Source organism: Streptomyces sp. 3214.6, assembly GCF_900129855.1.
GTDB classification, from domain to species: domain Bacteria; phylum Actinomycetota; class Actinomycetes; order Streptomycetales; family Streptomycetaceae; genus Streptomyces; species Streptomyces soliscabiei.
Window position 1 is genome coordinate 7,256,099 of sequence record NZ_LT670819.1, and the last position, 56,226, is coordinate 7,312,324.

The window sequence follows — 56,226 nt, forward strand, 5'->3', positions numbered from 1 at the left end:
CCCGCTCGTCACCGGCGGCGAGGTCACCTACGCGGCGCTCGACTACGCGGCCAGCGCCCCCGCCCTCCAGCGCGTCTGGGACGACGTGGCGGCCTACGCCCCCTACTACGGCAGCGTCCACCGCGGCGCCGGCTACCTCTCCCAGCTCTCCACCGACCTCTTCGAGAACGCCCGCAGGACGGTCGCCGAGTTCCTCGACTGCCGCGCCGACGACCAGCTGATCTTCACCCGGTCGACGACGGACTCCCTCAACCTGCTGGCGCAGGCGCTCCCGGCCGACTGCCAGGTCTTCGTCTTCGAGACCGAGCACCACGCCTCGCTGCTGCCCTGGCAGGACGCCCGGGTCACCTACCTGGACGCCCCCCGCACCCCCCGCCAGGCCGTCGAGACCCTGGAGCGCGCCCTCGCCGACCGCACCGTGTCCATTGAAGGGGGGCACGGTCCGGCCCTGGTGTGCGTCACCGGCGCCTCGAACGTCACCGGCGAGCTGTGGCCCGTCCGTGAGCTCGCGGCGACGGCCCACGCCCATGGCGCCCGCATCGTCCTGGACGCCGCCCAGCTGGCCCCGCACCACCCGGTGTCGGTGCAGGACCTCGACGTCGACTGGGTCGCCTTCTCCGGCCACAAGCTGTACGCGCCCTTCGGCTCCGGCGTCCTCGCCGGCCGTGCCGACTGGCTCCTCGCGGCCGACCCGTACCTCGCCGGCGGCGGCGCCAGCCGCAAGGTCACCCGGCGCGAGGACGGGGGAGTGGACGTGCAGTGGCACGAGAGCGCCGCCCGCCACGAGGCCGGCTCCCCGAACGTGATCGGCGCCTACGCCATCGCCTCGGCCTGCACGGCGCTGACGGAGGCCGGCTTCGACACGCTGGTGGCCCGCGAGCAGTACCTCATCGAGAAGGTGCGGACGGGGCTGGCCGAGGTGCCGGAGGTCCGGATCCTCTCCCTCTTCGGCGACGACGCCCCGCGGGTCGGCGTGATCTCCTTCGTCGTCGAGGGCTGGAACAGCTCCCACTTCGCCGCCGCCCTCTCCGCCGAGTACGGCATCGGCGTCCGCGACGGCCTCTTCTGCGCCCACCCGCTGCTCCGCACCCTGCTGGGCAGCGACCCGCAGAGCCAGGGCGAGTGCGGCGCCCCCGAGGCGGCCCCCGGCGAGAAGTCCCTCAACGCGATCCGGGTGAGCTTCGGCGCCGGCACCCCCGACGAGCACGTGGAGCGGTTCGTCGACGCGGTGCGGGAGCTGGTGGCCGACGGCGCACGGTGGCAGTACCGCACGCAGGACGGCCGCTGCGTCCCGGCCGTCTAGGAGTCCAGGCCGATCGCGAACGCCGCCTCCAGGTCGTGCTGCGAGTAGGTGCGGAAGGCGACGTGCGTGTCCGTCGCCTCCACTCCGGGGATCTTGCTGATGCTGCCCGGGATGACGTCCGCCAGGTCCTCGTGCTGCTTCACCCGCACCATGGCGATCAGGTCGTAGGTCCCGGTGACGGAGAAGACCTCGCTCACGGAATCCAGCGAGGCGATCCGCTCGGCGATCTCGGGGATCCGGTCCACGCTGGTCTTGATGAGGACGATCGCGGTGATCACGGCTGGTTCTCTCCCTAGGGGGGCCGGAGCTGGGCGGGCTTCACTCTATGACGTGAGGGGTGGCTCACCAAAGGGAGAGTCGTGGGCCCGGCCGACGTCAGCGGGCCGGATCCGTCAGCGGGCCAGATCCGTCAGCGATCCGCGCAGCGTTTCGCGCAGTCGCCGCATCTGCTCGGGGGCGTAGGTCCAGCTGTCGTACTCGTTCTGCACGAGCAACCGGCCGCCGAAGCTGGCGACGCCGATCTTGGGAGGCATGCCCGGCGCGTTGGCCGTTCCGCCGAAGCGGAGCAGCTCCACGTCCTCGGGGACGGGGTGCGCGGGGATCCGGCCGACGTTGGAGATCCCGTAGCTGACGACCGGGACGGGCACCGCGACGCCCCGGGCGCCGGCCCTGAGCGCGGCCAGCAGGAAGCGCTCGGGGTCGCGCCGGGCCAGCGCGCCGGCGACCTGGTCGGAGACCTCCCGGCCCACGCTCTCCGGCCGGTCGTCGTGGCCGACGGCCAGCGTGGTCTGCAGGCCGGTGATGCAGTTGAGCACGGTGCTCAGGGGCAGCTCGGGCGTCAGCCGGGTGCGCAGGTCCACACCGTGACCGCAGGTCATCGTCAACGGGCCCTGCTCGGGCGCGAGTTGTGCGCGGACGGCGGTCAGGACCAGCCCCGTGACGAGGCTGTTGACGGTCACCTGGCGGGTCCGGGCGGCGGCCACCACGGCGTCGGTGGTCTGCACGCCGAACTCCAGCCGGTCGACCACGAAGCGGCGCGTCGCGGCCGGCCGGTCGGGGCGCCCCACACCCTCGGTGGGCAGGACCGCGGGCTTGGTCTCGGCCGCCGCGCCCTGCGCGATCGCGTCGACCACGGCGTCGACCTCCGCGTCCGGCAGGGCGCCCGCCAGCCGGGTGTCGATCGCCTCGGGCAGTTCCTCGCGTCGCTCGACGGACGGGCTCGCGCCGGCCGCCAGGGCGGTGTAGTGCTGCCAGAACTCGTCGAGCAGGGCGAACGCCGAACGGCCGTCGGCCACCCCGTGGTGGACGCCCAGCACCACCTGGGAGCGCTCGCCGTCGGTGAGCAGCCAGGCGTGCAGCAGGCTCTCGGTCCAGTCGGGCCGCGTGTTGATCAGTTCGGCGTAGGTGTCCTCGATGCCGTCGAGCAGGGTGAGCGGCGGCTCGACCCGGTCGCGGACCCGCAGCAGCAGGCCCGCCTCGCCGGCCGCCACCTCGCAGCGCAGGATCGGATGGCGCTCAGTCAGCAGGCACAGCGCCCGCCGCATCAGCGCCGGGTCGAGCCGGCCGCGTACCAGGGACTCCACGAACGCCGGCATGTCGTACAGGGGGAGGCCCGCCGCTCCCAGGTCCAGGAAGTAGATGCTCTCGAAGGGCGATATGGGGCGCTGACGGGTCATGGTGCTTCAGGTCTCCGATCTCGGTGGACGAAGGGGCTTCTCCTGCCGGGCCGCCGCCCGGTCGGCGCCGCCGAGACGGTGCAGGGCGGCCTCGAACTGCTCCTGGTCGAGCGGTGGCGCGGGCAGGGGGTGGGCGGCCGCGGGGCGCAGACCGTCCAGCATCAGGGCCAGGTGGCGCCGCCAGGACCCGGGGGCGGCGGGCGTGGCCCGGCCCAGCGCGGCCAGCAGGAACAGCAGGTCCTCGACGGTGAGGTCGGGGCGGATCGTGCGCTGTTCCTGGCCGCGGCGCAGCAGCGTCTCCAGCGTGCGCCGGTTCTCCTCGCGCAGGGCGTCCAGGGTGGGCACGCCCCGGATGCCGGTGGTCATCAGATCACCGGCGCCACGGTCCGCGGCCAGCAGCGTGAAGACCCGGTCCAGGTAGGCGGTGAGGCCGCTCCAGGCGTCCGCCCGCTCCCGGGTCTCGCGGGCCGCGTCCAGGATCGGGGTCAGCGCGTCGTGGAAGACGGTCTCGATCAGTGCGGCGCGGTCGGTGAAGTGCCGGTAGAGCGTCGCGTTGCCGACCCCCGCCCGGCGGGCGATGTCGTCCAGCGGCGCGTCCACCCCGCGTTCGGCGTAGATCTCCCGGGCGGCGGCGATCAGCGTCTCACGGTTGCGGCGCGCGTCACTGCGCCGAGGTGTCCGCCGTTCGTCTCCGCCGTCCATGCGCGGCACCCTAACAGTGAAACCGGGGAGAGCTCCCCGTTTTGTTGCTATGGTCGCACCGTCCACCGGGGGAGCCCTCCCCGCTCAGCCGCACCAGCGAGTTCGAAGCGAGGAACACCGTTGTCCGTGACGGGATTCGAAGATCTGACAGCACTCGGCCGGCCTTTCGTCGACGATCCGTATCCGGTCTACGAGCGGATGCGCGCGCAGGGGCCGGTGCACCGGGTCCGCACCGCCGCGTCGGGGGAGTTCTGGCTGGTCGTGGGCCATGCGCAGGCGCGGTCGGCGCTGGCCGACGCGCGGCTCTCCAACGACATCAGGCACTCGGCCGGGTGGCAGGACGACGGCGGCAACTCGATCGGCCTGAACATGGTGCAGACGGATCCGCCGCAGCACACCCGCCTGCGGGGGCTCGTGGCGAAGGAGTTCACCTCCCGGCGCATCGAGGCGCTGCGTCCGAAGATCCAGCGGATCGCGGACGAACTGGTGGACGCCATGCTGCCGTTGGGCCGCGCGGACCTGGTCGAGTCGTTCGCGCTGCCGTTGCCGCTGGCCGTGATCTGCGAACTGCTCGGCGTGCCGGCGAGCGACCGCAAGACCTTCCACGACTGGTATCTGGAGAGCACCGACTTCACCCGGCCCGAGGTCGCCGCCGCCGCGGCCCAGGCCATGGCGGGGTACCTCGCCGAGCTCATCGCGGCCAAACGGCGCGAGCCCGGCGAGGACCTGTTGAGCGCGCTGGCCGGCCGCCTGGGCGAGGAGGACGGCCTCACGCCCGAGGAGATGCTGGGCATGGCCTTCGTGCTGCTGGTCGCAGGCTACGAGACCGCGGCCAACCTGCTGTCCAGCGGAACGCTCGCCCTGCTGCGCCACCCCGATCAGCTGGCGGCGCTGCGCGGCGACTGGTCGCTGTTGGAGAACGCCGTGGAGGAGATGCTCCGCTACGAGGGGCCGGTGGAGACCACGGCGTTCCGCTACGCCAAGGAGCCCGTGCAGATCGACGGCACGGTGATCGGCGCGGGCGATTCCGTGGCCGTCGTGCTGGCCGCCGCGTCCCGTGACCCGAAGCGGTTCGCCGAGCCCGACCGGTTCGACATCCGCCGCGACACCCGCGGGCACACCGCCTTCGGCTACGGCATCCACCACTGCCTGGGCGCCCCGCTGGCCCGCATGCAGGGCGCGATCGCCTTCCGCACCCTGCTGGAACGCTGCCCCGGCCTGGCCCTGGACACGGACCCCGCCGACCTGCGGTGGCGCCCCAGCCTGATGCTCCGCGGCCTGCACGCGCTCCCCGTCACCTTCCGCTAGTGACCTGAGTCGGAGCTGGCCCACCCGCGCTTTCATCTGCACTTCACACCGACGAGCTCGTCCTGGCTGAACTTCCTGCACACCTACAACCACCACCGCTGCCACACCGCACTCCGCGGCCAGCCACCCATCAGCCGTGTGAACAACGCTGCGGCTCAATACACCTAGCGCGGTTCGGGCGTCATCGGCAGCGGCCCGGCCGTCAGGCTCATCTCGGCCCGGGGCGTGACGGTGGCGCCCGGCACGGGCCGCAGACGCCAGCGGGAGGCGAGGGCGGCCAGCGCGAGCGTCGCCTCCGTCATCCCGAAGACGTCGCCGATGCACTTGCGGCTGCCCGCCCCGAACGGCAGATACGAGCCACGGGTGACGTCTTTGGCGCGCTCGGGCAGCCACCGGTCCGGGTCGAAGGCCTCCGGGCGCGGGAAGAACTCCGGGATGCGGTGGATGACGTAGGGGCTGATCAGGATGTCCGTCCCGGCCGGCAGCCGGTGGCCGGCCAGTTCGGTGGGCTGGGTGGTCATCCTGGTGTACATCCAGGCCGGTGGGTACAGGCGCAGGGTCTCGGTGAAGATCCGCTGGGTGTGGGCGAGCCTCGGCACGTCGGCGTACGTCGGCGGCCGCCCGCCCAGCACTTCGTCGACCTCGGCGTGCAGTCGCGCCTCCGCCTCGGGATGGGCGGCCAGCAGATGCCAGGCCCAGGTCAGGGCGCTCGCGGTGGTCTCCACGCCGGCCAGCAGCAGGGTCATGACCTGGTCGTGGACCTCCCGGTCGGTCAGCGCGCCGCCGTCCTCGTCGTCCCGCGCGGCCAGCAGCGCCGACAGCAGGTCGCCGCGGTCCTCGCCGGAGCGCCGGTAGTCCCCGACGATGCCGTCGATGAGGGTGTGCAGCCGGCCGAGGGCGGCGTCGAACTCACGGTTGGCGGCCAGCGGCAGCCTGGCGATCAGACCGGTGGGATCGAGCGCCCGGCGGAACGCGCCGCGCACCATGACGGGCAGACTGCGCTGGATCTCCGCGACGGAGTGCGGCGCCATCTCCGTCGAGAACAGCGCGCGTGCCGTCACCCGCGCGGTCAGCGCCTGCATCGCGTCACCGACGTCGACCGGCCGGCCCGGCCGCCAGGTCTCCGCGTGCGCGGCGCACTCCTCGCGCATCACCTCGGCGTACGTCGCGATGCGCGTGGCGTGGAAGGCCGGCTGGACCATCCGCCGCTGTCTGCGGTGGTCGGCCCAGTCGGAGGTGATCAGCCCGTTGCCGAGGATGGGGCGGGCCTTCTCCTTCACCGGGCCCCCGGTGTCGTAGACCCGCGCGTTCAGCAGCACGTCCTGCACCAGCTCCGGATGGCAGGGCAGATAGGTGAGCCGGGTGCCCAGCCGCAGCTCGACCAGGTCGCCCAGGGCGGGCAGCGACGAGAGGTACTCCAGCGGGCGGCGCGCCAGGTGCAGTGCGTGGCCCGCCAACGGAAGCCGGCCCGGCGCCTTGGCGATCCGCCACCTGCGCCTGACCGGGTCGGATTGGGTCTTCATGCCGGATGCGCCCCCTGAGACGGTACGGACGGAGAGACAGGAGATACAGGAGAGACAGGAGAGATGGGAGAGCCGGGACGGGGAGAAGAAGGGGAGAGGCGGGTCAGCGGCGTTCCAGGACCATGGGCAGCGGGCCCGCCTCCAGGGTGGCCTTCGGCTCGGGGCGCAGCCGGCTGCCGGGGGTCGGCCGCAGCCGCCAGCGCGCGGCGACGGTCGCGACGATCAGCGCCGTCTCGGTGAGCGCGAGGACGTCCCCGATGCACTTGTGGCTGCCCGCGCCGAACGGCAGCAGCGCCCCGCGCGGCACCTGGGTCGCCCGCTCGCCCTCCCAACGCCCCGGGTCGAAGGTCTCGGGGTCCGGGAAGAGCTCGGGATTGTGATGCAGGGCGTAGGCGCTGTACAGGATCATCGTCCGGGCGGGGATGGTCCGGCCGCCGAGTTCCACGTCCTCGGCCGCGACCCGCATCGCCATCCACGACGGCGGGTACAGGCGCAGCGCCTCGGTGATGACGTTGCGGGTGTACGGCAGCGCGGGCAGGTCGTCGTAGCCCGGTGTCCGGCCCTCCAGCGCGCCGTCCACCTCGGCGTGCACCCGCCGCTCCACCTCGGGGAGCGTGCCCATCAGGTGGAAGACGAACGCCAGGGTGGAGGCGGTGGTCTCGCTGCCGGCGACCAGGAAGGTGACGACCTGGTCCAGGATCTGGGCGTCGTCCAGCTTCTCCCCGGTCTCGGGGTGCTCCGCCCGCAGCAGGGTGGACAGCAGGTCGCCGTGGTCGGCGTCGGACCGGCGCCGCAGCGCGATCATGTCCGCCACGATCTGCCGCAGCCGCGTGTTGGCGTGGTCGTAGGCGCGGTTTCCCGGTGTGGGCAGCTTCTCCAGGACGCCCAGCGGGGCGACGGTTCGCCGGTAGATGCCGTGCGAGACCGTCCGCAGGCACTGCCGGGCCTCCTCGATGGTGTCCTCGTCGAGCCCGGTGGAGAACAGGGTGCGGGCGGCGACCCGCATCAGCAGGGCGTGCATGGCGTCGCCGATGTCCCGGGTCTCGCCGGCCCGCCAGCCGTCGGTGACAGTACGGGTGTCCGCGGCCACCGCCGTCGTATAGGCGGCGATCCTGGTGGTGTGGAACGCGGGCTGGATCAGCCGCCGCTGGAAACGGTGCTCCTCGCCGCGAGAGACCGACAGGCTGTTGCCGAGGAGCTGGCGCGCCTTGTCGAAGACGCCGCCCTTGTCGAAGACACGCGGGTTGAGCAGGACGTGCCGGACCAGTTCGGGGTGGGCGGCGAGATAGGCGCGGGTGGGACCGAGCCGGACTTCGACGAGGTCGCCGTGCGCGGGCAGCGAGGCGAGGAACTCCAGCGGGCGGCGCCACAGCGCGGGGACGTGTCCGAGCAGCGGCACGGCGCCGGGCGCGACGCCGATCCGCCAGGACCGTTCCACCGAGGGCGACCTGGGAGTGGTGGGCATCCCGGGTCCCCTACTGGATCCGTGAGTTGACGTCGTTGACCGCGGCCTGGTAGCGCCGGTCCTGGGTGGTCCACACGAAGTTGCCCTGGATGAGGTCGAGCAGCACGTCCCGGGTGAGTGGGTCGAACGCCTTTATGCACTCCATGTCCTCAGCCATGTCGTCGAGCCGGGCCTGGAAGAACGCCTGGAAGTCGGCCTCGTCGGACATGTCGCACAGCCGGAAGCAGTTGGTGATCTGCCCGAGGGCCTGCTCGCGTTCGTAGGAGTAGAAGTCGTTGACTATGGCCAGCCCACGGGCCGTCATCCGGGCGGCCAGCCCCGTCTTGGAGTGCTCGGTCAGCTCGGGGTGGCGGTAGATCGGGTACGACATCCGCATCCAGAAGTCCACGCCGACGTCGGTGACGCGGAAGCGGAAGTACTGCTCGGGCGAGGTGCCGCAGAGCACCGTCTTGAGCTCCGAGTCACGGAACATGTGGTCGCTGGTGACGAAGGCGCGGGCGCCCTCGTAGGCGAACTCCGCGTCCTGCGGGGTGTAGTACCGCTCGCACACCGCGCGCAGCTGGGGCAGGAAGAGGTCGAAGTCGTGCAGGGCCGGGTCCATGTCGTCCCACACGAAGGTCACGCAGTTGAGCACGCAGACGGCCTTGAACGCCTCCATGTCCTTGATGTGGCGGGCGCTCTGCGACCAGCGAACGACGTCCATGTAGGAGATCCAGCGCTTGTCCGAGACGCTCTTGCCGAGCGGGGCGACCGCGCGGTTGCACGCGTCGATGACCTCGCGCAGCTCGGCGTCCGTCATCGGCGCCTTCTGGGCCTCGTACCCGACGTGCCGGTCGAAGAGAGCGGCGAACCGGTCGGTGCACTCCTGCCAGTGGCGGGCCGTCCCCGCCGGGGCCGGTGCGGCCGGTGCGGTCAGATCCGTGGTCATGAGTTCCTCCTGGTGGCCGTGGCGGAGAGGTGTTTGAGGGCGGTGACCGCGTCGGCGGTGAAGGGGGCGGCGGCCAGCACGCCCAGCGCCCGCCTATAGCGGTCGTCGATCATGCGTTCGACGGTGTCCCGGGCGCCGGTGGCCGCGAAGATCGCGCGGACCTCCTCGGCGCCGGTCTCGTCCAGGCCGGGATCGCCGATCAGCGTGCGCAGCCGGGCGCGCTGGGCCGTGTCGCCCGCGCGCAGCGCCAGCGCGACCAGAGTGGTGTTCTTGCCGGCCCGCAGGTCGTCCAGGCGGGACTTGCCGGTGTCCCGGATCTCGCCGTACACGCCCAGCAGATCGTCGCGGAGCTGGAAGGCCTCCCCGAGGGGCAGCGCGAACGCCGTGCAGGCGGCCAGGGTCGGGGCGTCGGCGCCCGCGAGGGCGGCGCCGATGTGCAGCGGCCGTTCCACCGTGTACTTGGCGGTCTTGTAGCGGTTGACGGTCAGCGTGGCGTCGACATCGTCGGTGAGCTCGCCGGTCGCCCGCAGGTCCAGGTACTGACCGAGCATGACCTCGGTACGCATCTCGGTGAGGATCGGCAGCACCGCCGCCGACTGCGCGGGAGTGAGGTCGGCCGTGTGCAGCAGGTCGTCCGACCAGGCAAAGGCGAGGTCGCCCAGCAGCACGGCACCGCCCATTCCGAATCGCTCGGTGCGGTCGTCGCCGCGTTTTCCGGCGAGTATCCGGTGGATGGTCGGACGGCCGCGCCGGGTGTCGCTGTCGTCCATGATGTCGTCATGGATGAGTGCGAACGCGTGAAACATCTCGAGTGACGCGGCCACACGTACCACGGTCGTCAAGTCGTTTTCTCCGCCGGCCGCCTGCCAGCCCAGCACGGTGAGAATCGGTCGTATTCGCTTGCCGCCCACCATGAATTCTTCAAGCAATTTTACAAGATGGGTCAACTGCCGTTGCCCGGAGTTCTTTCTGTGATTGTCCAGGAAATCGAAGATGACGGTGTCCACGGCGGCCCTGGTGGAGACCGGGTCCAGTATGTCGGGAGATATGGTGTGGGTGCTCATTTTTCTGCGCTACATCCCCACTCGTAGGGCACGTCAAATCGGTTCCGCGCCCAGGACGGCATACGCCGGCATCCCCGCGCCGCGCCGAGCGCTGGGCGCCCACGGCGGCAGGGGAAACGGCGTTCGGACGGAATACCGACGACGGGCCGGATGATGGGCGGCCGAAGGGACGGTCGGCCGCCCGCCGGGAAGGTCTCGGCCTGACGGGGTCCGCGGGGCCGACAGGCCGAGCGCACCGCAGGTCGGCCGGCGTCAGGGGATCAGATCGACGCGGAGTTCTCTGAGTCCGCGGATATTGACCTGCGGGCGCCACACGACGTCCTCGCGGGCGGGTCTGATGTCGCGGTGCCGACGCAGCAGCTCGGTGAAGACCAGGCGGGCCTCGGCCTTCGCCAGCAGCGCGCCGATGCAGTAGTGCGGGCCGCCCCCGAAGGACAGCGGGCGGATGTCCGCGCGCCGCAGGTCGAGGCGGTCGGGATCGGCGTAGCGCCGCGGGTCGCGGTTGGCGGCGCCGAGCAGGATCATCACCTTGGCGCCGGCCGGGATGGCGGTGCCCCCGACCTCGATGTCACCGGTGGTGATGCGGGCCACCAGCTGGATGGGCGCGTCGTACCGCAGCAGTTCCTCGACGGCGTTGTCGACGAGGCCGGGCTCCGCGCGCAGGGCGCGCAGCTGGTCGGGGTGGCGCAGCAGGGCGAGCATGCCGTTGCCGATGAGGTTGACGGTCGTCTCGTGACCGCCCATGAAGAACATCATGACGTTGGCGATGATCTCGTCGTCGGAGAGCTTCCCCCCGTCGAAGTCGGCCAGCAGCAGGCGGGAGATGATGTCGTCCTGCGGATCCGCGCGCCGTCGCGCCAGATGGTCGGCGATGTACGCGCCGAACTCCTCCGCCGCGTCGTTCATGGCCCGGCGGGTGGTGTCGTCGGTGGCCGGGTCGATGACATGGCCCAGCGCGTCGGTCCACTTCCGGCACAGGTCACGGTCCTCGACCGGCAGGCCGCCCAGGCCGCAGAAGACGGTCACGGGCACGAGGGCCGCGAGGGACCCGATGAGGTCGACGTCCCGGCCGTCGCCCATCTCGTCCATGATCCGGTGGACGATGCCGGTCATGCGGGGAACCGTCTCGCGGATGGCCCGGGCGGTGAACACCGGGTTGGCCAGGCCGCGCAGCCGGCGGTGCGCCTCCCCGTCCCGCATCAGCATCCAGCTCCGGGTGGCCTGCACGATCGGGCTGTCCTGTCCGCCCCGTTGTGCCGCCCATTTCGGGTCTTGTGGATATTCACTGGATAACTCGGGCTTTCGCAGGATCGCGGCGACCTCGTCGTATCCGGAGACCACCCAGTGACCGTACGGCGTCCGATGGACCGGTTCCGCGTCCCGGAGGCGTTTGTAGAGCGGATACGGGTCGGTGCGCAATCGCGGATCGCGCGCATTGAATAGAGGTTCGTTGCCCGGTGGTTCCATGCCAGTCTCCCCCATGAAATCGGCAGGCAGGACCGCCGGTCCGCCGAAGCGGCCGAGATCCCGGTGGTCGAATACTAGACACATGGCGGCCGTGGGTGACAAGGCCTGCCCTCCCTGGACACTGCCCTCGACTCCGTATTACGTTCGAGTCGTTGGCGAGGACACCGATCAGAGCAGCAGGGGGATGAGCGGTGCGACGCACTGTTTTCCAGGACGAGCACGAAGCCTTCCGTACTCAGGTGCGCGAGTTAATCGAGGCAGAGGTCGTACCCGTTTATACGGAATGGGAAACCGCCGGCCGAGTGCCGCGTGATTTCTATCGCAAACTGGGCAAACTCGGCATTTTCGGGTTCGGCATCCCGGAGGAGTTCGGCGGGGCCGGTCCCAAGGGCTTCAAGTTCAACGCCGTCATCGCCGAGGAGTGCGCGCGGGCCGGGGTCACCTTCGGCGGAGCCAGCGCGCACCTGGCGCTCCCGGCCACCTTGGTGGACTACACCACCGAGGAGCAGCAGCGGCGCTGGCTGCCGGGGTTCGTCACGGGCGAGCTGATGACGGCCATCGCGATCACGGAGCCGGAGGCGGGCTCCGACGTGGCCGGCATCCGGACGGCGGCCGAGCTGTCCGAGGACGGCACGCACTACGTGCTCAACGGCAGCAAGGCCTATGTGTCCGGGGGCGCCCAGGCCGATCTGGTGCTCGTCGCCTGCCGCACCGCGGCCGACGGGACCGACCGGCGCGGCGGCATGTCCCTGCTCGCCGTGGACACCGGCGCCCCGGGCGTGACGGTCGACTCGGAGCCGGCCACGCTCGGGCTGCGCTCGTCCGACATCGTCGGGATGACCTTCACGGACGTGCGTGTCCCCGTCGGCGACGTGGTGGGCGAGCCGGGCGGCGCCTTCGCCTGTCTGGCCGGCATCTTCCCGCAGGAGCGGCTGGGCATCGCCGTCGGCGCGTACGCCCACGCCGCCGCGGCCGTCCGGCTCGCCACCGCCTTCGTCCGCGAGCGCACCGCCTTCGGCAAGCCCGTCGCCGCCTTCCAGAACACCAAGTTCGTGCTCGCCGACTGCAAGGTCACGGTGAACGCGCTGCAGGCGGTCGTGGACCAGGCCCTGGAGGCGTTCGACGCCGGGGAACTGACCGCGGAGGAGGCGGCCGCGACCAAGCTGTACTGCACGGAGGCGGCGACCGGGGTGCTCGACAAGTGCCTTCAGCTGCACGGCGGTCTCGGCTTCACGATGGACCACCCGATCACCCGGCTGTACGCCGACAACAGGGCCGGTCGGATCTTCGGCGGCACCAGCGAGATCATGCGCACCATCGTCGCCAAGTCCATGGGGCTCTGATCCCGGGCGGAGACAGCCGCAGGCGCGCGAGATGTAGTCGTCGGACGCGGAAGACGTAAGCGCGGAAGACGCAAGAGCGGAAGACGTGGGAGGGGAGCGGCGACGCTCCCCTCCCACGTCTTACGTCTTCCACGTCTCATCCCGCCCCGGAGCCGGGCACCGCCCGGGTGGCCCTGCGGCCGAACCGGGCCCAGGCGTAGACGAGCCCCAGGCCGAAGCCCACCAGGTGCGCCAGGTACGCCACTCCGGGTCCCTGGGCGGCCTGCCCCGCCGCCACCCACTGCAGGGCCGCCCAGAACGGCAGCACGACCCACGCGGGGAAGCGCAACGGCAGGAAGAACAGGAACGGCAGGAGACTGGTCACCCGCGCCCGGGGAAACAGATACAGAAACGCGCCGAGGACCGCGGAGATCGCCCCCGAGGCGCCGACCAGGGACTGCGACGACTCGGCGTTGGCGGCGGCGTAGCCCAGCAGGGCCAGGTAGCCGCAGCCGAGGTAGAAGAGCGTGAACTCGACGCGGCCCATCCGGTCCTCCGTCATCGCCCCGAAGACGTAGAGGAAGAGCATGTTGCCCAGCAGGTGCACCCAGCTGCCGTGGACGAAGAGCGCCGTGGCCGGCGTCAGGGCGCCTCGCGCCGAGCCCTCGAAGAGCTCGGCGGGCACGACACCCCAGCGCCGGAAGTAGGCCCGCTGCGCCGCCGGCAGCTCGTCACCTGATCCGTACGCCGGATCGAGCCCCGACGCCGGCCCGATCACGAAGATCAGACAGCACAGGGCGATCACCGCGTAGGTCACCGGCGCCGAGGGTCTGCGGAGGGCTCTGTGGACGGTCCCGCTCCAGTCACTGATCACGAACACAGAGCATGTCGTAACGGGACGCATCGGAACGGACCGCCTCGCCGCCGGGGCCCGTCCGGCGGGTCGGCCCGGCGGGGCGAGACGGCGCCTCATCTGCGCTGGTGAGCGGGGTATCGTGCGTCCGGCTGGACGGCGGAGGACGGAGTCGGCGCGGTGCGGGAGGGTGTGCCGTGCCCCGTGTCCGCGACGGGATCCGCCGCACAGGCCCTGTGGACGGACGGGCGTCGAGTACTCGCCAGGCCGTAGGGTTACGAGCCATGTGCACGGGGGAGCCTTGGGCCCGACCCGGACACTGGCAGCACGACGGAAGCACCACACTAGAAGGAAGCGGAAAGTCACGATGACGGTTCCCCTGCCGACCGCCACGACGCGGTGGCGCTGCACGCTCTGCGGCAACCTCACGCGGTTCGACGTGACGCGCTCGTCGAAGGTCGTCGAGTACGTCCACCTCGACCTCGCGGGCGAGCCGAAGGTCGAGGAGCGCCAGGTGGTCGATGAGACCATCGAGTCGGTGCGGTGCCGCTGGTGCAACGCCGTGGACCAGGTGGAACTCGTGGATCGGCCGGGCGCCGGCTCCTGACGGGAGGCGGGCCCGCACAGGTATTGGGGTGTGACGGATGGTGGAGAGCGCAGGCGGGGGGCCGGGCGACGGCGCCGCCGAGATGCTCGACCGTCCGCTGCCGGACGGCGTGCGGCGCAGGGTCGTCACGATCGTCTCCGACGGCTTCGGCGGGCTGACCGTCGGCGAGCTGCCCGCCCAGCTGCGGCAGTACGCCCGGTTCGCCCCGAACCGGCGGGCCAAGTTCGCGGGCAACGCGATGGCGGCCGCGCTGGAGACCGATCCGCTGTTCCGGCAACGTATCGCCGAGAAGTTCAGAGAGGCCCAGCCGGAGCTGTCCGGCGCGCTCGACTCCGGCTCGCCGACCCCGGCCGCGGACCCGCTCGACGTGGCGGCCGCGGCCTATGTGCTGCGGCCCGCGGGCTGGGTGAAGCTGGTCACCGCGGCTGGCGAGGAGGCCCAGCGGGCGGACGCCGAACGCGCCGACGAGGAGAGCCGGGCCGAGTTGGAGCGGCTGCGCGAGGAGCTCGACCGGGCCCGTGAGCAGACCCGGGCGGACACCGAGCGGCTGCGCGCCGACCTGGAGGCGGCGAAGAAGGAGGCCGAGTCGCTGCACCGTAAGCTCCGCTCGGCCCTCAGCGACGTCAAGCGCGGCGAGGCCGCGCTGCGCAAGGTGCAGAGCGAGATGGAGACGGTGCGCGCCGAGGGGCAGACGCAGGTGTCCGCCGCGGAGAGCGAGAGCCGGCGGCTGAAGGCGCGGCTCGGCGAGGTGGAGGCCACGCTGGAGGCCACCCGGCGGGCGGCGCGCGAGGGCCGCAGCGTCGAGGACATGCGGGTGCGGCTGCTGCTGGACACCGTGCTGGACGCGGCCCAGGGGCTGCGCCGGGAACTGGCGTTGCCGCCGGTGTCGGTGCGGCCGGCGGAGACCGTCGACGCGGTCGAGCCGGGGCGGATGACTCCGAAGGACATCGCCGCCCGTGCCCTGTCCGAGCACGATCCGGCCATTCTCGACCAGCTCCTCGCGCTGCCCCAGGCGCATCTCGTCGTCGACGGCTACAACGTCACCAAGACCGGCTATCCGCAGATGCCCCTGGAGAAGCAGCGACTGCGGCTCCTCGGGCAGCTCTCGCAGCTCGCCGCGCAGACCGGCGCCGAGGTCACCTGTGTCTTCGACGGGGCCGAACTCGCGGCTCCGGTGCTGCTGGCGCCGCCGCGCGGGGTGCGGGTGCTGTTCTCCAAGCCGGGGGTCACGGCCGACGAGCTGATCCGCCAGCTGGTGCGGGCCGAGCCGCCCGGCCGGCCGGTCATCGTGGCCTCGACCGACCGGGAGGTGGCCGACGGGGTCGCCAAGGCGGGCGCCCGGCCGGTGGCTTCCGCGGTACTTCTGAAGCGACTGTCCTGAAGGTCGAAGTTGCAGGTTTAATGACCGAATTGACGTAATCGTCACGCAACGTAGTGTCAATCGCGCATCACTGCACGTGAGTTGTATGAAAAAACTGCGTGGCGTGATGGGATTTTTTCGCCCGAGGATTTGAACTGATCACGGCGAGGTCACTAAGGTCTGGTGCTCGAACCTCCACACGGGTGATCACTCAAAAGAAGGAGCCCGTTTCCGTGGCGTCCCACCGTCGACCGAAGCAGCCCAGTCGCGCACGCGTGACGGTGCTGACCACCGCAGCCGCTGCTGCTGTCGTTCTGAGCTCGCAGGCCGCCAACGCGGCACCCAGCCAGAAGCTCACCAAGGACGAGGTCAAGAGCAAGGTCGACAAGCTCTACGAAGAGGCGGAGCAGGCCACCGAGGCGTTCAACGGCGCCCAGGAGAAGCAGGAGAAGCTCCAGAAGGAGATCTCCACCATCCAGGACAACGTGGCCCGGGGACAGGCGGATCTCAACGAGCTGCGCGACTCCATGGGCCTGGCGGCCGCCGCCCAGTACCGCACCGGGTCCATAGACTCCTCCCTGCAGCTCCTCCTCTCCTCGAACCCGGACGACTTCCTGGACAAGGCGTCGGCCGCCGACCAGTTGAGCGCCCAGCAGGTCGAGGCGCTGAAGAAGATCCAGGAGAAGCAGCGTGAGCTCGCACAGGAGCGCACCGAGGCCTCCGGCAAGCTCAAGGACCTCGCCACCACCCGTGCCACGCTGGGCAAGAACAAGAAGGAAGTCCAGGCCAAGCTCGCCGAGGCGCGCGAGCTCCTCAACACGCTGACGGCCAAGGAGAAGGCCGCCCTCACCGCCGCCGACACCCGCGCCAGCCGCGACGCAGGCGAGCGGGTCGACCTCGGCGACGCCCCCGCCGGCTCCGGCCGGGCCATGGCCGCCTTCCAGGCCGCGCAGAGCCAGCTCGGCAAGCCGTACCACTACGGCTCCACCGGCACCGCGATGTACGACTGCTCGGGCCTCACCTCCTGGGCCTACGCGCAGGCCGGCGTCGGCATCCCGCGGACCTCGGAGGCGCAGGCCACCATCGGGACGCGCATCTACTCGCAGAGCGACCTCAAGGTCGGCGACCTGGTGTTCTTCTTCAACGACCTGCACCACGTCGGTCTGTACGCGGGCAACGGCCAGATCATCCACGCCCCGCGCACCGGGACCGTCGTGCGCTACGAGTCGATGGGCACGATCGGCGGCCCGTTCATGTTCGGCGTCCGGGTCTGACCCCGGCGCGACATCGGGACCAGGCTCACCCCGAGATCGGGATCCGAGTCGCCCCGAGGCCGGGACCTGATCAACTTCAAGATCAGGACACCACGCCGCCCGAACGGGCGAATCATGACGACGAGAAGTGACCCTACGCCCCGCCGGTGACCTGCGTCAGCGGCGGGGCGTCACTGTGCGTGCCCACCGAGGTCTTTGGCCGGTGCCCCACCGCGGGGCTACTGTCGGCCGCGTTTCCCTGTCCACCAGTGGAAGGAGCGCGGCTTCCCGTGGGGTCCCATCGCCGCCTTGCACAGTCCGGGTTCGACCGGGGTGCCCTCAGCGCCCTGAGCGTGCTGTCCCTCGCGGCCGCCGCACTCGGCGCCGTCTCCGCAGTACCGGCCACGGCCGCGCCCGACGGCACCCGCGCCGAGGTGGACCGTCTCTACGAGGAGGCCGAGAAGGCCACCGAGGCCTACGACAAGGCCGACGAACGCGCCGACACCCTGCGCAAGCAGGTCGGCGAGGCCCAGGACCACATCGCGCGGCAGCAGGCGCGCGTCAACGGCCTGCGCGAGCAGCTCGGTTCGCTGGCCGGCGCCCAGTACCGCTCCGGCGGCCTCGACCCCTCCCTGGCGCTGTTGTTCTCCGACGACCCGGAGGACTACCTCGACAAGGCCTCCGTCCTGGACCGGATCACCGCCCACCAGGCCGGCGAACTCAGGGAACTCCAGGGTGCCATGCGCGAGCTCACCCAGGAGCGCGCCGAGGCCGCCGCCAAGCTCACCGAGCTGGACAAGAGCCGCAAGGCGGTGGCGAGTCACAAGCGGACCGTGGAGCAGAAGCTCGCCAGGGCACGGCAGTTGCTCAACTCCCTGCCGTCCGCGGACCGCGCCGCCTACGACCGGGCCTCCCGCTCCGGCCGCGACGACCTGCCCGACTTCGCGGGCGCCGTCCCGGCGTCCGGCCGCGCGGCCGCCGCCCTCGCCGCCGTCCGCTCCGCGCTCGGCAGGCCCTACGTCTGGGGCGCCAACGGCCCCTCCGGCTTCGACTGTTCGGGCCTCATGCAGTGGTCGTACGCGCAGGCCGGGGTCTCCCTGCCGCGCACCTCGCAGGCCCAGGCGCACGCCGGCCGACGGGTTCCGCTGTCCCAGGCCCGGCCCGGCGACATCGTCACCTACCGCTCGGACGCCAGCCATGTCGGCATGTACGTCGGCAACGGCCAGGTCATCCACGCCCCGTACCCGGGCGCGGCGGTGCGCTACGACCCGGTCGGGATGATGCCGGTGTCGTCCGTCACCAGGCCCTGACCGCGGCCCGCGCGGGGCCGCCGCCGTACGATCGGGAGAATGGCTGGTCGAAGGCGGGCGCGTGGATCCGGGGTCCTGGGGCTCTGTCTGCTGCTCGTCTCCCTGGTCGGCTGTGGCGGGCGTCCGGCGACGGACAGCGTGCGGGCCGATGTACAGCGGGTTCTCGACCGGCGGGCCGCCGCGGTCCTCGCCCATGACGCGAGCGCCTACGCGGCCACCGGCGCCGCGGCCGGGTACGCCGCGGTACGGGCCGTCCCGCTCGCGGCCTGGTCGTACCGCGTGACGGCCGTCCACCGGGACGGCGACTCGGCCACCGCCGACGCCGAACTGAGCTACCGGGTCGACGGCTACGACAAGGCCCCGGTGATCACGCCCCGCACCCTGGGCCTGACCCGGGACGCGGATGGCCGGTGGTCGGTCACCTCGGAGAAGCCCGCGAAGAAGACCGGCGAGCAGCTGTGGGACCAGGGCACGGTGGACGTCGTCCGGGGCGAGCACAGCCTCGTGCTGGGGGTCGGCCAGTCCGGCGAACGGCTGCGGTCCTTCGCGGACCTGGCCGACGACGCGGTCCCGGCGGTGTCGGCGGCCTGGGGCACCGACTGGGCCGGGCACGTCGTCGTCCTCGTACCGCACTCGCTGGACGGCATGGCGGGGCTGCTCGGCTCGCCCGCCTCCTCCTACCGGGGGATCGCCGCGGTGACGACGGGCGAGACGGGCGGTGGCCCGAAGGCGCCCGCGGACCGGGTGATCGTCAACCCCGACGCGTACGGCATGCTCGGCCGCGTCGGCCGGCAGGTGGTCCTCACTCACGAGACCACCCATGTCGCCACCCGCGCCCACACCAACGCCGCCACACCGCTGTGGCTGTCGGAGGGCTACGCCGACTGGGTCGGCTACCGCGACACCGGCCGCACCCCTGCCGAGGCCGCCCCGGAACTCCAGCACACGGTCAACGGCGGGAGTGTCCCGGCGGCGCTGCCCACCGACGCCGACTTCGGCTTCTCCGGCGACGCGAGCCGGCTGGCCGCCGCGTACGAGGGCGGCTGGCTGGCCTGCCGGATGATCGCCGGGCGCTGGGGCGAGGTGAAGCTGGACGCGTTCTACCGGGCCGTGGGCGAGCACGAGAAGCGGCCGGGGGCGGTCGAGGACGCGCTGAAGAGCGTGCTGAACACGACCCTGCCGCAGTTCACGACGGACTGGCAGGCGTATCTGCGCTCTCAGCTCGGCTGAGTCAGCACACCGATGGCCTCCCTGAGCCACGCCCGCTCCGCCTCGCCCGTCGCCCGCGCGACCCGCAGCATGCCCTGCCGGAACAGGTCCTCGGCCTCCTCGGCCCGTACGGGCCTGCCCTCGTCGTAGAAGAAGCTCGCGGGCGTCTGGAGGAAGTCCAGGCGGCGCTGCAGGACGGCCGCCTGCTCCCGGCGGTCGGGCAGGTGCCGCAGGAACGCGAGGACGGTGTTGAAGCGGACCTGGTCCGTGATCTCGGCCTGTCTCGGGTGGCGCAGGCGTTGCAGGAGGTCCGCGTGGCCCTGGTCGGTGAGGGTCAGCACCCGGCGGGGCGCCGCGCTCGCCCCGTCCTGCGTGTGCTGGTCGAGCTTGCCGGCGGTGACGAGACGGGTGATCGCCGGGTACAGCGCGCCGTCGCTGACCGGGCGGACGTGGCCGGTCAGGGCCGTGATGCGCGCCTTCAGGTCGTAGCCGTGCAACGGCCCCTCGGCGAGGAAGCCCAGGATCGACAGCTCAAGCATGGCCCTCCCTTGCGGACACGACGCCGTCAATGCTACCTCTAAGCGAGCTACCTCGTTTAGAGGTAGCTCGCTTAGAGGTACTTCGGGTGCGGGGTAGCTCGTTCGGAGGGGGAACCGTCGTGAACCGTCGCTCGAGCAGTCATCGCGGGCAGCTCGTGTCGCTCGCCCACCCCGTCTACTTCTCGCTCCTCGCCTCGGTCGCCGCCGGGATCATCAACACGCTATGGGTGTCACGGCTCGGCGGTCCCGCGGTCGCCGCCGTCGCGGTCGCCACCAACGCCGAGAACGTGCTGCTCGGCGTCGCGCTGGTCTTCGCCTCCGGCACGACCGTGCTGGTCGCGCACGCCAGAGGAGCGGGGGAGCCGGGGGCCGTGCGCGCGGCCGTGCGGGGCGGCTGGGCGCTGTGCGCGGTGGTCACGCCGGTCGTCGCGGCCGGGGGCTTCCTGCTGCGCGCTCCGCTGTCCCGGTTGGTGCTCGGCGGGGACGACGGGCCTGCCCTGCCCCTCGCCGTCTCCTACTTCGCGATCTCGATGCCGGGCATCGCCGTCTTCTTCGCCCAGCAGCTGGTCGACGGCATCCTCAAGGGCGCCGGCGACACGAAGACCCCGATGCGCTGTGCGCTCCTGGCCAACGGCCTGATCCTGGTCTGCGACCCGCTGTTCATCCACCTCTACGGCGTCCCCGGCGCCGCCGCTTCCACGGTGCTGTGCCGGTCCGTGGCGTTGGGGACGGGGCTGCTCGCGCTGCGCCGCAACGCCGTCCTCAGGTCGGCCGTCGGGGTCGGGCCCACGCTCTCCACCGGCGCCTCGCTGCGGCGGACGCTGGCGACCGGGCTGCCGATGTCCGCCGACTTCACCGTCCGGCAGGCCGGGGCGCTCGGGCTGGTGGCGGTGGTGGCGCGGCTCGGGGTGACGGCGATGGCCGCGTACTCCATCGCCTACAAGGTCATGTACGTGGCGACGATGGCCTTCTACGCCGTCCGCCAGGCCGCCTCCATCCACACCGCGCACACCCGGGGCGAGGGCCGGGACGAGCGGAAGGCGATCGGGCGGCAGGCCGTGATCGTCTCCGGGAGCGTCGGACTCCTCGCCGCGGTGCTGCTCTTCGTCGCCGCCCCCTGGATCATGGCCGCCTTCGGCGCCGGGCCCGGCGTGGCCCGCGAGGGCGTGCTGTTCCTGCGCTGCGTTGGGCCGTATCTGCTGCTCATGGCCGGGTTCATAGCGTTGGGCGGGGTCTTCGAGGGGAGTGGCGGAGCACCCGTGCTGCTACGGGTGACCCTGCTCGGCACGGCCGTCCAACTGCCGCTGGCGTACGGGCTGTCGGGGCTCGGCCTTCCGGGGGTGTGTCTGGCGCTGGCGCTCGCGATGGCGGTGCAGTGCACGACGGTGGGCGCGGTGCTGCGGCGGGCGTGGCGGGAGCGTCAGGGGGAGACGGCGGGCTCGCCGGTGCGGGCGGCCTGATCGGAGGCAGGGTCGGGGACGGTACCGGGGGCGGGATCGGGGACGGGGGTGAGGGCGGCGGGCCTCGGCGCCGTCGAGCGCCAGAGGCGTACGGCCGCGGTGAGCGTGGCGGCGACCAGAAGGCCGTTGCGCAGGACCATGAGGGTGACGCCGAAGGGGGTGCTCCTCACGACGTCTGCGAAGGAGATCGGGAACTCCAGGACCGTCACGAGGGACGCGGTCAGGACCAGGGCGGCGGGGAGGGGCATGCGGCTGTCGGGGAAGCACAGGCAGACCGCCGCGAGGCCGATCAGCCAGATCAGGTACTGGGGGCTGATCACCCGGCTGGTCACCGTGAACAACAGGACCGCCGTGAAGGCCGCCTCCGCGAGGGTGTGCGCGGCCAGGCGTCGCACCGTCAGCCGCCACAGCAGCAGCCAGCCGAACGCGACCGCGGTCAGCCCCAGGGACACCTCGCTGACGACGTCCACGTACGGGCCGAGGAACTCCAGTGAGCCGTAGCGGAGCAGCACCTCGCCCCGCCAGCCGAACTGCCGGGCCACATGCAGGACGAGGGCGCCCAGCGACTCCACCTCGGTACCCCGGTCGCGCTGGAAGGTGAGGAAGGCGAAGGCGCCGGGCATGGCGAGGGCGAACACGCCGGCCAGGGCGCCGACGGTCACCGCGGCCGCGCCCCACGCCCGCTTGCGCACCGCGCCCGCCAGCAGCAGCACCGGCCACACCTTCAGCAGCGCCGCGAAGCCCGTCAGCGTGCCCATCGTCCGGGGGTGGCGGACCCCGGCGAGCAGTGCGGCGACCGCGACCGCCGTCACCATCACGTCGTAGCGGGAGTAGACGGTCGGGCCGAGCAGCGGGAGGCCCGCCACCCACAACCAGGCGCCGCGCAGGGACCGGCCGGGGCGCAGCCCCGAGTTCAGCAGCAGCATGAGGACGGCCAGGTCGGCGAGGAAGGCCAGGACGAAGAAGGCCGAGGCGTAGTCGAGGAAGGGCAGCAGCGCGGGGGAGAGGATCGCGAGGGCGGCGGCGGGCGGATACTGCCAGGTGACGTCGGCCGCCGGGAACGCGCCGGTGCGCAGGACGTCGTTCCAGCCCTGGTAGATGACGGAGACGTCGACGGTGACGTCCGGGCCGGGGAAGAGGAACACCTTGAAGACGCAGAGCAGCAGGGCGAGCCGGGTCACGCCCCAGGTCGTCAGCAGACCCGTCAGGGGCCGCGTCGCGTCCGTTGTCTCCATGGCGCACATGATCTACTGCCGGCCTGTGAGCCGCCGCCCCGCGCAGCTGTGAACGGCATTTGGATAGGGTCGGCTGCGATGCACAAGACCCTGATCGTGACGAACGACTTTCCGCCCCGGCCGGGCGGTATCCAGGCGTTCCTGCACAACATGGCGCTCCGGCTCGACCCGGACCGTCTCGTCGTCTATGCCTCCACCTGGAAGCGCTCGCGCGAGGGCGTCGAGGCGACGGCCGCCTTCGACGCCGAGCAGCCCTTCACCGTCGTACGAGACTCCACGACGATGCTGCTGCCGACGCCCGGGGCGACCCGGCGGGCCGTCGGGCTGCTGCGCGAGCACGGGTGCACGTCGGTGTGGTTCGGGGCGGCCGCGCCGCTCGGGCTGATGGCGCCGGCGCTGCGCAGGGCGGGCGCCGAGCGGCTGGTGGCGACGACGCACGGGCACGAGGCCGGATGGGCGCAGCTGCCCGCCTCCCGGCAGCTCCTCGGCCGGATCGGCGAGACCACGGACACGATCACCTACCTCGGCGAGTACACACGCTCGCGGATAGCGACCGCGCTGAGCGCCGAGGCGGCCGGACGGATGGTGCAGCTGCCGCCGGGCGTCGACGAGAAGACCTTCCACCCGGGCTCGGGCGGCGACGAGGTGCGGGCGCGGCTCGGGTTGGCCGACCGGCCGGTGGTCGTGTGCGTCTCGCGGCTGGTGCCGCGCAAGGGGCAGGACACGCTGATCCTCGCCATGCCCCGGATCCTGGCGGCCGAGCCCGAGGCGGTCCTGCTGATCGTCGGGGGCGGCCCCTACGAGAAGGACCTGCGCAGGCTCGCGTCCGAGACGGGGGTGGCGGACTCCGTGCGGTTCACCGGGTCCGTGCCCTGGTCGCAGCTGCCCGCCCACTACGGCGCCGGCGACGTCTTCGCGATGCCGTGCCGGACGCGGCGGGGCGGGCTGGACGTCGAGGGCCTCGGGATCGTCTACCTGGAGGCCTCCGCGACCGGACTGCCCGTCGTCGCCGGGGACTCCGGCGGCGCGCCCGACGCCGTGCTCGACGGGGAGACGGGCTGGGTCGTGCGGGGCGGCTCGCCCGCCGAGGCGGCCGAGCGGATCGCCGTGCTGCTCGGGGACGCCGAACTGCGCCGCCGGATGGGGGAGCGGGGGCGGCAGTGGGTCGAGGAGAAGTGGCGCTGGGACCTGCTCGCGGAGAAGCTGAAAACATTGCTCTAGACTTTTCTCCCTTTGCCCTAGGCGGAGGGTGAAAATCCGCTGATGCTGCGCACATGACAGCCAAACTGATGCAGCGTCAGCTGACGAGACGTCAAATCCTTGGTATGGCCGCCCTTCAGACGGCGGCCACCCTCGGCTTCACCCGCGTAGGACTCCAGTCCGCCCAGGCGGCCGAGCCCGCCGCCGTCGAATCCGCCCCCGCCATCGTCGTCGGCTCCGGCTACGGCGCCGCGGTCGCCGCCCTGCGCCTGGGCCAGGCCGGCATCCGCACCCTCGTCCTGGAGATGGGCCGGTTGTGGAACACGGCCGGCGCCGACGGAAAGGTCTTCTGCAACACCGCCAACCCCGACCAGCGGTCCATGTGGTTCCGCACCCGCACCGAAGCGCCGCTGGCCACCTTCCTGTGGCTGGACGTCGTCAACAGGGACATCAGCCTCTACCCCGGCGTTCTGGACCGGGTGCACTTCGACAACATGTCCGTCTTCGTGGGCCGCGGCGTCGGCGGCGGCTCCCTGGTCAACGGCTCGATGGCCGTCACCCCGCTCCAGTCCTACTTCGCCGAGCAGTTCCCCACCGTCGACGCGGGCGAGATGTACTCCACGTACTTCCCGCGCGCCCGCGCCATGCTCGGCGTCAACAGCGTCGACCCCGCCTGGTTCGAGTCGACCGAGTGGTACCAGTTCACCCGCGTCTCGCGGAAACACGCGGCGAACACCGGCCTGAAGACCACCTTCGTGCCCAGCGTCTACGACTTCGGCTACATGCAGCGCGAAGCCGCCGGAACCGCCGTCAAGTCCGCCCTCGACCAGGAGGTCATCTACGGGAACAACTACGGAAAACGCAGCCTCGACAAGTCGTATCTGGCGTCGGCGCTCGGCACCGGCAACGTCACGATCCACACCATGGAGAAGGTGCGCGGGATCAGCCGGGCGAGCGACGGGACGTACCTCCTGACCGCCGACCGCATCGACGTCACCGGCAAGGTCGTCGAGACCAGGCAGTACGGCTGCACCTACCTCTTCCTCGGCGGCGGCAGCCTCGGGACCAGCGAACTCCTCGTCCGGGCGCGGGACACGGGCACACTGCCCGCGCTGGACGCGTCCGTCGGCGCGGGCTGGGGCCCCAACGGCAACGTGATGCTCGGGCGGGCCAACCACCTGTGGGACACCGTCGGCGCCAACCAGTCGACCATGCCGGTGATGGGCATCGACGACTGGGCCAACACCGCCAACCCCGTCTTCGCGGAGATCGCCCCGCTCCCCACGGGACTCGAACACTGGGTCAGCCTCTACCTGGCGATCACCAAGAACCCGCAGCGGGCGGCGTTCACGTACGACGCCTCCTCCGGCGGGGTGAAGCTCGGCTGGAGCGCCGCACAGAGCGCCGTCTCCGTGAGCATGGCGAAGAAACTGTTCGACCGGATCAACTCGGCGAACTCCACCATCTACCGGTACGACCTGTTCGGCTCCGGAAACAAGGTCTTCGCCGACGACTTCACCTACCACCCGCTCGGCGGCTGCGTGTTGGGCAAGGCGACCGACAACTACGGCCGGGTGAAGGGGTATTCGAAGCTGTACGTCACCGACGGCTCACTGGTGCCCGGCAACATCGGGGTGAACCCGTTCGTCACGATCACCGCGCTCGCCGAACGCACGATGGCGCGGGTCCTCGTGGAGGACACCGCGCCATGACGTTCCGTCAGCAGGCCTTCAGGGGCCGCTACTTGGCGTAGAGCGCCTCGATCTCGCCCGCGTAGTCCTTCGCCACCACGTTGCGCTTGAGCTTCAGCGACGGCGTGAGATGGCCCGAGTCCTCCGTGAACTGGGAGGAGAGAATGCGGAACTTCCGCACCGATTCCGCCTTCGAGACCGCGGCGTTGCCGTCGTCGATCGCCGACTGGATGGCGGCCTGAAGGTCGGCATCGTCGCGCAGCGACGCCGCGGTCGAATCCGCCGACTTGCCGTGGTCGGCGGCCCAACGGCCCAGGAACTCCTCGTCGATGGTGACCAGCGCGCCCACGAACGGCCGCCCGTCGCCCACCACCATGCACTCCGCGACCAGCGCGTGCGCGCGGATGCGGTCCTCGATCACGGCCGGAGCGACGTTCTTGCCGCCCGCGGTGACGATGATCTCCTTCTTGCGGCCGGTGATGCGGAGGTAACCGTCCTCGTCGAGGGTGCCGATGTCACCGGTGTGGAACCAGCCGTCGGCCAGCGCCTCGGCGGTCGCGCCCGGGTTGTTCCAGTACCCCTTGAACAGGTGCTCGCCGTGCAGCAGCACCTCGCCGTCGTCCGCGATGCGCACCACCGAGCCCGGCAGCGGCTGCCCGACCGTGCCGATCTTCTGCCGGTCCCACGGGTTGAACGCCGTCGCGGCACAGGACTCCGTCAGGCCGTAGCCCTCCAGGACGGTGAAGCCGATGCCGCGGAAGAAGTGACCGAGGCGCTCGCCCAGCGGGGCGCCGCCGGAGATCGCGTACTCGCCCTTGCCGCCGAGGACCGCGCGCAGCTTGCTGTAGACCAGCTTGTCGAACACCTTGTGCTTGATCTTCAGAGCGAGCGGCGGGCCCGCCGGGAGCTCCAGCGCCTTGCTGTACGCGATCGCGGTGTCGGCCGCCTTGTCGAAGATCGCGCCCTTGCCGTCCGCCTGCGCCTTGGCGCGCGCCGAGTTGTACACCTTCTCGAAGACCCGCGGCACGCCCAGGATCAGCGTCGGCCGGAAGGACGCCAGCTCGTCGGTGAGGTTCTTGATGTCCGGGACGGTGCCCAGCTTGATCGGCGCCATCATCGGGGCGATCTGCACCAACCGGCCGAAGACATGCGCGAGCGGCAGGAAGAGCAGCACACTGCACTCACCGGTGCGGAACAGCGGCCGCAGGCGTTCCACGACGTTTCCGCACTCGGCGAAGAAGCTGCGGTGCGTCAGCACACAGCCCTTGGGCCGGCCGGTCGTGCCGGAGGTGTAGACGATGGTCGCCGGGTCGTCGGCCTTGACCTGCGAGCTGCGCTCCTCGACGGCCTGGTCGGAGACGTCCTGGCCGAGCCGCCCGAGCTCCTCGACCGCGCCCGCCTCGATCTGCCACACATGCTTCAGTGCCGGCAGCGAGTCACGCACCGACTCGACGGCCGCCGCGTGGTTGTCCAGCTCGACGACGACCGCCGTCGCACCCGAGTCGGAGAGGATCCACTGCACCTGCTCCGGCGAGCTGGTCTCGTACACCGGCACGGTGACCGCGCCCGCGCACCAGATCGCGAAGTCGAGCAGCGTCCACTCGTAGCGGGTGCGCGACATCAGCCCGACCCGGTCGCCTGCCTGCACGCCGGAGGCGATGAGGCCCTTGGCCGCGGCGTGCACCTCGGCCAGGAAGGCTGTCGCCGTCACGTCCTGCCAGGCGTCGCCCACCTTGCGGGCGATGACGGCGACGTCGGGATGCTGCGCGGCGTTTCTGCGGACGATGTCGGTCAGATTGCCGTCCGCAGGGACCTCGTACAAAGCCGGAAGGCTGAACTCGCGCAAGACTGCTGCTCCTCATAGGGCGCCGGCGCCACGACGTTGTGCGATGCGACGGTGGGGTCCAAGGCTCGGGCGTGTGCTCGGGACTCGGTGGCTCTCGAAGGTTGAAATCCAGAGCACGACTGGACTGCCCGGACGTTACCCGCCGGTATGGCCTCTTCGACAGGGGGGTCCGACGAGATGTTCGCTGCGTCACACAGATTGGTGTTTCCCGGCTGACAGTAGTCCACCGCTTTACTGACTGGCCAGTAACCGGTATTCCGGCCGCCACTGTTCACGTATGCCGCACACGCCTACCCTTGATCGCCATGGCATCCACACCGTCCGGAAACCACAGAACACGCATCCATGTGGTCAGCGACGTGCACGGCAACGCGCGCGACCTGGCCCGGGCCGGGGAGGGCGCGGACGCGCTGATCTGTCTGGGCGACCTGGTGCTGTTCCTGGACTACGCCGACCACTCGCGTGGCATCTTCCCCGACCTCTTCGGCGAGGAGAACGCCGACCTCCTCGTGGAACTGCGCACCGCCCGCCGATTCGAGGAGGCCCGCGAGCTCGGCGCCCGGCTGTGGAGCGGCGTCGGCGGCGACCGGGCCGCACTCATCGAGAAGGCCGTCCGCAAGCAGTACGCCGAGATGTTCACGGCGTTCCCCAATCCGACGTACGCGACCTACGGCAACGTCGACATCCCCCAGCTGTGGCCCGAATTCGCCGGACCGGGCACGACCGTCCTGGACGGGGAGCGGGTGGAGATCGGCGGCCGCGTCTTCGGCTTCGTCGGCGGCGGACTGAAGACGCCCATGCGCACCCCGTACGAGATCAGCGACGAGGAGTACGCCGCGAAGATCGAGGCCGTCGGCGAGGTCGACGTGCTGTGCACCCACATCCCGCCCGAGGTGCCCGAACTCGTCTACGACACCGTGGCGCGCCGCTTCGAACGGGGCAGCCGCGCCCTGCTGGACGCCATCCGCCGCACCCGTCCCCGCTACTCGCTCTTCGGCCATGTCCACCAGCCGCTCGCCCGCCGGATGCGCATCGGGGCGACCGAGTGCGTCAACGTGGGGCACTTCGCGGGCAGCGGCAAGCCGTGGGCGCTGGAGTGGTGACCGCGACGGTGCCCCGACGGTCCCCCGACATTGCACCGACAGCGAGCCGACTCCGGGTGAAGGCGGCTGGTCGGGCGCGCGGTAGCCTTCACGCTGCACACACGTACACGTACCGGCCCGCATCTGGAGGAGCCACCGCGATGGCGGAACACACCAGCTCGAGCATCACGATCGAGGCGGCACCGGCCGATGTCATGGCGGTGATCGCCGACTTCGCCCGCTACCCGGACTGGACCGGAGAGGTGAAGCAGGCGGAGGTCCTCGAGACGGACGAGCGCGGCCGCGCCGAGCAGGTCCGCCTGGTCATGGACGCCGGCGCCATCAAGGACGACCAGGTCCTCGGCTACACCTGGACCGGCGAGCACGAGGTGTCCTGGACCCTGGTGAAGTCCCAGATGCTGCGCCAGCTCGACGGCACCTACCTCCTCAAGCCGGCCGGCGCCGGCGCGACCGAGGTCACCTACCGGCTGACCGTGGACGTCAAGATCCCCATGCTGGGCATGATCAAGCGCAAGGCCGAGAAGGTCATCATCGACCGCGCCCTGGCAGGCCTGAAGAAGCGCGTGGAGTCGGGGGAGAAGTAGCCGGCTCCGTCTTCGGTTCCTCGGGCCACGGCCGAGCACCATCAGCCCGTCGGGGGCGCCCCCTCCGGGGGAGCTTGAGGACGAGGCCCTTCAGGGCCGAGGGGGTCTGCGGGCGCAGCCCCCAGGACGGCACGACCGGTACCGTTCACCCCCATGCGCACCCTTCTGATCACGGGACCGGGCGGTTCCGGACGCACCACCGTCGCCGCCGCCACCGCCCTACGCGCCGCAGGCACAGGCACTCGCACGCTCGTCCTCAGCGCCGACCGCACCGACACCCTCGGCGCCGCGCTCGGAGTACGCACCGGGGCGCACCCCACAAGGGTCACCCCCCACCTCAACGCCTGGCGCCCCGACGCGGCGGCCGGCTTCCGGGACGACCTGGCCGGCTTCCAGGACCGCGCCACCACCGTCCTCGACCTGCTCGGCGCCTCCCGGCTCGACCCGGAGGAGGTCACCCCCCTCCCCGGCGCCGAGGAGCTCACCCTCCTGCGCGCCCTGCGCGACGCGGCCCTCGCCGACGGCGAGGGCCGCCACGAACTCCTCGTCGTCGACCTGCCGCCCGTCCCGCAGGCCCTCGCCCTGCTGGCCCTCCCGGAGGAGCTGCGCCGCTACCTGCGCCGCCTGCTCCCGCCGGAACGGCAGGCCGCCCGCGCCCTGCGCCCCATGCTCGGCCGGCTCGCCGGCGTGCCGATGCCCGCCGAGTGGCTGTACGAGACGACCGCCCGCTGGGACCTGGAGCTGGCCGCGGTCGAGGCCGTCCTCGCCGACCCCGCCACCGCCGTCCGCCTCGTCGCCGAGCCGGGACCGGCCGGCGCCGACGCCGTCCGCGACGCCCGGCTCGGCCTCGCCCTGCGCGCCCTGCCCGTCGAGTCCCTCGTCGCCAACCGCGTCCTGCCGGAGGCGGCCGCGGCCGACAGTCCCCTCGGCCCGCTCGGCAGGCTCGTCACCCAGCAGCACAAGGCCCTCGGGGAGTGGGGCGGGACGGTGCGGCCTGTCGCCCACCTCGGCCACGACCCCCGTGGCGCCGACGACCTCACCGCACTCGCGGTGCCCGCCGTCAACCCGGCGACCTCCCCGGTCGAGTGGCCCGTCACCGACCGGCTCGCCCAGGACGGCGTACTCGTCTGGCACCTCCCGCTGCCCGGCGCCATACGCGATGACCTCGACCTCGTGCGCCGCGGCGACGAACTCGTCGTCACCGCCGGACCCTTCCGCCGTATCGTCGCGCTGCCCTCCGTCCTGCGCCGCTGCACCGTCGACGGCGCCGCCCTGCGCGACGGCGAGCTGTGCGTCCGGTTCGCCCCCGACCCCGACCTGTGGCCACAGGGACGATGAACCGCGGGCACGATGAACGACGTACCGCCGTTCGGGTAACGTCGTAAGAACGAGCCGTCATCAGGCGTCGTCCACCAGGAGTCGTCAGGAGTCCGCCATGAGCGAAGAGCGTCCCACGCCCGACGCCGCCGGGGAGCCCGCCGGGACAGAGCACATCGACGACGGGCCCCGCGCCAGCGACGCCGACGCCTGGGCCACCGCCGCCGCCGAGGACCTGGCCGAGGAGAAGGCCCGCCGCCGCGCCCAGTACGGCCCGCCCCAGGGCTCGGCCGCCGAGGAACTGCGCAGGCTCGTCGACGCGGTCGGCGAGAAGCTGTCGTCGATCCAGTCCCCGCTGCTCGGAGCGGTCGCCGGGCCCGCCGCCCAGCAGGTGGTCCGCCAGGTCGTCCAGCAGGCCAAGGCCGCCGTGGAACCCGTCATCGAGCGCAACCCGGACGTCTTCGACCACCTCGCGGCGGCAGGCACCGAACTCCTCGCGGCCTACCGCTCGGCCGTCCAGACCCAGGAACGGCGCTGGACGACCAGAGCGGACGACCCGCGCGACGACCCCCGCCGCGACGGCGGCGACGACACCGGTCCCGGCCAGCGCATCGACTTGGACTGAGGCCCTTCCACGGCAGGGCCTCGGGTACGGTTGGCCGTAGCGGGGCTCGACCGAAACTGAGGGATTCATGGGACTCACCATCGGCGTCGACATCGGCGGCACGAAGATCGCGGCCGGCGTGGTCGACGAGGAAGGCAACATCCTCTCGACCCACAAGGTGCCGACCCCGGGCACGCCGGAGGGCATCGTGGACGCCATCGCCTCGGCGGTGGAGGGCGCACGCGTCGGGCACCAGATCGTCGGCGTCGGCATCGGCGCCGCCGGTTACGTCAACCGCCAGCGCTCGGAGGTCTACTTCGCGCCCAACATCCACTGGCGCAACGAGCCGCTGAAGGACAAGGTCGAGGCCCGCGTGGGCCTCCCCGTCGTCGTGGAGAACGACGCCAACGCCGCCGCGTGGGGCGAGTACAAGTTCGGCGCGGGCAAGGGCCACCGCAACGTCATCTGCATCACCCTCGGCACCGGCCTCGGCGGCGGCATCATCATCGGCAACAAGCTGCGCCGCGGCCACTTCGGCGTCGCCGCCGAGTTCGGCCACATCCGCATGGTGCCGGACGGCCTGCTGTGCGGCTGCGGCTCGCAGGGCTGCTGGGAGCAGTACGCCTCCGGCCGCGCCCTCGTCCGCTACGCCAAGCAGCGCGCCAACGCCACCCCGGAGAACGCCGAGCTCCTGCTCGGCCTGGGCGACGGCAGCCCCGAGGGCATCGAGGGCAAGCACATCTCGATGGCCGCCCGGCAGGGCGACCCGGTCGCCGTCGACTCCTACCGGGAGCTCGCCCGCTGGGCCGGCGCCGGCCTCGCCGACCTGGCCTCGCTCTTCGACCCGTCCGCCTTCATCGTCGGCGGCGGCCTCTCCGACGAGGGCGAACTGGTCCTCGACCCGATCCGCAAGTCGTACAAGCGCTGGCTGGTCGGCGGCAACTGGCGCCCGGTCGCCGAGGTGATCGCCGCCCAACTCGGCAACGAGGCCGGCCTGGTCGGCGCAGCGGACCTGGCGAGAGAGCCCGACCCCATCATGTGACGGCCGCCCAGGGGCGCGGGGCCGTATGCAGGTGCGGCTCCGCCGCGGTGGGCGCGAGCGACCACGACGAACCGGAAGCCGCGCACCGACCTCGCGCCCCTGAGGTCTGCCGTGCCGATCCGAACGGCGGGTCCCGGCCATCGGGCGTAAATTGATCACCATGACGCTGCTCCCCAACTCCCGCACCGAGCCCGACGGTTCCTCCGTCATCCGCGTCCTGAGCTACAACATCCGCTCCATGCGGGACGACACCGACGCCCTCGCCCGCGTCATCACCGCCTGCGCCCCCGACCTGGTCCTCGTCCAGGAATCGCCGATCTTCTTCCGCTGGCGCAAGAAACTGGCGCGTCTCGCCTCGGCCACCGGCCAGGTGATCCTCACCGGCGGCGGCACGGCCGCGGGCCCCGCGATCCTCTGCTCGCTCCGGGCGACCGTCGAACGCACCGAGGACGTCCTGCTGCCCCTCACTCCCGGTGAGTTCCGCCGCGGTCTGGCCACCGCCGTGGTCCGCTTCGGGGGCGCCCGCCTGGGCGTCGTCAGCTGCCATCTCAGCCTCCGCGAGGACGAGCGCTACGACCAGGGCGGCATGGTTCTCGACCGGCTCGCCGGGATGGGCGTGGAGCACGCGGTCGCGGGCGGCGACATCAACGAGAGACCCGAGGGACGCACCTTCGCCCGCCTCTCCACCGTCCTCCGGGACTGCTACACCGCCGCACCCTGGGGCGCCGAGCACACCTTCCCGGCCGCCGGACCGACCCGCCGCATCGACGGAATCTTCGTGACGAAGGGCGTGGAGGTGCTGGGCTGCGGGGTGCCCCTCGGCCTGCCGGGCATCACCGAGAACGACTTGAGGACAGCCACGGACCACCTCCCGATCCTCGCCGCCCTCAGAATCCCCGCCAGTTAGCGCCCCGCGTCAGACGACCGCCGTCAGACGACCGCCCTCAGACGACAGCCCCCCGTCCCGGATCTCCTTCGTCCTCGTCGTCCGTGCGCATGCGCATCACCAGGGTGGCGAAGCCGCCGAGGAAGCCGCCGATGCCGACGGTCGACAGCCACCACGTCATCTCCCAGCCCAGCAGCACCGCGAGCAGCAGCAACACCGGCCCGCCGATCACCCCGAGCCAGGCGAACTTGGCCGTGGTGTCGGCGGCGGGCAGCGGCGGCGGCTCCGGCGGGACGAAGTGACCCTCGTCGTCCTCGTCGAAGTCCTCCTCCGCAGGCTCGGGAGCCGTGTAGTCGCGCGGGCCGACACCGGGCGCGAAGGCGATCGAGCTGCCCAGCGGCTTGGCCGGTTTCTTCTCCTCGCCGGGCTCCTTCTCGGGCTCTTTGCCGGGTTCCGTCCCGGCGTCCGTCGTCGGCTCCTCGTCGTTCGTCCCGACCTCGAGGAGCGCCAGGTTCTCGATCGACTTGAACGGCTTCGCCCCCGGCGGGTCCGGCGGCTCCTCGCCGTACCCCGCGACGATCGCCGCCCACGCGGCGTCCTCGTCGAAGGGCACGTTCTGCTCCTGCGACTCGCGGCCCTCCCGGCCCCCCTGGCCCTCCAGGCCGTCCCGCTCGTCCCGGTTCTCCCGGTCCTCGCGGTCGGAGTCGTGCTCAGCCACCTACGGCCGTCCCTTCCTTGCCGACACTGGGCGCGATCCGGGCGATGAACGCGTAGCTCTCCTCGAAGATCCGGTCCGCATCGAGGTCCAACGTTGCCACGTGGTAACTCTGTTCCAGCAGGATCTCGGTCACGTCCGTCGACGAGACCCGGCTGAGGATCCGGGCCGAGTCGGCCGGTGGCACGACATGGTCGCGCACGCTGTGCAGGAGCAGCAGCGGCTGGGTGACCTGCGGAAGCTCGGTGTCGACCAGACGCAGAAAGGTGCGCAGGGAGTGCGCCGAGTGCAGCGGCACCCGGTCGTAACCGGTCTCCAGGACGCCCTCCTTCGCGATGTCGCTGGTGATCCCCTTCGTCGTCCGCACGACATGGCGGGCCACCGGAAGGGCGTACGGGGACAGGCCGTGCAGCTTGTTCGACGGGTTGACGACGATGACGCCCTCGATCCCGCCCGCGCCCTCGCCGTGCTTCGCGGCCAGCCGCAGGGCCAGCGTGCCGCCCATCGACAGGCCCGCCACGAACACCTGAGTGCAGCGGGCGCGCAGGGCGCGAAGCTCGCGGTCCACTTCCGCGTACCAGTCCTGCCAGCCGGTGAGCGCCATGTCCTGCCAGCGCGTGCCGTGTCCGGGCAGCAGGGGCAGCGACACGGTCAGGCCCTGCCCGGCCAGGTGGCGGGCCCAGGGGCGCAGCGACTGCGGGGAACCGGTGAAACCGTGACAGAGGAGGACCCCGACCTCCCCGCCCTCATGGCGGTACGGCTCGGCTCCAGGAAGGACCGGCAACTTCGGTCTCCTGTTCTTCGTCTGTTCTTCGTGGGAGGGACGTGTGCTTCACCGTACGCGACCCCACTGACACCGACCAGGGTCGTCGGAGCCTTTGCCGGGACTCCGGGATAAGGTCTGATGACACACACAGGAGGCACTCGGTTGTTGTACGGCGCGATGAAGGTCGCTATCGGGGGACCATTGAAGGTCACCTTCCGGCCCTGGGTGGAAGGCCTCGAGAACATTCCCGCCGAGGGCCCCGCGATCCTGGCGAGCAACCATCTGTCCTTCTCGGACTCGTTCTTCCTGCCCGCGGTCCTCGACCGCAAGGTCACGTTCATCGCGAAGGCCGAGTACTTCACCACGCCCGGTGTGAAGGGGCGGCTGACGGCGGCGTTCTTCAAGGGCGTCGGCCAGCTCCCGGTGGACCGCTCGGGCGCGCGCGGCGCGGGTGAGGCCGCCGTCAAGAGCGGCATCGAGGTGCTGGAGCGCGGCGAGCTGTTCGGCATCTACCCGGAGGGCACCCGCTCGCCCGACGGCCGTCTCTACCGCGGCAAGCCGGGCGGCCTCGCGCGCGTGGCGCTCGCCACCGGCGCGCCCGTGATCCCGGTCGCCATGATCGACACCGAGAAGATCCAGCCCCCGGGGAAGGTCCTGCCGAAGGTCATGCGGCCCGGCATCCGCATCGGCAGGCCGCTGGACTTCAGCCGCTACCAGGGCATGGACCACGACCGCTTCGTGCTGCGCGCGCTGACCGACGAGGTCATGTACGAGATCATGAAGCTCTCCGGCCAGGAGTACGTCGACATGTACGCGACCGCCGCGAAGCGCCAGATAGCGGACGCGGCGAAGGCCGACAAGGAAGCGGAGAAGGCCGCGAAGGCGGCCCTCGCGCAGGCCGAGAAGGAACAGGCCGAGAAGGAACAGGCCGAGTTGGAACGGGCCGAGGAAGAGCAGGCCGAGGACGAGTCGGCCGACGAAGAGCAGGCAGAGGAAGAGCGGGTCGAGAAGGAACAAGAGCGGTAGTCGGCGCTCCGGGGGCGGGGGACTGGACGGATGGCCAGGCGCGAAAAAGTCATGAGGATGTCGGTCGAGCTGCCGCTGTGGCGTGCGCTCACCGCCTACCGGGTGCTGACGATGCTGTACGCGGTCGGCCTGTTCGCCACCGCCTACGGCGACTACGACCGGCCCGGCATCGCCATCGCCTACTACGTCGTCCTGCTCGGGTGGACGCTCGCCACCCTGCCCCGGGTGCAGAACGCGGCGGCCTGCACCAAGCGATTCCTCACCCTCGACCTCGCCGTCGCGCTCATAGGGATCGTCCTGACCCCGCTGGTCGTCAACGACCAGCACATCCAGGACGGCGGCCCCACCCTGCCGTCGATATGGACGGCGGGGTCGGTCCTCGCGTTCGCCATCAAGGGCGGCTGGCGCTGGGCCGCGTTCGCCTCCACTCCCGTCGCCGCCGCCAACCTGATCGAGCGCGGTCACCCGGCCCGCGACACCGTCCACAACGTGATCCTCGTCTGGGTGGCCTCCATCGCCATCGGCTACGTCGTTGAGGTCGCCCGCGCCTCCGAGCGCACCCTCGCCCGCGCCCTGGAGATCGAGGCCGCCACGCGGGAACGCGAGCGGCTCGCCCGGGACATCCACGACGGCGTGCTCCAGGTGCTGGCGATGGTGCAGCGGCGCGGCGCGGTCCTGGGCGGTGAGGCGGCCGAGCTGGGCCGGATGGCCGGCGAGCAGGAGGTCGCGCTGCGCACGCTGGTCTCCGGCGGGCTGCTGCCGGTCTCCCGGGTGTCGGAGGACGAGGCCGAGGGGGCCGTCGTCCGCGTGGTGGACGAGGACACCGACGACGACGCGGACGCGCCTGTCGACCTGCGCGCGCTGCTCGCCCCCTTCGCCGCCGCCCGCGTCAACCTCGCCGAGCCCGGCGCGCCCGTGCTGCTGCCCGCGCCCGCCGCACGGGAGCTGGCCGCCGCCGTGAGGGCCGCCCTGGACAACGTCCGCCGGCACGCGGGGGAGGACGCCCGGGCCTGGATCCTGGTCGAGGACGAGCCGGACGAGGTGATCGTCACCGTGCGGGACGACGGGCCCGGCATCCCGGAGGGGCGGCTCGCGCAGGCCGAGGGCGAGGGGCGGCTCGGGGTCGCCCAGTCGATCCGCGGCCGGCTGCGCGACCTCGGCGGCAGCGCCGAGCTGATCTCGACACCGGGGCAGGGCACGGAGGTCGAGCTGACGGTGCCGAAGGCAACGAACGTGAAGCGGGGGAAGGCAGGACGGCGATGAGTGAGGACAAGCGCACAGAACAGGGCCTGATCAAGGTCATGGTGGTCGACGACCACCCCATGTGGCGCGACGCGGTCGCCCGGGACCTGGCCGAGTCCGGCTTCGACGTGGTCGCCACCGCCGGCGACGGCGAGCAGGCCGTGCGCCGGGCCAGGGCCACCACGCCCGACGTGCTGGTGCTGGACCTGAACCTGCCCGCGAAGCCGGGCGTCCAGGTGTGCAAGGAGGTCGTCGCCGCCAACCCGGCCCTGCGGGTCCTGGTGCTCTCGGCGAGCGGCGAGCACGCCGACGTGCTGGAGGCGGTGAAGTCCGGCGCGACCGGCTACCTGCTGAAGTCGGCGTCCACGGAGGAACTGCTGGACGCGGTGCGCCGCACGGCCGTCGGCGACCCCGTCTTCACGCCGGGTCTGGCCGGACTGGTCCTCGGCGAGTACCGCCGGCTCGCCTCCGACCCCGGCCCCGTCGCCGGCGACGAACCCGACGCGCCCCGCCTCACCGACCGCGAGACCGAGGTGCTGCGCCTGGTCGCCAAGGGCCTGAGCTACAAGCAGATCGCCGAACGTCTCGTCATCTCCCACCGCACGGTCCAGAACCACGTCCAGAACACCCTCGGCAAGCTGCAGCTGCACAACCGGGTGGAACTGGTCCGGTACGCCCTTGAGCGAGGTCTCGACGACGAGTGAGGGGCGCGCGACACTGACTCCTCGTCAGGCAGTCATGGCTCACGGTCATGACTCACGGCGAAGGGACCCGTCCATGCGCGTCGGAGTACTGACCGGAGGCGGGGACTGCCCCGGCCTCAACGCCGTCATCCGGGCCGTCGTCCGCAAGGGCGTGCAGAGCTACGGCCATGAGTTCATCGGCTTCCGGGACGGCTGGCGGGGCCTCCTCGACGGGAGGACGGTGCCCCTCGGCATTCCCGCCGTGCGCGGCATCCTGCCCCGCGGCGGCACGATCCTCGGCTCCTCGCGGACCAACCCCCTCAAGGAGGAGGACGGCGTCCGCCGGATCAAGGACACCCTCGCCGGGCAGGGCGTGGACGCCCTCGTCACCATCGGCGGCGAGGACACCCTCGGCGTCGCGGCCCGCCTGTGCGACGAGTTCGCGGTGCCCTGCGTCGGCGTTCCGAAGACCATCGACAACGACCTGTCGGCCACCGACTACACCTTCGGCTTCGACACCGCCGTCGGCATCGCGACCGAGGCCATCGACCGTCTGCACACCACCGCCGAGTCCCACATGCGGGTCCTGGTCGTGGAGGTGATGGGCCGTCACGCGGGCTGGATCGCCCTCCACGCCGGCCTGGCCGGCGGCGCCAACGTCATCCTCATCCCCGAGCAGCGCTTCGACGTCGAGCAGGTCTGCACCTGGGTGGCCTCCCGCTTCCGGGCGTCGTACGCCCCGATCGTGGTGGTCGCCGAGGGCGCGATGCCGAAGGACGGCGACGTCGTCCTCAAGGACGGCTCACTGGACTCCTTCGGGCACGTCCGGCTGTCCGGCGTCGGCGAGTGGCTCGCCAAGGAGATCGAGCGCCGGACGGGGAACGAGGCCCGTACGACGGTCCTCGGCCACGTCCAGCGCGGCGGCACCCCGAGCGCCTTCGACCGCTGGCTCGCCACCCGCTTCGGCCTGCACGCCATCGACGCCGTCCACGAGGGCGACTTCGGCAAGATGGTCGCCCTGCGCGGCACGGACATCGTCCGCGTACCGATCGCGGAGGCGACGGCCAGACTGAAGACCGTCGACCCGAAGCTGTACGCGGAAGTGGGCGTGTTCTTCGGCTGACCTAACGGGCGCGCAGGTGTGTCGCGCGCACCTGCGCCACCAACTCCCGTACGACGGACGCCCCGTTCAGCGTCAGCACCGACTCCGGATGGAACTGCACGCCCGCGAACCCGGGCCCGCGCATCGCGTGCACCTCGCCGTTCGCGGCCCGGCTCACCTCCACGCCGTTCGCGGCCAGCTCCCGCTGCGCCTCGTCGTCGCACCGCGCCACGAAGCTGTTGTAGAACCCGACGGTCTCCGCCCGCCCGAACAGGTCCACGACGGTCTGCGCCCCCTGATACGGCACCTCCTTCCGTACGATGTCCAGGCCCAGCTCCGCCGCGATCAGCTCGTGCCCGAGGCAGACCCCGAGGACACCGTCCCGGTGGTCCCGCAGGACGTGGGCCGTCAGCTCCCGCAGGAACCGCATCTTCGGGTCGGCCAGGTCGCACGGGTCGCCGGGACCGGGGCCCAGCACGAGCGGCCCCTCGTGCGCGAGCACCGCCTCCCGCAGCCCGGGCTCGTCGTACCGCCGCACGCTCACGTCGAGGCCGCTCGACCGCAGCACGTGCGCGAGCATCGCCGTGAAGGTGTCCTCGCCGTCGACGACGAGCGCGTGCCCGGACTGTTCCTCGGTCCGCTCCTGCATCCGCAGCCAGAACGGCGCCAGCGAGGCCCGGCGTCCGTCCAGCGCGGCCCGCACCCGGGGGTCGTCGGCCAGCGGGGGGCGGGTGTGCTCCGCCCGGGGCCTGCCCGGTCGTACGCCGAGCGCGGCCAGGACGCCCGCCGCCTTCGCGTGTGTCTCGGCGACCTCGCCCGCCGGGTCGGAGCCCCGCACCAGCGTGGCCCCGACCGGCACCCGCAGCCGTCCGGCCGCGTCGATGTCGGCGGTCCGGATGAGGATGGGGGAGTCGAGGGTCTGGGCCCCGCCGGCGTCACGGCCGAGCAGCGCCAGCGCACCCGCGTAGTAGCCCCGTGCGACGCCGTCCCGCCCGAGCGGCTCGTGGCGCTCGATGACCCGGCAGGCGTTCTGGACCGGGGAGCCGGTGACGGTCGCCGCGAACATGGTCTCCTTCAGGACCTCCCGCACATCCAGGGAGGACTTCCCGCGCAGCTCGTACTCGGTGTGCGCGAGATGCGCCATCTCCTTCAGCCGGGGCCCGATCACCACCCCGCCCATGTCCCCGACGGTGCACATCATCTTGAGCTCCTCGTCGACGACCATCGACAGCTCCTCGATCTCCTTGCCGTCGGCGAGGAAGCCGAGCAGATGCTCGGGGGTGGGCCCCTCGGCCGGATACCGGTACGTCCCGCTGATCGGGTTCATGACGACCGTGCCGCCCGACATCCGGACATGCACCTCGGGGCTGGCCCCGACGAGCGTGCGGTCCCCGGTGTGCACGACGAACGTCCAGTACGCGCCCCGCTCGCCCTCCAGGAGCCGGCGGAACAGCGCGAGCGCGTCGGCCCGGCCGAACCCCTCGATCGCGCCCTCGTACGTCCGCCGGATCACGAAGTTCGCGCCCTCGCCCCGTCCGATCTCGTCCCGCAGGACCCGCCCGACGATCTCCGCGTACTCCTCGTCGGCCACGTCGAAGCCGCCGTCCCGTACGTCGACGTCGTGAGCGGGGAGCTGGGCGAGAGCCTCGGCGAGCGGGAACTCGTGCGACTCCTCGGGGGTGAGGAACGCCAGCGGGGTGCCGTCGTCGCGGACGTCGAAGCCGCGCTCGCGGATCTGCCGGAACGGGATGAGCGCCAGGCCCTCGTCGGGGAGGTCGGCGAGCCGGTCGTGGGCGGAGACCGGGCCGAGGAACACCTCGACGGTGTTCTCGTCGCGCCCGGGGGTGCGGCGGCGCAGCAGGGCGAACGGGCGGGGATCGTCGAGCAGGTCGAGCAGCTGCATGGGTCCGTTTCCTTCTCGCTGTGAGGTGGAGAGGAACGGACCCCGGCAAACGCCGAAGGCCGCCCCTCGGGCGGCCTTCGCGAAGTCTTGCGTACGCGCAGTCAGTGGGCCGCCGGATGAGCGGTCCACCACCAGTTCTGGGTCGAATGCGCGAACATGCGACGCACCCTACCCCACGCGCAGGTGAGCAGGAGCGTGTCTCACCTGTCGAGCCGTGCGAAAACGACTCGACACGACCCCGTAATGTGGAGGTCGTGACCGTGAACGCTAAGACCAGCGCGAGCGCTGGCAACACCTGGCGAGACCTGCCCGCGGCGCAGCAGCCCGAGTACCCCGACACCGAGGCTCTGCGCGCAGTCGTTGCGGAGCTTCAGTCGTATCCGCCGCTCGTCTTCGCGGGCGAGTGCGACCAGCTGCGCGCCCGGATGGCGGCCGTCGCCAAGGGAGAGGCGTTCCTCCTCCAGGGCGGCGACTGCGCGGAGGCCTTCGACGCGGTGTCCGCCGACCACATCCGCAACAAGCTGAAGACGCTGCTGCAGATGGGCGCGGTGCTGACGTACGCGGCGTCGGTGCCGGTGGTCAAGGTCGGCCGGATCGCCGGCCAGTACTCCAAGCCGCGCTCCAAGGGCACCGAGACCCGGGACGGGGTGACGCTCCCGACGTACCGGGGCGACTCGGTCAACGGCTTCGACTTCAACGAGGCGGCCCGCATCCCGGACCCCGAGCGTCTGAAGCGGATGTACAACGCGTCCGCCTCCACGCTCAACCTGGTGCGCGCCTTCGCCACCGGCGGCTACGCCGATCTGCGTCAGGTGCACGCCTGGAACCAGGACTTCGTGAAGTCGTCCCCGTCCGGGCAGCGCTACGAGCAGCTCGCCCGCGAGATCGACCAGGCGCTGAACTTCATGCACGCCTGCGGGGTCGACCCGGAGGAGTTCAAGACGGTCGAGTTCTACTCCTCGCACGAGGCGCTGCTGCTGGACTACGAGTCCGCGCTGACCCGTGTCGACTCGCGCACCGGGCGGCTGTACGACGTCTCGGCGCACATGGTGTGGATCGGTGAGCGCACCCGGCAGCTGGACCACGCGCACATCGAGTTCGCGTCGAAGATCCGCAACCCGATCGGCATCAAGCTCGGCCCGACGACGACGGCCGAGGAGGCGCTGCAGTACATCGAGCGTCTCGACCCCGACCGGGAGCCGGGCCGGCTGACGTTCATCGTCCGCATGGGCGCCGACAAGGTCCGCGACAAGCTGCCCGAGCTGGTCGAGAAGGTCACGGCGTCGGGTGCGACGGTGGCGTGGGTGACCGACCCGATGCACGGCAACACCTTCGAGGCGGCCTCCGGTCACAAGACCCGGCGGTTCGACGACGTGCTCGACGAGGTCAAGGGCTTCTTCGAGGTCCACAAGGGTCTCGGCACCCACCCGGGCGGCATCCATGTGGAGCTGACGGGTGACGACGTCACCGAGTGCGTGGGCGGCGGCGACGAGATCTTCGTCGACGACCTCCACCAGCGCTACGAGACGGCCTGCGACCCCCGCCTGAACCGCAGCCAGTCCCTCGACCTGGCGTTCCTCGTCGCGGAGATGTACCGGGACCAGTAGTCGTCGGTCATGGCAATGGGGCGCGGATCACATACGATCCGCGCCCCACGCCACTTTTGCGGTCTCTGAGCGCCGGGTAAGGTTAGGTTAGCCTTATCGATCTCGGCGGGAGGTGAATCCGCGTGTACGTCTGCAGCTGCTTCGGAGTGACTGAAGCGCAGGTCCAGCAGCATGTGGACGGCGGCGCCTGCACGCCCCGCCAGATCGCCTCCGCCTGCAAGGCGGGGACCGACTGCGGCTCCTGCGTCCGCCGGATCCAGGCGATCCTCGGCCGGGGCGCCTGCTCGCGCCGGGACCTCACCGTCGCCGACCGCGGCGAACCGGCCCTCGCCGAGCTCCCCGACCTGAGGGAAGCGGCCTAGCTCTCCGGCTGTTCGATCAGCTGCGCGATGTAGAGGGCGTCACCGAGCTTGTCCACCAGCTCCAGCTGGGTGTCGAGATAGTCGATGTGGTGCTCCTCGTCCTCGAGGATCGACTCGAAGATGTTCGCGGAGGTGATGTCGCCCTTTTCGCGCATCACCTTGATGCCGCGCTTCAGGCGGTCGATCGCCTCGACCTCGATCTGCCGGTCGGCCTCGAACATCTCCTTGACCGTCTGGCCCACGCGCACATGGAACAGCCGCTGGTAGTTCGGCAGCCCCTCCAGGAACAGGATCCGGTCGGTCAGTACCTCGGCGTGCTTCATCTCGTCGAAGGACTCGTGCCGCGTGTACTTCGCGAGCTTTGTCCAGCCGAAGTTCTCCTGCATCTTGGCGTGGAGGAAGTACTGGTTGATCGCGGTGAGCTCGCCGGTGAGCTGCTCGTTGAGGAACTCGATGACCTCGGGGTCGCCCTGCATCGCAGAGGCTCCTTCCACGTGGGGGATCGGGGAGGTTGCCGCCGCATGATTTCACCGGTGTCGAAGATCGTCCAGTAAGTGCGTACTTAGTAAGTTAGTGCATGCTTAGTAGCAGTTGCCCGATTCGGGATATGGGCGGTCATGGCTGGTCATGTGCACCGTCCGGGGTCTGTCAGGATGGAGTCATGGGTCATCCGGTGGAGCGCGCGTCTGGAGGAGAAGCGGTGTCCGAGCTTCCGCCGGGACAGCGACTGCAGCGGGGCTGGCCCGTCACGCACTACGGTCCGGTGCCCAGGTTCCGGCCCGAGCGCTGGGAGTTCAGGGTCTTCGGCGCCACCGCCGACGGTGAGAAGCACTGCTGGAACCACGAGGAGTTCACGGCCCTTCCGTACGCGTCCGTCCTGGCCGATCTGCACTGTGTGACGAAGTTCAGCATGCTCGGCGCCGAGTGGGGCGGGATCCCGGCCCGGACCATCCTGGAGCTGGCGCCGCCCGCGCCGAGCGTCACCCATGTGATGGTGTGGGCCGAGTACGGGTTCAGCTCCAATCTGCGCCTGGCCGACTTCGCCGCCGAGCGCACGATCTTCGCCACCCACAAGGACGGCGAGCTCCTCACCGCCGAACACGGCTTCCCGCTCCGCCTGGTCGTCCCGCACCTCTACGCCTGGAAGGGCCCCAAGTGGGTCCGCGGCGTCGAGTACATGACCGCGGACCGCCGCGGCTTCTGGGAGGAGCGCGGCTACCACAACATCGGCGACCCCTGGAAGGAACAGCGCTACTCCTACCAGGAGGGCCCGGGGGACGGCCCCGAGCTCTGACCTGCGGGCCTTCAGCGACGCGTGGGGGAACGAGGACCGGCCGCCTCAGCCGTCGCGCAGTTTCTTCAGCCGCTCCACGTCCGCCGCGTGTCCCTCCTTGCCGCCGGGGGTCTCGATGATCAGGGGGACGCCCACGGTCGCGGGGTGGGTCATCAGCGCCCGGAACGGGTCCTCGCCGATGTGACCTGCGCCGATGTTCTCGTGCCGGTCCTTGTGGGCGCCGACGACGTCCTTGGAGTCGTTGGCGTGGATCAGCTTCAGCCGGCCCTCGCCGACGGTGTCCACCAGCAGGTCCAGCGTCTGGTGCATGCCGGCGGGGCCGGTCAGGTCGTGCCCGGCCGCGAAGATGTGGCAGGTGTCGAGGCAGACGCCCAGCTTGGGATGGGCGTCCAGCGCCTCGAAGTACGGCCCGAAGTCCCAGGTCCGGGAGCAGAGCGAGGCGCCCTGGCCGGCGGTGGACTCCAGCAGCAGGAACGGGTCCTCGTCGTGGGTCAGCTCGTCCAGCAGCGGCAGCAGGTGCTCGCGGACCTGCTTCAGCGCCACGGACCGGTCCCGGCCGCCCGTCGCGCTCCCCGTGTGCACGACCACGCCCAGGGCGCCGATCTCCCGCCCGCGGCGCAGCGAGTGCCGCAGCGACTCCACCGACTTCTCCACCGTCGCCTCGGTGTGCGAGCCGAAGTTGATCAGGTACGGCGCGTGCACGTACGCCGGGACCGACTCCGCCGCGCACACCTCCCGGAAGGCCTCGTCCTGCCGCGGGTTCCCGACCGGCGTGGCCCAGCCGCGCGGGTTGGCGACGAACACCTGGACCGTCTCGGCCCTGAGGTCATGGGCGTACGACATGCCCACGTCGTGCAGCCCGCCGGCCACGGGGACATGACCGCCGACGGGGTTGCGGGAGGCGAAAGGGGACGCGGAGGAGGTGGCGGCGGGGGAGGGACTGGGGGCTTCAGGACTCACCCGTTCAGGGTGTCATGCCCGGCCGCCCCGCCGGTCAGCGGATGGTGATCGTGATCGTCGACCCCTTGGGTGCGGTGTCGCCCGCGTCCACGGACTGCTTCTTCACGGTGTCGCCGAACAGCCCCAGCAGCCCACGGTCCTCCTTGACCTCGAACCCGGACTGTTCGAGGAGCGACTTCGCGTCGCCGACGCTCGCCCCCACCACGTCCGGGACCTCGACCATCTCCGGCCCCTTGGACAGCGTCAGCGTCACCGTGTCGCCGGCGGCGGCCTTGCCGTCCGCCGCCGGGGACTGCGCCGCGACCTGCCCCTTGTCGAACTCGGAGTTGACCTCGTCGGCGGAGACCTTCACCTTCAGGCCGACCCCCTCCAGCGCCGCCCTGGCGTCGTCGAGGTCCTCGCCGGTGACGTCCGGGACGTCGATCGGGCTGCCCTTGCTGACGACGAGGGACACGGCGGTGCCCGCGCGGCGCTTCACCCCTGCCTGCGGGTTCGTGCTGATCACGAAGCCCTTGATGACGTCCTTGCTGAACTCCTGGGTGACCAGACCCGGCTCCAGGCCGTCCGTCTTCAGCAACTGCTCGGCCTTGTCCAGCCGGGAGCCCCGCACGTCCGGCACCTTCACCATCTCGGGGCCGTCGGAGACGGTGAGCGTCACGGAGCCGTGCTTGCGGATGCGGGCGCCCGGCTCAGGGTCGGTGTCCATGACGGTGCCGCGCCTGACGGTGTCGCTGTACTCGTGCCGGACCTTGCCGACCTTGATCCCGGCCGCCTCCAGCCGCTTCCTCGCCTCGGCCTCCTTCTGCGTCAGCACCGCCGGCACCTTGGTGAACTGCCCGGAGTTGATGTACCAGACGCCCGCGCCCACGCCGAACACCAGCAGCGCCACGGTGATGAGCGCGAGCACCCCCCGCCGGGGCCGCCGCACGGAACGGCGCCGGGGCGGCAGGGGCGGCGGACTCTGGAACCGGGAGGTCCGGTTCAGGGCGGCCTCGTCGGCGGGGTCGTCCTCGTTGACGGGCAGCGGGCGTGGCACTGTCAGCGAGCGCGGGATGACGCTCGTCCGGTCCTCGGCGATGTCGTGCCCGGCGGAGACGGCCTGCGGCGGCAGCGCGTCCAGCTGGTCCTCGGTGAGCGGGGCGCGCGCCTGTCGCACCTGCGCGAGCAGCGCGACGGCGTCGTGCGGCCGGACGTCGGGTGTGCGGGCGGTGGCCGAGGCGACCAGCTCGTCCAGCTCGAACGGCAGGCCGGGGACGAGGGCCGACGGCGGCGGAACGTCCTCGTGGAGGTGCTTGTAGAGCACGATCGCCGGGGAGTCCCCGTCGTGCGGCTTCTCACCGGTGAGCATCTCGTAGAGCACGACCCCGCACGCGTACACGTCGACGCGGGGATCGGCGGCGCCGGGCTGCTCGATCTGTTCGGGAGCGAGATAGGCGACGGTCCCGAGGACGGCCCCGGTGGTGCTGGTCACGGTGTCCACGGACCGCACCAGCCCGAAGTCGGCGACCTTGACCCGCCCGTCATCCCCTATGAGTACGTTCTCGGGCTTCATGTCCCGGTGCACGAACCCGGCCCGGTGCGCGGCGCCGAGCGCGGCGAGCACGGGCTCCAGGATGTCCAGCGCGGCCCGCGGCTGCAGCGCCCCGCGCTCGCGCAGCACGTCACGCAGCGTGCAGCCGGCGATGTACTCCATGGCGAGATAGACATACGACGCATCGGCACCCTGGTCGAACACCTGAACGACATTCGGGTGGGCGAGCCGCGCGACGGACTTCGCCTCCCGGATGAAACGCTCGACGAACACCCCGTCGGCGGCGAGCGCCGGGTGCATCACCTTGAGCGCGAGCACGCGGTCCAGGCGGGTGTCCACGGCCCGGTAGACCGTGGCCATCCCGCCGACCGCGATCCGCGCCTCGACGCGATACCGGCCGTCGAGCACCTGCCCGACCAGAGGGTCCTGAAGGGTCGTGTCCACGCAGGCGAGTGTACGAGCCACGACCGACACCACCGCATCCTCCGGCCCGATCACCCCTGACTGCAGCCGACCTGTAACGCGATCGAGGAGAGGCCGGGGGGAGCGGAGCGGCGGTCAGAAGGCGGGACGCTCGGGGTCCAGCGCCGCCCGGCCCGCCGTGGGGGAGGACGCCTCGGCGAAGTAGCGGCGCGGGATCCGGCCCGCCAGGTGGGCCAGCCGTCCCGCCTCGACACCGGCCCGCATCGCCGACGCCATCCGCTCGGGATCCCTCGCCCGCGTCACCGCCGACGCCAGCATCACCCCCGCGCACCCCAACTCCATCGCCAACGCCACATCCGACGCCGTACCGGCCCCCGCGTCCAGAATCACCGGCACACGCGCGTGCTCGACGATCAGCTGGAAGTTGTGCGGGTTGCGGATGCCGAGCCCGGAGCCGATCGGCGAACCCAGCGGCATCACCGCCGCGCACCCCGCATCCTCCAGCTTCCGTGCCAGCACCGGATCGTCGTTCGTGTACGGCAGCACCGTGAACCCGTCGTCCACCAGCGTCTCCGCGGCCTCCAGCAACTCGACCGGATCCGGCAGCAGCGTCCGCTCGTCGGCGATGACCTCCAGTTTGATCAGATCGGTACCCAGCGCCTCCCGCGCCAGCCGCGCCGTCAGCACCGCCTCCCCGGCCGTGTAACACCCCGCGGTGTTCGGCAGCACCCGGATACCGAGCCGCTCGAGCACCGACAGCACGGAGCCGTGCACAGAGGGATCGACGCGCCGCATCGCGACCGTCGTCAGCTCGGTCCCGGAGGCGACCAGCGCCCGCTCCAGCACCTCCAGGCTGGGCGCACCCCCCGTACCCATGATCAGCCGGGACGAGAAGGACGTACCCGCGAGGACGAAGGAATCGTCGGCCATGGCGCTCAGCCTCCCTGCACGGCGGTCAGGACTTCCACCCGGTCGCCCTCGCTGAGCGCCGTCGCCGACCACCGCGCGCGCGGGACGACCGTTTCGTTGAGCGCGGCGGCCACCCCGGAGGGCGCCGGCGTCAGAGACCGTACGACGCTGTCGAGAGCCGTGCCGGGAGCGAACTCCCGCCGCTCGCCGTTCACCGAGATGTTCATGCGGGCTGCTCCGAGAGTGCGGCGGCGCCGAAACGCCGGGGCGTGAAGGGACGGGCCTCGTCCGGGAGCTCCCCGGTGGCCAGGACATGCGCCATCGCGTCACCGGTCACCGGCGTCAGCAGCACCCCGTTGCGGTAGTGCCCGGTGGCCAGCAGCAGCCCCTCCAGGCCGGTCGGCCCGAGCAGCGGCGCGTTGTCCGGGGAGCCTGGGCGCAGCCCCGCGCGCGTCTCGGTCAGCGGCAGCTCGGTGATCCCCGGCACCAGTTCATGGGCGTCGCGCAGCAACTCGTACACGCCCCCCGCCGTCACCGTCGTGTCCCAGCCCAGTTCCTCGCTGGTCGCGCCCACGACCAGCTCGCCGTTCTCCCGCGGCACCAGATAGACCTGGCTGCCGCGCACCACGGCCCGCACCGTCCGGCTCAGGAACGGCGCGCACCGCCGCGGCACGGTCAGCCGCAGGACCTGCCCCTTCACCGGCCGCACCGGCGGCAGCACGTCCTGCGGGACCCCGGCCAGCCGCCCGCTCAGGCTGCCGCCGGCGAGCACCACCTGTCCCGCCGCCAGCGCCGTACCGTCCCGGGTGACGATCCCCGCGGCCCGCTCGCCCACCACGGACAGCCGCTCGGCCCACGCCCGCCGGAACACCACGCCCGCCCGCTCGCACGCGGCCACCAGCGCCGCGGCCAGCCGCCGCGGATCGACCTGGTGGTCGCCGTCCACCCGCAGCCCGCCGCGTACTCCCGGCGCGAGCATCGGCTCAAGACGCCGGCACTCACGCCCCGACAGCCACTCCGACTCCAGCCCCGACTGCCGCTGCAGGGCGTGCAGTTCGCGCAGATGGGCGCGGTCGTCGGCGTCCAGCGCGACCGCGAGCGTGCCGCACCGCCGGTAGCCGAGATCGTGGCCGGTCAGCTCCGACAGCTCCGCCGCGAAGTCCGGATAGCGGCGCGCCGACGCGAGATTCAGGCCGAGCAAAGTCTGCTCGCCGTGGTGCAGTTCCGTGACGGCGGCCAGCATCCCGGCCGCCACCTGGGCGGCCCCGCCGCCCGGCTCCGGGTCGACCACCGCCGTGGCGAGGCCGCGCTGCGCGGCCCGCCAGGCCGTGACCAGCCCGATGATCCCGCCCCCGATGACGAGGACGTCTGACGTACGTGGAGACGACATGGGCGTCCAGCCCCTCCCTTCGCCGGCATGACCCGGATCAGGTTCGTACGGTCGGAGGCCGCCAGCCTCCCTCTCAGCCCGGTGCGTCCGGGCTCCCGCGAGTGCTCTACGTTGGCCACCCTAGCCCGATGCCGTATGTCTCAGTAAGGGAGCCTCCGCCCGTGCCCCGTTCGCTCGACGGTCTCGTCCTCGCCCCCGTCGCCGACCAGGCCCCGGGCCAGGTCGGCACCCGCACCCGCTTCGCCTACCGCGAGCAGGACGGCGTGATCTGGGCGGACTACGCGGGCGGTGACGTCGTACGCGGCCATCTGGTGGGTACCCGGCAGGGGGACCGGCTCGACTTCCGCTACGTCCAGCTCAAGCAGGACGCGACGACGTCCTCGGGGCACTGCGTCTCGACGGTCGTGGAGCTGCCCGACGGGCGGGTCCGCCTGGAGGAGACCTGGGAGTGGGAGTCGCAGCCGGGCAGCGGCACCAGCGTTGTGGAGCAGGTCACGGAACACGACGGCTGACTGACGAATAGTCAGTTGTCTAAGGTGATCAGGTGAGTGAGCAGAGGCAGGAAGAAGGCGGCCCGGCCGGGCGGCGCGTGGTGGTCGTCGGCGCGGGCATGGCCGGGGTGCAGACCGCGGTCGCGCTGCGCGAACAGGGCTTCGACGGCACGGTGACGCTGATCGGCGCCGAACCCCACCAGCCCTACGACCGGCCACCGCTGTCCAAGGCCGTCCTGCTCGGCAAGTCCGAGGGCTCCGCCTTCGACGTCGACTTCGACGGCCTCGGCATCGAACTGGTCCTGGGCCGCGAGGTCCTCGGCCTGCGCCCCGCCGACCACGAGCTGGACACCGAGGCCGGGCCCGTCCCGTACGACGTCCTCGTCCTCGCCACCGGCGCCGAACCGATCCGGCTGCCCGGCGCCGAGGGCGTGCCCGGCGTGCACCTGCTGCGCACCCTGGACGACGCCGAACGGCTGCGGCCCGTGCTCGCCCGGCAGCACGACGTCGTGGTCGTGGGCGCGGGCTGGATCGGCGCCGAGTTCGCCACGGCCGCACGCGAGGCCGGCTGCGCGGTCACCGTCGTGGAGGCCGCCGACCGGCCGCTGGCCGGGGCGCTGCCCGCCGAGGTGGCCGCCCCGATGGCCGCCTGGTACGCCGACAGCGGTACGGCCCTGCGCACCCACGCGCGCGTGGAGCGCGTCGAACCCGGAGCGGTCGTCCTCGACGACGGCTCGCGGCTGCCCGCCGACGCCGTCGTGGTCGGCATCGGCGCCCGCCCCGCCACCGCCTGGCTGGCCGGCTCCGGTATCGAGCTCGGCGCGCACCGCGAGGTCGTGGCCGACGCCTGTCTGCGCACCTCCGTGCCGGACGTGTACGCGGTCGGCGACTGCGCCTCCTTCCCTTCGGGCCGGTACGGCGAGCGGCTTCTCGTCCACCACTGGGACAACGCCCTCCAGGGGCCGCGCACGGTCGCGGCGAACATCCTCGGCGAGGTCACCGGCGAGCCCCCGGCCGTCTACGACCCGGTGCCGTACTTCTGGTCCGAGCAGTTCGGCCGCTTCGTCCAGTACGCGGGCCATCACACCGGCGCCGACCGGACCCTGTGGCGCGGCGATCCGTCGGGACCGGCCTGGACGGTGTGCTGGCTGCGCGAGGACCGTCTGGTCGCCCTGCTGGCCGTGGGGCGCCCCCGTGACCTCGCCCAGGGCAGACGGCTGATCGAGGCCGCCACACCCATGAACCCACGGCTTCTGGCGGACCCGGCACGCCCGCTGAAGGCGGCGACGGCCTCCGCGTAAGCACCTGGTCGGACCGGCCCGGCTTCCGACTGTCAGTGGCAGATGGCAGGCTTGTTCCCGTGACCGAGATTGACGCAAAGATCGATGCTCTCGTCCCCGCCTGGCTCACCGTGCCCGACATCGCGGAAATGCTCGATGTCGAGGTGACGCGCGTCCGGCAGCTGGTCAAGGAGGGCCAGCTCATCGCCGTACGCCGTGGCGAGAACCGCGCGCTGCACGTTCCCGCCGCCTTCATCGACGGGGACAAGGTGGTGAAGGGCCTGTCCGGGACCCTGACCCTGCTCAGGGACGACGGCTTCACGGACGAGGAGATGCTCGAGTGGCTCTTCACCCCCGACCCGAGCCTGCCCGGCACGCCGGCCCAGGCCCTGAGTGAGAATCGCGGCACGGAGGTGAAGCGCCGCGCCCAGGCGCTCGCCGTCTGAGCCGAGGATTCGCACCATCACCCGGCGTACGGGGGCTCGGCCGCCCTCGTACGCCACCACCCTGGGGGGACTTCGTATGCCCGACACCGCCCGCGGCCGCCTGGCCGACACCCGCCTGTACCTGTGCACGGATGCCCGCACCCGTCAGGGCGACCTTCCGGAGTTCCTGGACGCGGTCCTCGCGGGCGGCGTCGACATCGTCCAGCTGCGCGACAAGGGCACGGAGGCGGCCGAGGAGCTGGAGCATCTGAAGGTGTTCGCGGACGCCTGCGCCCGGCACGGCAAACTGCTCGCGGTCAACGACCGCGCGGACGTCGCGCATGCCGCCGGCGCCGCCGTCCTCCACCTCGGACAGGGCGACCTGCCGGTCCCCGCGGCCCGCGCGATCCTCGGTGAGGACGTCCTCATCGGCCGCTCCACGCACTCCGAGGCGGAGGCCGGGGCCGCCGCCGTCCAGGAGGGCGTGGACTACTTCTGCACCGGCCCGTGCTGGCCCACCCCCACCAAGCCCGGCCGGCCCGCCCCCGGTCTCGACCTGGTCCGGCACACGGCCTCGCTGGGCACCGACCGCCCCTGGTTCGCCATCGGCGGCATCGACCTCGGCAACCTCGGCGAGGTGCTGGCGGCGGGCGCCCGCCGGGTCGTCGTCGTGCGGGCGATCACGGAGGCCGACGACCCCGGCGCCGCGGCCGCGGAGTTCGCGAAGCGGCTCAGCTGCGCGTAGCGCACGGTTGTCCAAGGGATGGACAACAAGTCGACAATTCGGGCGAATTTGCCCCATCCGGTTGGGGGACCGCCCACCCCTGGCTAACCTGCGGGTATGGCCCTAGGAACCGCATCCACCAGGACGGACCGCGCGCACACCGTGCGCGACATCCTCGCGACCGGCAAGACGACGTACTCGTTCGAGTTCTCCGCGCCGAAGACGCCCAAGGGTGAGCGGAGCCTGTGGAACGCGCTGCGCAGGGTCGAGGCCGTCGCCCCCGACTTCGTGTCGGTGACGTACGGCGCCGGCGGCTCCACGCGGACGACCACGGTCAAGGAGACCCAGCAGATCGTCGTGGACACCACGCTCACGCCGGTCGCGCACCTCACCGCCGTGGACCACTCCGTCGCCGAACTGCGCAACATCATCGGCCAGTACGCGGACGCCGGGATCCGCAACATGCTCGCCGTGCGCGGCGACCCGCCCGGCGACCCGATGGGCGCCTGGGTGCCGCACCCGCGCGGCCTGACGTACGCGGCCGAACTCGTCCGGCTCATCAAGGAGTCGGGCGACTTCTGCGTGGGCGTCGCCGCCTTCCCCGAGATGCACCCGCGCTCCGGCGACTGGGACACGGACGTCGCGCACTTCGTCGACAAGTGCCGGGCCGGCGCCGACTACGCCATCACGCAGATGTTCTTCGAGCCCGAGGCGTACCTGCGGCTGCGTGACCGGGTCGCGGCGGCCGGTTGTGTGACTCCGGTCATTCCCGAGGTTCTTCCGGTGACGAGCGTGAAGATGCTGGAACGCCTGCCCAAGCTCAGTAACGCCCACTTCCCGGACGCCCTGAGAGAGCGGATCCTCAACTCCAAAGACGATCCGGCCGCTGTACGCTCCATTGGTATCGACTTCGCCACGGAGTTCTGCGCCCGGCTGCTGGCCGAGGGAGTGCCCGGACTGCACTTCATCACGCTCAACAACTCCACGGCGACGCTGGAAATCTACGAGAACCTGGGCCTGCACCACCCGCCGCAGGCCTAGACCGGTCGCACCGACATACGACACACTGCGTAGCGGCCACTGGGAGAGGGGCGTACATGGGCTGGACGGTCCTCTACATCGCGTTCGGCATCGTCGCGTTGTGGCTGCTCGGTGAGGTGCTGCTGCAGTACAAGGCGCGGTTGCGCTGGCGACTGCTGGCCTTCGTGGGCTTCCTCGGCGTCGTCCTCGGTGTCCTGATCCCGTCGGTCGTCGTCATCGCGCTGGGCGCTGTCGCCTTCGCGGTCGGCCAGACGTATGTCACGCTGTCGTTCCGGCGCGGGTTCGCCGAGGGCTGGGCCTTCCGGCGCACCGACACGGACGCGGGGGCGGACGGCAGTGGCGCGAGCGGCCTCGTCGGCAAGCTGCCCAAGCGCCGTCGTGGCAAGGCCGAGCGCCAGGACCCGTCCCTCGAGGCCACCGGTATGGAGGCGGCCGGCCCCGGCTCCGACACCCCGTACGGCACGGACGGCGACGCGTTCGGCCGGGACCAGAACGCCTTCGGCGACCGGAACACGTTCGGCGACGACGACTACGACCACGACGACGTCTTCACGCCCGCGGCCCGGGGCGGCGACCCGACGGCCGCCGAGACGACGTCCGTCTACGAGCCGCAGCCCATGCCCGACGAGACCGGCTCCTACGGCGTATACAGCGACGCCGCGTACGCCGCCGCGAACGGCCAGGCCCAGCCCCAGGACCAGTACGCGGCGGCCGGCCAGGGCGCGGACCAGAACTACGGCTACGACACGTACGCCGGATACCACCAGCAGCAGTACGGCTACGACGCCACCGGCGAGCAGCAGTACGCCGCCTACTCCGACCCGTACATCGGCACCCAGACCTACGGCGGCGGCTCCTACGACGCCGGCTACCAGCAGCAGTACGGGCAGCAGGGCTACGGCCAGGACCAGTACGGCAACGGCGGCTACGGGGAGACCCCGGCCGGCGGCGTCTGGGTCCCGCAGCAGCGCAACACCGACGACCCGCTCGGCGCTGAACTCCCCTCCGAGCAGCACCCGTACCCCTACCAGGGCGACGGCCAGCAGCAGGGTCAGGGGCATGGCCAGGGCCAGGGGAACGGCTTCGACGAGCAGCAGTATCGGTTCTGACGGCCGCGTTCTCCTCGGGACGCCCCCGCCCGACGGCTACCGGGGGCTCACTGCGAGCCCCGGAACTCCGGTCCCTCCACGATCAGGCCGGACACCAGCGCGCCCGACATGCCCGCGTGCGGGAGTCCGCCGCCCGGGTGCGACCAGCCGCCGACGGTGAACAGGCCCCGCAGGCCCGTGGGGTTGGCGGGATGCAGCAGGCGCCCCCCGGCCGCGGCCAGCGCCGGCGCCGGGACGGCCCCGCCCGCCGCGCCCGTCTCCCTCGCGATGTCGGCGGGCGTGCGCACCTCCCGCCACAGGACGCGGTCCCGCAGACCGGGGACGGCCCGCTCGGCGACGGCGAGCAGCGCCTCCACGTGTGCGTCGCGTATCTCCGCCCCGGCGGGGACGACGGCACTGAGCGTGACCGCCTCATGGCCGCCGTCAGGCACCAGCCCGGGGTCGTCGGGCCGCAGGACCGTCACCGACGGCCGCGCGGGCACCGACGGCGCCGCACCGAACAGGCTTTCCAACTCCCCCTCGCGGTCCGCCGTGTGCACCACCGTCCGGTGCGCGGTCCCCGCCGGCCGGGCGCCGCGCAGCGCGAGCAGCACGGTCAGCCGACTGGGCAGACCCTGCTGAGGCACGACTTCGCCGTCCGCGCGCGCCGGCAGACCCTCGACGCTGCCGGGGGCGACCACGAAGTCGGCCTCCACCACCGCGCCGTCGGCCAACTCCACACCCGCAGCGCGGCCGTCCTTCTCCAGGACCCGGGTGACCTCGGCGTCGAACACGAACGCGACCCGGCGCGCCAGACACCTCTCGTACACCGCGCGGGCCAGCTCCCGCATCCCCCCGCGCACGTACCACGTGCCGAAGGCGTGCTCCAGGTACGGCAGGACGGCCGCGCTCGCCGGGGTGATCCGCGGGTCAAGGCCGTACGCGAGCGCGTGGCCCTCCAGCAGTGCGGTGAGCCGGGGATCGCGCAGCTCCCAGGCGCCGACCTCGGCGAGGGTGCCCGCCTGCCGGGTGCGCAGCAGCCGCTTGTGCGGGACCGCCGGGTAGGGCTCGCGGTCGGCCAGCACCGACCAGTTCGGCCACAGGGGCTCCTCCAGGAGCGGGCGGCGGGTGCGGTCCCAGGCCTCGCGGGCCCGCACCAGGAAGTCGCCCCAGCGCTGCCCGGCTCGCGCCCCCAGCGCCTCGTCCAGCGCCGAGACGACCCCCGCGCGCGAGGCGTTCGGCAGGGACACCTCGGTGCCGTCCGCGAACACATGCCGGGCGGACGGGTCGACCTGCACCAGCTCGACGCAGGCCTCCAGCGGCTCCTTGCCGGTCTTGACGAAAAGGTCGCGGTAGACGGCGGGGAGGGGGAGCAGACCCGGGCCGGTGTCGAAACCGAAGCCGGCCCGCTCGAAGCGGCGCACGGCACCGCCGTACGTCTCCGTCCGCTCGTACACCGTCACCCGGTGGCCTGCCACGGCCAGCCGGGCGGCCGCCGCCAGCGCGCCCATCCCGGCGCCGATCACCGCAATCCGTCCCATGCCCGCGACTTTATCGGCCGCCACCGACAACGCCGTCGCGGGCCCGTGACCAGCGCCGTCTCACCAGGGAGGGGACTCCGTCCGCCCTGGCAGGCGGCGTTGCTCCCGGCGTTGCTCCCGGCGCTGCGCCCGGCGGCGCAGAAAGCGGCGGATCCGGGAGACGAGGAAGAACAGGACCGTAAGCCCGGCCAGCAGCAAGGCGCCCGCGATGATCGCGGCCGCGCCCGGGTGGAACATCGCGAACGTCACGACCCCACCGACCCCGAGATCCTCGGCAAGGCTCACGACCACGTTGCTGAAGGGCTCCGGCGAGGCGTTGACCGCCATCCGGGTGCCCGCCTTGACGGTGTGGCTGGCCAGCGCCGTCGAACCGCCGAGCAGTCCCGCCGCCACGTCCGAGAGTGAACCGCTGTGCCCGGCGAGCAGCGTCCCCACCCAGGCCCCGGCCAGCGGCCGGACCACCGTGTGCACCGAGTCCCACGCCGAGTCGACGTAGGGAATCTTGTCGGCGACCGCCTCGCACAGGAACAGGACACCCGCGGCGACGAGCACCTCGGGGCGTTGCAGCGTCTGTGGGACGTCGTCGCTCAGGCCGGTCGCACCGAAGACGCCGAGGAGCAGCACCACCGCGTAGGCATTGACGCCGCTGGCCCAGCCGCTGGTGAACACGAGGGGGAGTACGGACACGGACGCGATCGTAACCAGTGGGCACCGTGGCGTCCTGGGGTTGAGCGCGCAGGCCTGAGTACGCGTACCTAGGGGGTGAGTTGAGTACGCGCGCGGATGGGGGGCGACCTGCGCGAACGGGAGAGTGGAGGCACGGAGAAGGGGCACGGCTCCGGTACCGGCGGCACGGGGCGCCGGAA

General features: G+C 71.7%; 54 protein-coding genes, 1 pseudogene and 1 riboswitch (1 of these 56 running past the window's edge). Of the genes and pseudogenes, 31 read left to right on the top strand and 24 right to left on the bottom strand.

The features are described 5' to 3' along the window. Nucleotides 1–1,303 carry the 3' portion of an aminotransferase class V-fold PLP-dependent enzyme gene (locus tag B5557_RS32815; protein WP_079662850.1) on the top strand. It extends 74 nt beyond the left edge of the window, so 1,303 of the gene's 1,377 nt are visible here — the last part of the coding sequence; its start codon lies off the left edge, out of view; the stop codon is at nt 1,301–1,303. Here the strand turns inward: B5557_RS32815 and B5557_RS32820 are convergent. The 3 genes from B5557_RS32820 to B5557_RS32830 form a co-directional block, all read right to left on the bottom strand. Continuing rightward, nucleotides 1,300–1,581, bottom strand: coding sequence for an Lrp/AsnC family transcriptional regulator (locus B5557_RS32820; protein ID WP_079662851.1), 282 nt, complete (start codon nt 1,579–1,581; stop codon nt 1,300–1,302). The genes B5557_RS32815 and B5557_RS32820 overlap by 4 nt on opposite strands. A 114-nt stretch (nt 1,582–1,695) precedes the next feature. Beyond that, entirely contained in the window at nt 1,696–2,979 is a 1,284-nt protein-coding gene (locus tag B5557_RS32825; RefSeq protein WP_079662852.1) for a phthiocerol/phthiodiolone dimycocerosyl transferase family protein, read from the bottom strand. 6 nt (nt 2,980–2,985) lie between these two features. Then, the gene (locus B5557_RS32830) at nt 2,986–3,681 is read right to left on the bottom strand and encodes a TetR/AcrR family transcriptional regulator (protein ID WP_079662853.1); all 696 of its coding nucleotides are present in this window, start codon (nt 3,679–3,681) and stop codon (nt 2,986–2,988) included. A 126-nt stretch (nt 3,682–3,807) separates the two neighbouring features. On the opposite strand from B5557_RS32830, the gene B5557_RS32835 reads away from it, so the two are divergent. Together B5557_RS32835 and B5557_RS46375 are read left to right on the top strand one after the other, a co-directional pair. Further along, entirely contained in the window at nt 3,808–4,989 is a 1,182-nt protein-coding gene (locus B5557_RS32835) for a cytochrome P450 family protein (protein WP_231976112.1), read from the top strand. Nucleotides 4,990–5,058: 69 nt separating this feature from the next. Further along, nucleotides 5,059–5,157, top strand: a pseudogene (locus B5557_RS46375) (IS481 family transposase); the annotation flags it as partial. Here the strand turns inward: B5557_RS46375 and B5557_RS32840 are convergent. The 5 genes from B5557_RS32840 to B5557_RS32860 all read right to left on the bottom strand — a co-directional run bounded on the left by B5557_RS32840 (nt 5,154) and on the right by B5557_RS32860 (nt 11,196). Then, a complete protein-coding gene (locus B5557_RS32840) occupies nt 5,154–6,512 on the bottom strand; it encodes a cytochrome P450 (RefSeq protein WP_079662855.1) in 1,359 nt (452 codons plus the stop codon). The pseudogene B5557_RS46375 and the gene B5557_RS32840 sit on opposite strands and share 4 nt — an antisense overlap. A gap of 103 nt (nt 6,513–6,615) precedes the next feature. Next, a complete protein-coding gene (locus B5557_RS32845; protein ID WP_079662856.1) occupies nt 6,616–7,977 on the bottom strand; it encodes a cytochrome P450 in 1,362 nt (453 codons plus the stop codon). Nucleotides 7,978–7,987: 10 nt separating this feature from the next. Further along, entirely contained in the window at nt 7,988–8,905 is a 918-nt protein-coding gene (locus B5557_RS32850) for a terpene synthase family protein (protein ID WP_079662857.1), read from the bottom strand. Further along, nucleotides 8,902–9,969, bottom strand: coding sequence for a polyprenyl synthetase family protein (locus tag B5557_RS32855; RefSeq protein ID WP_079662858.1), 1,068 nt, complete (start codon nt 9,967–9,969; stop codon nt 8,902–8,904). Before B5557_RS32855 ends, B5557_RS32850 begins: the two co-directional genes overlap by 4 nt. Nucleotides 9,970–10,221: 252 nt before the next feature. Then, complete coding sequence (locus B5557_RS32860; protein WP_159424465.1) at nt 10,222–11,196, bottom strand: cytochrome P450; 975 nt, start codon at nt 11,194–11,196, stop codon at nt 10,222–10,224. A gap of 431 nt (nt 11,197–11,627) precedes the next feature. Between B5557_RS32860 and B5557_RS32865 the strand changes: the two genes are divergently transcribed. Further along, the gene (locus tag B5557_RS32865) at nt 11,628–12,779 is read left to right on the top strand and encodes an acyl-CoA dehydrogenase family protein (protein WP_079662860.1); all 1,152 of its coding nucleotides are present in this window, start codon (nt 11,628–11,630) and stop codon (nt 12,777–12,779) included. Nucleotides 12,780–12,915: 136 nt separating this feature from the next. Here B5557_RS32865 and B5557_RS32870 read toward each other — a convergent pair whose 3' ends face one another. Then, nucleotides 12,916–13,662: a rhomboid family intramembrane serine protease gene (locus B5557_RS32870; protein ID WP_443031293.1), complete on the bottom strand. Its 747-nt coding sequence runs from the start codon at nt 13,660–13,662 to the stop codon at nt 12,916–12,918. Nucleotides 13,663–13,978: 316 nt separating this feature from the next. On the opposite strand from B5557_RS32870, the gene B5557_RS32875 reads away from it, so the two are divergent. The 5 genes from B5557_RS32875 to B5557_RS32895 all read left to right on the top strand — a co-directional run bounded on the left by B5557_RS32875 (nt 13,979) and on the right by B5557_RS32895 (nt 19,371). Further along, complete coding sequence (locus B5557_RS32875) at nt 13,979–14,218, top strand: hypothetical protein (protein WP_079662861.1); 240 nt, start codon at nt 13,979–13,981, stop codon at nt 14,216–14,218. A 37-nt stretch (nt 14,219–14,255) separates the two neighbouring features. Beyond that, the gene (locus B5557_RS32880) at nt 14,256–15,599 is read left to right on the top strand and encodes an NYN domain-containing protein (protein WP_079662862.1); all 1,344 of its coding nucleotides are present in this window, start codon (nt 14,256–14,258) and stop codon (nt 15,597–15,599) included. 212 nt (nt 15,600–15,811) lie between these two features. Then, nucleotides 15,812–16,852, top strand: a complete 1,041-nt coding sequence (locus B5557_RS32885; RefSeq protein ID WP_079662863.1) for a C40 family peptidase — start codon at nt 15,812–15,814, stop codon at nt 16,850–16,852. 269 nt (nt 16,853–17,121) lie between these two features. After that, the gene (locus B5557_RS32890) at nt 17,122–18,141 is read left to right on the top strand and encodes a C40 family peptidase (protein ID WP_079662864.1); all 1,020 of its coding nucleotides are present in this window, start codon (nt 17,122–17,124) and stop codon (nt 18,139–18,141) included. A gap of 39 nt (nt 18,142–18,180) precedes the next feature. Next, on the top strand, nt 18,181–19,371 hold the full coding sequence (locus tag B5557_RS32895; protein WP_079662865.1) for a hypothetical protein: 1,191 nt from the start codon (nt 18,181–18,183) through the stop codon (nt 19,369–19,371). On the opposite strand, the gene B5557_RS32900 is transcribed toward B5557_RS32895, so the two are convergent. Next, complete coding sequence (locus B5557_RS32900) at nt 19,359–19,889, bottom strand: PadR family transcriptional regulator (protein WP_079662866.1); 531 nt, start codon at nt 19,887–19,889, stop codon at nt 19,359–19,361. The two genes, B5557_RS32895 and B5557_RS32900, sit on opposite strands and share 13 nt — an antisense overlap. Before the next feature lie 119 nt (nt 19,890–20,008). Between B5557_RS32900 and B5557_RS32905 the strand changes: the two genes are divergently transcribed. Further along, nucleotides 20,009–21,349, top strand: a complete 1,341-nt coding sequence (locus tag B5557_RS32905) for an MATE family efflux transporter (protein WP_231976113.1) — start codon at nt 20,009–20,011, stop codon at nt 21,347–21,349. Here B5557_RS32905 and B5557_RS32910 read toward each other — a convergent pair. Then, nucleotides 21,310–22,584, bottom strand: a complete 1,275-nt coding sequence (locus B5557_RS32910) for a glycosyltransferase family 87 protein (protein ID WP_079662868.1) — start codon at nt 22,582–22,584, stop codon at nt 21,310–21,312. The genes B5557_RS32905 and B5557_RS32910 overlap by 40 nt on opposite strands. A 78-nt stretch (nt 22,585–22,662) precedes the next feature. Between B5557_RS32910 and B5557_RS32915 the strand changes: the two genes are divergently transcribed. Then, nucleotides 22,663–23,805: a glycosyltransferase family 4 protein gene (locus B5557_RS32915; protein WP_079662869.1), complete on the top strand. Its 1,143-nt coding sequence runs from the start codon at nt 22,663–22,665 to the stop codon at nt 23,803–23,805. A 104-nt stretch (nt 23,806–23,909) separates the two neighbouring features. Further along, nucleotides 23,910–25,496 carry a GMC oxidoreductase gene (locus tag B5557_RS32920; protein ID WP_079662870.1) on the top strand — a complete coding sequence of 529 codons (1,587 nt, stop codon included), beginning with the start codon at nt 23,910–23,912 and terminating at the stop codon, nt 25,494–25,496. 28 nt (nt 25,497–25,524) lie between these two features. Here the strand turns inward: B5557_RS32920 and B5557_RS32925 are convergent, their stop codons facing one another. After that, nucleotides 25,525–27,321, bottom strand: a complete 1,797-nt coding sequence (locus tag B5557_RS32925; RefSeq protein ID WP_079662871.1) for an AMP-dependent synthetase/ligase — start codon at nt 27,319–27,321, stop codon at nt 25,525–25,527. Between the two features lie 347 nt (nt 27,322–27,668). On the opposite strand from B5557_RS32925, the gene B5557_RS32930 reads away from it, so the two are divergent. The 6 genes from B5557_RS32930 to B5557_RS32955 all read left to right on the top strand — a co-directional run bounded on the left by B5557_RS32930 (nt 27,669) and on the right by B5557_RS32955 (nt 32,878). Then, nucleotides 27,669–28,424 carry a metallophosphoesterase family protein gene (locus B5557_RS32930; RefSeq protein ID WP_079662872.1) on the top strand — a complete coding sequence of 252 codons (756 nt, stop codon included), beginning with the start codon at nt 27,669–27,671 and terminating at the stop codon, nt 28,422–28,424. Between the two features lie 140 nt (nt 28,425–28,564). Next, on the top strand, nt 28,565–29,008 hold the full coding sequence (locus B5557_RS32935) for an SRPBCC family protein (RefSeq protein WP_079662873.1): 444 nt from the start codon (nt 28,565–28,567) through the stop codon (nt 29,006–29,008). Between the two features lie 153 nt (nt 29,009–29,161). Continuing rightward, complete coding sequence (locus B5557_RS32940) at nt 29,162–30,346, top strand: ArsA family ATPase (RefSeq protein ID WP_079662874.1); 1,185 nt, start codon at nt 29,162–29,164, stop codon at nt 30,344–30,346. A gap of 97 nt (nt 30,347–30,443) precedes the next feature. After that, nucleotides 30,444–30,950, top strand: a complete 507-nt coding sequence (locus B5557_RS32945; protein WP_079662875.1) for a DUF5304 domain-containing protein — start codon at nt 30,444–30,446, stop codon at nt 30,948–30,950. A 67-nt stretch (nt 30,951–31,017) separates the two neighbouring features. Then, a complete protein-coding gene (locus tag B5557_RS32950; protein ID WP_079662876.1) occupies nt 31,018–31,971 on the top strand; it encodes an ROK family glucokinase in 954 nt (317 codons plus the stop codon). A 160-nt stretch (nt 31,972–32,131) separates the two neighbouring features. Then, the gene (locus tag B5557_RS32955; RefSeq protein ID WP_079662877.1) at nt 32,132–32,878 is read left to right on the top strand and encodes an endonuclease/exonuclease/phosphatase family protein; all 747 of its coding nucleotides are present in this window, start codon (nt 32,132–32,134) and stop codon (nt 32,876–32,878) included. A 37-nt stretch (nt 32,879–32,915) separates the two neighbouring features. Here B5557_RS32955 and B5557_RS32960 read toward each other — a convergent pair whose 3' ends face one another. Both B5557_RS32960 and B5557_RS32965 read right to left on the bottom strand, forming a co-directional pair. Then, nucleotides 32,916–33,575, bottom strand: coding sequence for a hypothetical protein (locus tag B5557_RS32960; protein WP_079662878.1), 660 nt, complete (start codon nt 33,573–33,575; stop codon nt 32,916–32,918). After that, the gene (locus B5557_RS32965) at nt 33,568–34,356 is read right to left on the bottom strand and encodes an alpha/beta hydrolase (protein WP_079662879.1); all 789 of its coding nucleotides are present in this window, start codon (nt 34,354–34,356) and stop codon (nt 33,568–33,570) included. Before B5557_RS32965 ends, B5557_RS32960 begins: the two co-directional genes overlap by 8 nt. A gap of 159 nt (nt 34,357–34,515) precedes the next feature. On the opposite strand from B5557_RS32965, the gene B5557_RS32970 reads away from it, so the two are divergent. The 4 genes from B5557_RS32970 to B5557_RS32985 all read left to right on the top strand — a co-directional run bounded on the left by B5557_RS32970 (nt 34,516) and on the right by B5557_RS32985 (nt 38,412). Next, complete coding sequence (locus tag B5557_RS32970) at nt 34,516–35,364, top strand: lysophospholipid acyltransferase family protein (protein ID WP_079662880.1); 849 nt, start codon at nt 34,516–34,518, stop codon at nt 35,362–35,364. A 30-nt stretch (nt 35,365–35,394) separates the two neighbouring features. Next, complete coding sequence (macS, locus tag B5557_RS32975; RefSeq protein ID WP_079662881.1) at nt 35,395–36,627, top strand: MacS family sensor histidine kinase; 1,233 nt, start codon at nt 35,395–35,397, stop codon at nt 36,625–36,627. After that, entirely contained in the window at nt 36,624–37,310 is a 687-nt protein-coding gene (locus tag B5557_RS32980; RefSeq protein ID WP_079662882.1) for a response regulator, read from the top strand. Before macS ends, B5557_RS32980 begins: the two co-directional genes overlap by 4 nt. Before the next feature lie 73 nt (nt 37,311–37,383). Continuing rightward, entirely contained in the window at nt 37,384–38,412 is a 1,029-nt protein-coding gene (locus B5557_RS32985) for a 6-phosphofructokinase (protein ID WP_079662883.1), read from the top strand. A 1-nt stretch (nt 38,413) separates the two neighbouring features. On the opposite strand, the gene B5557_RS32990 is transcribed toward B5557_RS32985, so the two are convergent. Next, entirely contained in the window at nt 38,414–40,294 is a 1,881-nt protein-coding gene (locus tag B5557_RS32990; protein ID WP_079662884.1) for an anthranilate synthase family protein, read from the bottom strand. A gap of 101 nt (nt 40,295–40,395) precedes the next feature. Continuing rightward, on the bottom strand, nt 40,396–40,452 hold the full coding sequence (locus B5557_RS46380; protein WP_071528813.1) for a trp operon leader peptide: 57 nt from the start codon (nt 40,450–40,452) through the stop codon (nt 40,396–40,398). A 96-nt stretch (nt 40,453–40,548) separates the two neighbouring features. On the opposite strand from B5557_RS46380, the gene B5557_RS33000 reads away from it, so the two are divergent. Both B5557_RS33000 and B5557_RS33005 read left to right on the top strand, forming a co-directional pair. Beyond that, on the top strand, nt 40,549–41,901 hold the full coding sequence (locus tag B5557_RS33000; RefSeq protein WP_079665136.1) for a class II 3-deoxy-7-phosphoheptulonate synthase: 1,353 nt from the start codon (nt 40,549–40,551) through the stop codon (nt 41,899–41,901). A 122-nt stretch (nt 41,902–42,023) separates the two neighbouring features. Then, entirely contained in the window at nt 42,024–42,263 is a 240-nt protein-coding gene (locus B5557_RS33005; RefSeq protein ID WP_079662885.1) for a (2Fe-2S)-binding protein, read from the top strand. Here the strand turns inward: B5557_RS33005 and bfr are convergent. Next, nucleotides 42,260–42,739, bottom strand: coding sequence for a bacterioferritin (gene bfr, locus B5557_RS33010; RefSeq protein WP_079662886.1), 480 nt, complete (start codon nt 42,737–42,739; stop codon nt 42,260–42,262). The genes B5557_RS33005 and bfr overlap by 4 nt on opposite strands. Before the next feature lie 185 nt (nt 42,740–42,924). Between bfr and B5557_RS33015 the strand changes: the two genes are divergently transcribed. Then, nucleotides 42,925–43,557: a sulfite oxidase-like oxidoreductase gene (locus B5557_RS33015; protein WP_079662887.1), complete on the top strand. Its 633-nt coding sequence runs from the start codon at nt 42,925–42,927 to the stop codon at nt 43,555–43,557. 45 nt (nt 43,558–43,602) lie between these two features. On the opposite strand, the gene B5557_RS33020 is transcribed toward B5557_RS33015, so the two are convergent. The 5 genes from B5557_RS33020 to thiO all read right to left on the bottom strand — a co-directional run bounded on the left by B5557_RS33020 (nt 43,603) and on the right by thiO (nt 48,770). Further along, nucleotides 43,603–44,517 (bottom strand): deoxyribonuclease IV, encoded by a 915-nt coding sequence (locus B5557_RS33020; protein ID WP_079662888.1) that lies wholly within the window; start codon nt 44,515–44,517, stop codon nt 43,603–43,605. 34 nt (nt 44,518–44,551) lie between these two features. Beyond that, nucleotides 44,552–46,492 carry a Stk1 family PASTA domain-containing Ser/Thr kinase gene (gene pknB, locus B5557_RS33025; protein WP_079665137.1) on the bottom strand — a complete coding sequence of 647 codons (1,941 nt, stop codon included), beginning with the start codon at nt 46,490–46,492 and terminating at the stop codon, nt 44,552–44,554. A 114-nt stretch (nt 46,493–46,606) separates the two neighbouring features. Further along, the gene (locus tag B5557_RS33030; RefSeq protein WP_079662889.1) at nt 46,607–47,401 is read right to left on the bottom strand and encodes a thiazole synthase; all 795 of its coding nucleotides are present in this window, start codon (nt 47,399–47,401) and stop codon (nt 46,607–46,609) included. A 5-nt stretch (nt 47,402–47,406) separates the two neighbouring features. After that, nucleotides 47,407–47,607: a sulfur carrier protein ThiS gene (thiS, locus tag B5557_RS33035; RefSeq protein ID WP_079662890.1), complete on the bottom strand. Its 201-nt coding sequence runs from the start codon at nt 47,605–47,607 to the stop codon at nt 47,407–47,409. Further along, on the bottom strand, nt 47,604–48,770 hold the full coding sequence (gene thiO, locus B5557_RS33040) for a glycine oxidase ThiO (RefSeq protein ID WP_079665138.1): 1,167 nt from the start codon (nt 48,768–48,770) through the stop codon (nt 47,604–47,606). The genes thiS and thiO overlap by 4 nt, the downstream gene beginning before the upstream one ends. Then, a riboswitch (TPP riboswitch) is annotated at nt 48,768–48,879 on the bottom strand. It overlaps the preceding gene by 3 nt. Nucleotides 48,880–48,931: 52 nt before the next feature. On the opposite strand from thiO, the gene B5557_RS33045 reads away from it, so the two are divergent. The 6 genes from B5557_RS33045 to B5557_RS33070 all read left to right on the top strand — a co-directional run bounded on the left by B5557_RS33045 (nt 48,932) and on the right by B5557_RS33070 (nt 53,840). Further along, nucleotides 48,932–49,282 carry a hypothetical protein gene (locus B5557_RS33045; protein ID WP_079662891.1) on the top strand — a complete coding sequence of 117 codons (351 nt, stop codon included), beginning with the start codon at nt 48,932–48,934 and terminating at the stop codon, nt 49,280–49,282. Nucleotides 49,283–49,314: 32 nt separating this feature from the next. After that, a complete protein-coding gene (locus B5557_RS33050) occupies nt 49,315–50,562 on the top strand; it encodes an NAD(P)/FAD-dependent oxidoreductase (protein ID WP_079662892.1) in 1,248 nt (415 codons plus the stop codon). Nucleotides 50,563–50,621: 59 nt separating this feature from the next. Next, nucleotides 50,622–50,987, top strand: a complete 366-nt coding sequence (locus B5557_RS33055; RefSeq protein ID WP_079662893.1) for an Rv2175c family DNA-binding protein — start codon at nt 50,622–50,624, stop codon at nt 50,985–50,987. Between the two features lie 76 nt (nt 50,988–51,063). Next, nucleotides 51,064–51,711, top strand: a complete 648-nt coding sequence (gene thiE / locus B5557_RS33060) for a thiamine phosphate synthase (protein WP_079662894.1) — start codon at nt 51,064–51,066, stop codon at nt 51,709–51,711. A gap of 96 nt (nt 51,712–51,807) precedes the next feature. Continuing rightward, the gene (metF, locus tag B5557_RS33065) at nt 51,808–52,731 is read left to right on the top strand and encodes a methylenetetrahydrofolate reductase [NAD(P)H] (RefSeq protein ID WP_079662895.1); all 924 of its coding nucleotides are present in this window, start codon (nt 51,808–51,810) and stop codon (nt 52,729–52,731) included. A 56-nt stretch (nt 52,732–52,787) separates the two neighbouring features. Further along, nucleotides 52,788–53,840: an SCO2102 family sporulation regulator gene (locus B5557_RS33070; RefSeq protein ID WP_079662896.1), complete on the top strand. Its 1,053-nt coding sequence runs from the start codon at nt 52,788–52,790 to the stop codon at nt 53,838–53,840. A gap of 47 nt (nt 53,841–53,887) precedes the next feature. On the opposite strand, the gene B5557_RS33075 is transcribed toward B5557_RS33070, so the two are convergent. Together B5557_RS33075 and B5557_RS33080 are read right to left on the bottom strand one after the other, a co-directional pair. Further along, a complete protein-coding gene (locus B5557_RS33075) occupies nt 53,888–55,360 on the bottom strand; it encodes a phytoene desaturase family protein (protein ID WP_079662897.1) in 1,473 nt (490 codons plus the stop codon). 60 nt (nt 55,361–55,420) lie between these two features. Continuing rightward, entirely contained in the window at nt 55,421–56,047 is a 627-nt protein-coding gene (locus B5557_RS33080; RefSeq protein WP_079662898.1) for a DUF4126 domain-containing protein, read from the bottom strand. Between the last annotated feature and the right edge of the window lie 179 nt (nt 56,048–56,226).

What these genes read in the sequence shown, in the direction of transcription:
- B5557_RS32985 (WP_079662883.1), top strand. Translation starts at nt 37,384, where the DNA reads ATGCGCGTCGGAGTACTGACCGGAGGCGGGGACTGCCCCGGCCTCAAC.
- B5557_RS32880 (WP_079662862.1), top strand. Translation starts at nt 14,256, where the DNA reads ATGGTGGAGAGCGCAGGCGGGGGGCCGGGCGACGGCGCCGCCGAGATG.
- B5557_RS32875 (WP_079662861.1), top strand. Translation starts at nt 13,979, where the DNA reads ATGACGGTTCCCCTGCCGACCGCCACGACGCGGTGGCGCTGCACGCTC.
- B5557_RS32990 (WP_079662884.1), bottom strand. Translation starts at nt 40,294, where the DNA reads ATGCAGCTGCTCGACCTGCTCGACGATCCCCGCCCGTTCGCCCTGCTG.
- B5557_RS32935 (WP_079662873.1), top strand. Translation starts at nt 28,565, where the DNA reads ATGGCGGAACACACCAGCTCGAGCATCACGATCGAGGCGGCACCGGCC.
- B5557_RS32870 (WP_443031293.1), bottom strand. Translation starts at nt 13,662, where the DNA reads ATGCGTCCCGTTACGACATGCTCTGTGTTCGTGATCAGTGACTGGAGC.
- B5557_RS33015 (WP_079662887.1), top strand. Translation starts at nt 42,925, where the DNA reads ATGGGTCATCCGGTGGAGCGCGCGTCTGGAGGAGAAGCGGTGTCCGAG.
- B5557_RS32830 (WP_079662853.1), bottom strand. Translation starts at nt 3,681, where the DNA reads ATGGACGGCGGAGACGAACGGCGGACACCTCGGCGCAGTGACGCGCGC.
- B5557_RS32920 (WP_079662870.1), top strand. Translation starts at nt 23,910, where the DNA reads ATGGCCGCCCTTCAGACGGCGGCCACCCTCGGCTTCACCCGCGTAGGA.
- B5557_RS32900 (WP_079662866.1), bottom strand. Translation starts at nt 19,889, where the DNA reads ATGCTTGAGCTGTCGATCCTGGGCTTCCTCGCCGAGGGGCCGTTGCAC.
- B5557_RS33075 (WP_079662897.1), bottom strand. Translation starts at nt 55,360, where the DNA reads ATGGGACGGATTGCGGTGATCGGCGCCGGGATGGGCGCGCTGGCGGCG.
- B5557_RS33030 (WP_079662889.1), bottom strand. Translation starts at nt 47,401, where the DNA reads ATGGCCGACGATTCCTTCGTCCTCGCGGGTACGTCCTTCTCGTCCCGG.
- B5557_RS33070 (WP_079662896.1), top strand. Translation starts at nt 52,788, where the DNA reads ATGGGCTGGACGGTCCTCTACATCGCGTTCGGCATCGTCGCGTTGTGG.
- B5557_RS32915 (WP_079662869.1), top strand. Translation starts at nt 22,663, where the DNA reads ATGCACAAGACCCTGATCGTGACGAACGACTTTCCGCCCCGGCCGGGC.
- metF (WP_079662895.1), top strand. Translation starts at nt 51,808, where the DNA reads ATGGCCCTAGGAACCGCATCCACCAGGACGGACCGCGCGCACACCGTG.
- B5557_RS32845 (WP_079662856.1), bottom strand. Translation starts at nt 7,977, where the DNA reads ATGCCCACCACTCCCAGGTCGCCCTCGGTGGAACGGTCCTGGCGGATC.
- B5557_RS32950 (WP_079662876.1), top strand. Translation starts at nt 31,018, where the DNA reads ATGGGACTCACCATCGGCGTCGACATCGGCGGCACGAAGATCGCGGCC.
- B5557_RS32825 (WP_079662852.1), bottom strand. Translation starts at nt 2,979, where the DNA reads ATGACCCGTCAGCGCCCCATATCGCCCTTCGAGAGCATCTACTTCCTG.
- bfr (WP_079662886.1), bottom strand. Translation starts at nt 42,739, where the DNA reads ATGCAGGGCGACCCCGAGGTCATCGAGTTCCTCAACGAGCAGCTCACC.
- thiS (WP_079662890.1), bottom strand. Translation starts at nt 47,607, where the DNA reads ATGAACATCTCGGTGAACGGCGAGCGGCGGGAGTTCGCTCCCGGCACG.
- B5557_RS32970 (WP_079662880.1), top strand. Translation starts at nt 34,516, where the DNA reads ATGAAGGTCGCTATCGGGGGACCATTGAAGGTCACCTTCCGGCCCTGG.
- B5557_RS32945 (WP_079662875.1), top strand. Translation starts at nt 30,444, where the DNA reads ATGAGCGAAGAGCGTCCCACGCCCGACGCCGCCGGGGAGCCCGCCGGG.
- B5557_RS32840 (WP_079662855.1), bottom strand. Translation starts at nt 6,512, where the DNA reads ATGAAGACCCAATCCGACCCGGTCAGGCGCAGGTGGCGGATCGCCAAG.
- B5557_RS32980 (WP_079662882.1), top strand. Translation starts at nt 36,624, where the DNA reads ATGAGTGAGGACAAGCGCACAGAACAGGGCCTGATCAAGGTCATGGTG.
- B5557_RS32895 (WP_079662865.1), top strand. Translation starts at nt 18,181, where the DNA reads ATGGCTGGTCGAAGGCGGGCGCGTGGATCCGGGGTCCTGGGGCTCTGT.
- B5557_RS32855 (WP_079662858.1), bottom strand. Translation starts at nt 9,969, where the DNA reads ATGAGCACCCACACCATATCTCCCGACATACTGGACCCGGTCTCCACC.
- B5557_RS32850 (WP_079662857.1), bottom strand. Translation starts at nt 8,905, where the DNA reads ATGACCACGGATCTGACCGCACCGGCCGCACCGGCCCCGGCGGGGACG.
- thiE (WP_079662894.1), top strand. Translation starts at nt 51,064, where the DNA reads ATGCCCGACACCGCCCGCGGCCGCCTGGCCGACACCCGCCTGTACCTG.
- B5557_RS32910 (WP_079662868.1), bottom strand. Translation starts at nt 22,584, where the DNA reads ATGGAGACAACGGACGCGACGCGGCCCCTGACGGGTCTGCTGACGACC.
- thiO (WP_079665138.1), bottom strand. Translation starts at nt 48,770, where the DNA reads ATGTCGTCTCCACGTACGTCAGACGTCCTCGTCATCGGGGGCGGGATC.
- B5557_RS32940 (WP_079662874.1), top strand. Translation starts at nt 29,162, where the DNA reads ATGCGCACCCTTCTGATCACGGGACCGGGCGGTTCCGGACGCACCACC.
- B5557_RS32955 (WP_079662877.1), top strand. Translation starts at nt 32,132, where the DNA reads ATGACGCTGCTCCCCAACTCCCGCACCGAGCCCGACGGTTCCTCCGTC.
- macS (WP_079662881.1), top strand. Translation starts at nt 35,395, where the DNA reads ATGGCCAGGCGCGAAAAAGTCATGAGGATGTCGGTCGAGCTGCCGCTG.